Origin of the sequence: Achromobacter xylosoxidans A8 (assembly GCF_000165835.1) — a bacterium.
Classification (GTDB): domain Bacteria; phylum Pseudomonadota; class Gammaproteobacteria; order Burkholderiales; family Burkholderiaceae_B; genus Achromobacter; species Achromobacter xylosoxidans_B.
Map to the genome: position 1 here is coordinate 2,078,610 of NC_014640.1, position 56,829 is coordinate 2,135,438.

Here is a 56,829-nt window from a genome sequence, read left to right on the forward strand (position 1 = left end):
CACGGCCGAACGCGTGCGTACCGACCTGTCGGCCACCTTGTTCTTCTCCGAGCCCGACTCCTACGATGGCGGCGAACTGGTCATCGACGATACCTATGGCCCGCGCGCGGTGAAGCTGCCCGCCGGGCACATGGTGCTGTATCCCAGCACCAGCCTGCACAAGGTGAATCCGGTGGCGCGCGGCGCGCGCGTGTCGTCCTTTTTCTGGATGCAGAGCCTGGTGCGCGAAGACAGCCAGCGCGCGCTGTTGCTGGACATGGACGTGGCCATACAGCGCTTGAACCAGGACGCCGCGGGGCATCCTTCCATCGTGCAGCTCACCGGCATCTATCACAATTTGCTGCGTCGATGGGCCGAGGTCTGACGCAAGTTAACTATCGCGTTCGGGGGTGTCGCGCAAATCCCGAAATGCGTGTTTCTGTTTATTGCGAAAAGGTCTAAAAGCTAGTATTGGCGCGGGTTGTGGTGAGGTTTTCGCTTGACAGCCGCGCCACGCCAAGGCCTAATACACGTCTGCGTCGCTGACGATTTGAAGGCAATTTGCCATTGAATCCAAGCGGCGCAGCAGTTTAAAAGTTGTGCTTCGCAGCGCAAGAAAAAAGTTTATCCACTGTCTGTTCGTCGTTTGTCGGGTCTTGCGTCTTCAGCGGCGTCCATCATGACGGCCGTGAACTGCACTACCGGCAGACTCAATACCTTGTGAGGGGTACACCTGAATGAACAAAACCGAACTCATCGATCACATCGCCAGCAAGGCTGACATCTCCAAGGCTGCCGCTGGTCGTTCGCTCGACGCCCTGATCGGTGCCGTCAAGACCACCCTGAAGAAGGGCGGTACGGTTACGTTGGTTGGCTTTGGCACGTTCGCTGTGTCGGCTCGCGCCGCTCGCACCGGCCGTAATCCGCGCACCGGCGAAACCATCAAGATCAAGAAGGCCAAGGTGCCGAAGTTCCGTCCGGGCAAGGCCCTGAAGGACGCCGTCAACTAATGGACGGCGGGCGGATCGCAGGCGCAGACCTGGCGATTTGCCCACAAGTGCGCGGTCCGGTATACTCCGGCCCGCGTATTGCTTTTGAGTGCCCCGGTTGGCAGTTGCTTGTACGGATTTTTCGCGAATTTCGTCTTGAGGCTGCATCAAAATGGGTGCTTAGCTCAGTTGGTAGAGCGGCGCCCTTACAAGGCGTAGGTCACAGGTTCGACCCCTGTAGCACCCACCAAAAGCTCCGATATGCGCTCCGCACAAAACCCGCACACGTCATGGTGGCGGGTTTTTTGTTTTGGGTTTTGTTCTTCATTGACTGAGCTGGCTTGCATTGCTCGGGCGCATTGATCCAGGTCAGAAATGTAGGACCGGATCAGATGAAATAGGACGTGCGAATCATTCGCATTTAAGATATTATTGTGGGCTTGTACCGGTCAGCAGCCGTCGCCATTGCGTGTGCGTCTTTTACTGGCTGGCCGGATAAGTCAATGCACTCTGGCTGATTCATGCCTAGTTTTCAACGCGGTTGGAATTCTTCTTCGCGCTCTTCATTCGGTATACGCGCAGGCGCTGGCCTGACGGTCCTGGCGCTGCATGCGGCAGTGATAGGAGCCATCTTCATGGCGCCCGAGAATCGTCCTGAACTCGAGGAACCGGAAGCCATCATGGTGAGCGTGGTGGATGCGCCCATTCCCCAGATCGCCAAGGCCGAGCCCACTCCCGAAGAGCCGCAACCGGTGACGGAAACGCCGCCCGAGCCGCAACCCGAGATTGAACCGGAACCCGAGCCTGAGCCCGAACTCAAGCCCGAGCCGGAGCCTGAACCCGAACCGGAACCGGTGGTTGAAAAGCCGCCGATGCCGGCGCCCAAGCCCAAACCCAAGCCGCCACCCAAGCCTAAGCCCAAGCCGGAGCCCAAGCAGGACGTCAAGGTCGAGCCCAAGCCGGACGCGCCGAAGGCGCCGCCCAGCGGCGCGCCCGAAGGCACCCAGGCGCCGCAAGGGCCGCAGCAGGGACCGCCGCCCGACCAACCGGTGCTGGTTTCCAGCATCGAGTTCCAGGGCGCGCGTCCCATGCCCAATTACCCGATGGCCTCGCGCCGCATGCGGGAAGAGGGCCGGGTGGTGGTGCTGGTCGAGATCAATACCCAGGGGCTGGTCGAGCGGGCAACCATCGACGCTTCCTCGGGCTTTCCGCGCCTGGACGAGTCGGCGCTGGCAGCCGCCCGCAAGGGCCGTTTCAAACCGTATACCCGTAACGGCGTGGCCTATCCCGCCAAAGCCAAAATTCCGTTCGATTTCGTAATGAGGAACTGAGATGTCCAACGCACTGCATAGCGCCACCCTGGTGGCGCAGGCGACCACCAGCCCGGCAGCGCCGGCTGCCGCCGCTGCTGCGCCTGCCGCGGCTGCGGCCGCGCCCGCCGCCCAACAAGCCGCCTCGACCGTCGGCGCCGTGGCTCAGCAAGCCGCTGGCGCTGTCCAGCAGTCGGCCGACACGCTGCAAGGCGCCGCCGCCGCGCTGCCCTCGGCGCTGCCTGCCGCGCCGGCTCCCATCGCGGTCCCCGACATGGGTTTCATGCACTTCATTGCGCAGAGCGACTTTGTCGGCAAGAGCCTGTTCATCATCCTGATCCTGATGTCGCTGGTGACCTGGTACCTGATCCTGGTCAAGGTGGCCAGCAACGTCAGCATGCGCAAGCGCTCGGCGGACTTCCTGAACAAGTTCTGGAATGCCAGCTCGCTCGAGCAGGTGGAAAACGAAATCGTCACGCACGGCGCGCGCGATCCGTTCTCGCACTTGGCCAGCCATGCCATGCATGCGCAGGCGCATCACAACAAGTTCGGCGCGACCAAGCTGGAAGAAGCCGGGAGCAATACCGATTTCGTCACGCGCACCATGCGCAAGGTGATCGACGAAGAAACCGCCAAGCTGGAAAACGGCCTGACGGTGCTGGCGTCGGTCGGTTCGACGGCGCCGTTCGTGGGCCTGTTCGGTACGGTCTGGGGCGTGTACCATGCCCTGGTCGGCATCGGCCTGTCCGATGGCGTGACCATCAACCGCATCGCTGGTCCGGTGGGCGAAGCGCTGATCATGACGGGCCTGGGCCTGGCGGTCGCCATTCCCGCGGTGCTGGCCTACAACACCTTCGTGCGCAACAACCGCGTGTTCCTGTCGCGCCTGGATGCCTTCGCGCATGATTTGTTCGCGTTCCTGACCACCGGCCAGCAAGTTGCGCTGTCCGACGGCAAGGTGCGCGCCCTGCGCCGCCAGAACGGCAACGGCGCTGCGGCTCAACGCGGGAGCGAATAATGGCCTTTGGCAGCTTCGAGGGCAAAGGGTCCGGAAGCCACACGGTTTCCGAGATCAACATGGTGCCCCTGATCGACGTGATGCTGGTGCTGCTGGTGATCTTCATCATCACCGCGCCGCTGCTGGCGCACTCGATCAAGATCAACATGCCCCAGGTGGCCGCCGAGCAGATCGAGGAAGAGCCCAAGACCGTCGACCTGGCCATCGATGCCAGCGGCGCGCTGTTCTGGGACGAGAAGCCGGTCAATATCGACGACCTGCCCAACCGCTTCAAGTCGATCGCCGGCACCAAGCCGCAACCCGAGATCCGCATCCGCGCGGATCAGAACACCCGCTACGAGACGCTGGCCAAGGTCATGGCTTCGGCGCGCCGTTCGGGCATGACGCGCATCGGGTTCGTCACCACGCCTCCTTCGGGCGGCGCCGCGGGCGCGGCAACCCCCGCCGCAGCCGGAGCCGCCCCGGCTCCGTCCGCACCTTGAACGCTTCCCGGCCCCGGGGCGTATTTCACGCCCCGTTCCGGCCGGGATCGCGCTAGAATCGCCGCATGCGAGTTCTGGTAATCGAAGACGACACCACCCTGGGCCACGCGCTCCAGGAATTTCTGGCCGACCAAGGCTATGCGGTCGACTGGCTGACCGAGGGCGACCGGGTTCTGGGCGCCTTGGCAGGTCAGCCCTACGACCTGATGCTGCTCGACCTCAACCTCCCCGGTATGAGCGGACTGGACGTGCTGCGGCAGTTGCGGCAGGACGGCAACCAGGTCCCCGTGCTGATTCTCACCGCCCGCGATGGCATCGAGGACCGCGTCGCCGGCCTGGATGCCGGGGCCGATGATTACGTCACCAAACCTTTCGAACTGCCCGAGCTGGCGGCGCGCGTGCGCGCCTTCGGCCGGCGCCGTGCCGGCCAGGCGCAACCCCTGATCGAAGTCGGACCGCTGGTGTTCGACACCGTCGGCCGCGAAGTCCGCGCCAATGGCCAGCGCTTGTCCCTGTCGGTGCGCGAACTTTCGGTTCTGGAAATGCTGATGGCCCGCGTCGGCCGCGTCGTGACCAAGCGCCAGATCGTGAACTCGCTTTCGGCCTGGGATGCCGACTTCAGCGAAAACGCCGTCGAAGTCTATGTGTACCGCCTGCGCAAGCGCCTGGAAGGCACGGGCGCCAGCATTCAGACGGTACGCGGCTTTGGCTACATGCTGGATGTGGAAACGGCCTGACGGGCCGGCCTCGGCCGGATCGCGCCGGCCGAGCGCATCCATACGCCTGGGCGAGGGTATTGCGTCATGATGCAGGAACGCGCTCCTACCTCTACTCCGGCTTCCCGCCCCTTGCTTCCCTCCCGTTCGCTGGCGCGGCATCTGGTCATTCGCCTGATGCCGCCGATCCTGCTGCTGGTCCTGCTGGACTTGGCAGCCACCTGGGTCATCACGCACAAGATCGACATGTCGCTCTGGATGCTGGAAGATTTCTTCTGGCTGATGGTGGTGGGGCAGATCGCGCTGATTGCGCTGTTCACCTGGGTGGTGGTGCAAGGGGTGCGCTCGGGGCTGCGTTCGGTCAATCATCTGTCTGAGGAGATCAGGCAACGTTCCATCGACGACATGCAGCCGCTGGAAGTGGCCGGCGTGCCGGTCGAGATCGAGCCGCTGGTGACGCACACCAATGATTTGCTGCTGCGCCTGGACGCCTCGCTGGCGGCGCAGCGCCGCTTCATCGGCCATGCGGCGCACCAGTTGCGCACGCCCTTGTCCGGCCTGCGGCTGGAGTCCGAGCTGATGCTGGCGCGTCCCTTGCCCGACGACGTGCGGGCGCGGGCGGAACGCATCAAGGCCGTCAGCGACCGCATGATCCGCCTGGGGCAGCAACTGCTGGTGCTGGCGCGCGCCGATCCCAACGCCCGCCCGCAAGACAGTTTCGTGCGCATCGACCTGTGCGAATGGGTGCGCGCGAACGGCGCGGAGTGGTTTCCGCGGGTGCGCGAGGCGCACTACGAGCTGGATCTGGTGGCGCCCGACGCGCCGATCTGGATCGACGCCGATCCCTTGCTGTTGGCCGAGCTGCTGGGCAATCTCATCGACAACGCGCTGCGCTATGGCAACAAGACCGGCCGCATCACGCTGATCGTCGGCGCCAATCCGCCTTCGCTGACCGTGGAGGACGACGGGCCTGGCATTTCTCCGGATGAGCGCGAACGCGTGTTCGAAGCCTTCTACCGCTCGCCCACGGCTACTGCGGGCGGGTCGGGCCTGGGGTTGGCCATCGTGCGGGAAATCGCGCATGCGCATGGCGCCTGGTGGAAGCTCACCAGCCGCCCGGACTTTTCAGGAACACGGCTTTCCGTCGTGTTTCCCGGCCCCCGCAAGGGAGCCCAACTCACTCGTCAAGAACCTACATCATGAGCCAAGGTTCGGCCAGCGTTCCTTCGTCGTCCAATGGGCATGCACTCGGCGGACACGCGCCGTCGTCGCGCGCGGCTCTCATCATGGGGGCGCTGGGTGTGGTGTACGGCGATATCGGCACCAGCCCTCTGTATACGCTGCGGGCCTGCTTGACGGGACTGAGCGTGCACACCGATCTGGAGCCGGCGCACCTGCTGGGCGTGCTGTCCATCCTGTTCTGGATGCTGATGGTGGTGGTGTCGTTCAAGTACGTGACCCTGGTGCTGCGTGCTGACAACCGTGGCGAGGGCGGCACGCTGGCCTTGCTGGAATTGGCAGTGCGCGGGCGCGAAGGCAAGCTGCGCTGGGTGCTGATCGTGCTGGGGATCTTCGGCGCGGCACTGTTCTATGGCGACAGCATGATCACGCCGGCGATCTCGGTGCTGTCGGCGCTGGAAGGGATAGGCATCGTGTCGCATCAGCTGGATGCCTGGGTAGTGCCGCTGGCGCTGGTGGTGCTGATCGCCCTGTTCGCGATCCAGTCGCACGGCACGGGCGCCATGGGCAAGCTGTTCGGTCCGGTGATGCTGCTGTGGTTCGGCACGCTGGCCGCGCTGGGCGGCTGGCAGATCTGGCAGACCCCGGAAGTGCTGCGGGCGTTGAATCCGATGTGGGGGCTGCGCTTCATCGTCGAGTTTCCGTGGATCAGTTTCGTGCTGTTGGGGGCGGTGGTGCTGGCCCTGACCGGCGCCGAGGCGCTGTATGCCGACATGGGCCACTTCGGTCGTCCGGCGATCCGCCGCGCCTGGTTCAGCATGGTGCTGCCGGCCTTGACGCTGTGTTATTTCGGCCAGGGCGCGCTGCTGCTGCGCGATCCGACGGCGATACGCAATCCGTTCTTCATGATGGCGCCGGAATGGGGGCTGGCTCCGCTCGTGGCGCTGGCGACCATCGCGACCATCGTGGCGTCGCAGGCGGTGATTTCCGGGGCTTACTCGGTCACGCGGCAGGCGGTGCAACTGGGCTTCTGGCCGCGCATGCAGATCCTGCACACCTCGGCGGTCGAGAAGGGGCAGATCTATCTGCCGCAGGTCAATGCGCTGCTGCTGTGCGCGGTGCTGATCCTGGTGCTGCTGTTCCGCAATTCGGACAATCTGGCCGCGGCCTATGGTTTTGCGGTCACTGGCACGATGCTCACGACTTCGGTGCTGGCTTTCGCGGTGCTGCCGCGCGGTTCGACCGGAATCAAACGTGTGTTGTGGCTGGTGGCGCTGGGCCTGCTGCTGTTGTTTGACGTGCTGCTGTTCTCGGCCAATGTGTTCAAGATCCATGAGGGGGGCTGGCTGCCGCTGCTGGTGGCCATCGTGGTGTTCACGCTGATGATGACCTGGCGGCGCGGACGCCGGCTGCTGTCCGAGATGCAGCAGCGGGACCGTCAGCCGCTCAAGGAATTCATGGCGCAGCTGGAGGAATATCCGCCGTCGCGGGTGCCGGGCACCGCGATCTTCATGACGATGAATTCGGGCAATGTGCCGCCGGCGCTGCTGCATAACTTGAAGCACAACAAGGTGCTGCACGACCATGTGCTGTTCCTGACGATCCTGGTGGCGGACGTGCCTTATGTCTCGCCGGAAGAACGCTTCTCCGTGACCAAGCTGTCGGCGTCGAGCTGGCAGGCGACGATCAATTACGGCTTCAAGGAAGATCCGGACGTGCCGGAGGCGCTGCGGCTGGTGGCGGAGGCCTATCCCGAGATTGATCTGGAGCCGATGCGGACTTCCTACTTCCTGTCGCGGCAGACGGTGGTGGCGGCCAGGAAGCCGGCGTTGTGGCGGTGGCGGCGGGCGGTGTTTTCGTTCATGGCGCGGAACTCTACGCGGAGTACCAAGTTCTTCAAGATTCCGGCTAATCGGGTGGTGGAGATGGGGATGCAGGTGGAGCTCTAGGCTCTGGGTTCTTGCCGATGCGGCGAGTTCTTATGACGCCTGTGGCGAGGGGGCATGGGACGCGCGGGGCAACGATTGCGGCCCGGAGCCTTCGCTCCGGGCTTCCCCGTCGTCATCGTCGTCCTCGCCTTCGGCGACTCCTTCCGATTCCCTCGGGCTTATCGACGCCCCGCGCGTCCCACGCCCCCTCGCCACAGGCTGCGCCAGTTGAATTTGTCCGGTCGCTGGCGCGGGTAGTGTGCTTGACGTCCTCGCCTAGAGTGGGGTGTGGCGATGGATTTTGCGGGGCTCGCCCCCGGCCGGCCGCGCGGGCGGCCTTTGGGGGCTTCGGCGGTTTCTTGCGATTGATGTTGCCCAAACAAAAAGCCCTTCGGCATGCCGAAGGGCTTTGTTTTGGGCGTTGAAGAATTACTTCTTCTTGCCTTCGTCGCTCAGCTGCGGCAGCGAGCTGCCGGAGGAGGCGAGCAGGCCGGTCTTCACGTAGGTGAAGAGCTTGCCGCGGGTGTCGACGATGTCGAGGTTGCGCATGGTGAGCTGGCCGATGCGGTCTGCGGGCGTGAACGGGGCGTTTTCGACCTTTTCCATGGACAGGCGCTCGGGCGCGTAGGTCAGGTTGGGCGATTCGGTGTTCAGCAGCGAGTAGTCGTTGCCGCGGCGCAGTTCGATGGTGACTTCGCCGGTGACGGCGCGGGCGACCCAGCGTTGGGCGGCTTCGCGCAGCATGATGGCTTGCGGGTCGAACCAGCGGCCCTGGTACAGCAGGCGGCCGAGCTTGCGGCCGCTTTCGCGGTACTGCTCGATGGTGTCTTCGTTGTGGATGCCGGTGACCAGGCGCTCGTAGGCGATGAACAGCAGGGCCAGGCCCGGGGCTTCGTAGATGCCGCGGCTCTTGGCTTCGATGATGCGGTTTTCGATCTGGTCGCTCATGCCCAGGCCGTGGCGGCCGCCGATGCGGTTGGCTTCGAGCATCAGTTCGACGGGGTCGCTGTATTCCACGCCGTTCAGGGCGACCGGATGGCCTTCCTCGAAGCGGACGGTGACTTCCTCGGCCTTGACGGCGACGTCGTCGCGCCAGAAGGCGACGCCCATGATGGGCTTGACGATGCGGATGCCGGAGTTCAGGTGCTCCAGGTCCTTGGCTTCGTGGGTGGCGCCCAGCAGGTTGGAGTCGGTGGAGTAGGCCTTTTCAGCCGACATCTTGTAGTCGAAGCCGGCCTGGCGCATGTATTCCGACATTTCGGAACGGCCGCCGAGCTCGTCGATGAAGCGCTGGTCCAGCCAGGGCTTGTAGATCTTCAGGTCCGGATTGGTCAGCAGACCGTAGCGGTAGAAGCGCTCGATGTCGTTGCCCTTGAAGGTGCTGCCGTCGCCCCAGATGTTGACGTCGTCTTCCTTCATGGCGGCCACCAGCATCGTGCCGGTGACTGCGCGGCCGATGGGGGTGGTGTTGAAGTAGGTGATGCCGGCGGTCGAGATGTGGAACGCGCCCGATTGCAGGGCGGCGATGCCTTCGGCCACCATCTGCGCGCGGCAGTCGATCAGGCGGGCCTTTTCGGCGCCGTAGGCCATGGCCTTGCGCGGGATCTCGTCGTAGTCGGACTCGTCGGGCTGGCCCAGGTTCGCGGTGTAGGCGTAGGGGATGGCGCCATTGTTGCGCATCCACAGGAGCGCTGCGCTGGTGTCGAGGCCGCCGGAGAAGGCGATGCCGACCTTCTGGCCGGTGGGAAGGTTCGGGAGAATAGTGGTCATTGTTTGAAGTGAGACGCCAACAGGACTTGGACAGCAGACTTGGACAGCCGCTAGCCGCCAAACAAGAGAAACGGACGCTATTTTAACTCTTTTGCCGCGGATGGGCCGGGGGGCGCGAATAGGGCTGGCAGCTCCAGCCGCCGGATCAGGAGTGCGGTGGCGGCGGCCAGCCGGGTGGCGGGGCGGTGGCGGGCGCTGGCCAGGACCAGGTCGTTGGTGATGATCGGGTCGACGATGTCGCAGAGCGACAGCTCGTGTTCCGCGGCGGGGCCGCGCGCGGCCGAACGTGGCAGGATGGCGTAGGCGTCGCCCTGGGCGGCCAGTTCGACGATGGTCTGGACGGCGTCCACCTCGACGGCGATGGTCAGGCGCACGCCCTGGGCGCGGCACACGCTTTCGACCAGGGTGCGGATGGCGTTGGGCAGGCTGGGCACCACCAGCGGGTAGTCGCCCAGTTGCGCCACGGCGATGCGCGCGGGCAGGGCGGGCCGGTGTCCGGCGGCGGCCACCAGCACCAGGTCTTCGCGGAACAGCGATTCGTAGGCCAGCTGGGGCGAGGGTGCGGGATCGTAGAGCAGGGCCAGGTCGACGCGGCCGGCCAGCAGCCATTCGCGCACCTGGGCGCTGAGGCCTTCGGCCACGGCGATGGAGGCTTCGGGAAAGCCGCGGCGGAAAGCCTGCACCAGCGGCGGCGTCAGCACCCGCGCGATGCGGGGCGGCAGGCCCACCACGACCTTGCCGGTGGGCGTTTCGCGCAGGGTCTGCAGGTCTTCCTTGGCGCGTTCGGCCAGGGTCAGCAGGGCGCGGGCGTGCTCCAGGAAGCGCAGTCCGGCCTCGGTGGGTTCGGCGCCGCGCCCGTTGCGATAGAGCAGGTGCTGGCCGAGTTCCAGTTCCAGCAGGCGGACCTGGCGGCTGAGCGTGGGCTGTGCCACGTCCAGCATTTCGGCCGCGCGCGAGAAGCTGCGCCTCTCGGCCACGCGCAGGAAGTATTCGATCTGCTTCAGGTCCATCGGATATTTGGAAAATCTATATCTGAAATCAAAGATATAGCATTGTTCGACTGCGGGCAATCCGGGACCATGACACTTTCACCGCAGGAACCCGCCCGTGCCCGATTGCCGTCCTCCGCTTGCCTCACCGTCCCGTCCCCGCCACGCCTTGCCGCCTGGCGCGTGCGATGCGCATTGCCATGTGTTCGGGCCGGCTGACGTGTTTCCGTATGCCGAGGGCCGCTCGTACACGCCGCCGGACGCGCCTTACCAGGCCATGGCGGCGCTGCACGAGCGCCTGGGCGTGGAGCGCGCGGTGGTAGTGCAGGCCAATTGCCATGGCTCCGACCACCGGGCCTTGCTGGACGCGCTGGCCCGGAGCGGCGGCCGCTATCGCGGCGTGGCGCTGCTGGGGGCTGACGCCACCGAGGCCGGCGTCAGGCAATTGCATGAGGGCGGGGTGCGCGCGGCCCGCTTCAACTTTGTGCCGCATCTGGGCGGCGCGCCCGATCCGGCGGTCTTTGACCAGGTGGTGGCCCTGATCGCGCCGCTGGGCTGGCATCTGTGCCTGCATCTGGACGGCGCGATGCTGCCGGAACTGTTGCCGCGCCTGGCTACGCTGCCGTTGCCCTTCGTGGTCGATCACATGGGGCGGTTGAAAGCTGCCGATGGTTTGGAGTCGCCGGCGATGCAGGCGCTGCTCGGCTTGGCGCAGGTGCCGCAGGCCTGGGTCAAGGTGTCGGGCATCGACCGCATCGCGTCCGGCACGCGTCCGTATGCCGAGGGCCTGCCCTTTGTGCGCGCGCTGGCCGAGGCTTTGCCCGACCGTTGCCTGTGGGGCACGGACTGGCCGCATCCGAACGTGGCGGGCGACATGCCGGATGACGGCGAGTTGGTCGACCTGTTTTTCGAAGCTTGCCCCGATGCGGCCTTGCGTCAGCGCATCCTGGTGGACAACCCGGCGCGGCTGTACGGATTCGAGTAGGCGCGGCAAACGCGGCCGCCATCAGGCGGCGCGCGGATGACAAGAAAATTCCATTCAATCAGGAGACATCATGTTCAAGAAAATACTGTCCGCCGGCCTGCTGAGCCTGGCCGCTGTGGGCTCCGCCCATGCCGACGGGCCGGTGCGCCTCATCATCGCCTTCCCGCCGGGCGGGCCGGTGGATCTGGTGGGCCGGGTGCTGGCCGAGCAACTAGGCAAGGAGCTGAAGCAGCAGGTCATCGTGGAGAACAAGGCCGGCGCCAACGGCAACATCGCGGCGGCCTACGTGGCCAAGTCGCCCGCCGACGGCTCGGTGCTGTTCCTGACCAGCGTGGGCGCGGTAGCGATCAGCCCGGCGCTGTACAAGGACCTGCCGTATGACCCCGTGCGCGATTTCGCGCCGGTGTCCAAGGTGGTGAACAACGCCACGGTGTTCGTGGTGAATCCGTCCAATCCGGCGGTCGACGCCGCGGACTTCGTCAAGAAGTCGCAAGCCGCCTCGCAGTCGGTGGCGATCGGCTCGTCGGGCATCGGCAGCATTCCCCACCTGACGCTGGAAATGTTCGCCGACTCCAGCAAGGCGAACGTGATGCATGTGCCTTACAAGGGCGCGGCCCCGGTCATCAACGACGTGATGGGCAATCAGGTGTCGGGCTTCTTCGGCGACGTGCCCGGCCTGATCGGCCATATACAGGGCGGCAAGCTCAAGCCCCTGGGCATCGCCGCGCCGACCCGCCATCCGCTGCTGCCCGAGGTCAAGACCCTGGCCGAGCAAGGCATTGCCGGGGTGGAGTCCAACAACTGGTACGGCATCGTGGCGCCGGCCGCCACGCCGCCGGCCACGATCGACAAGCTCAACCAGGCCGTGCGCGCCGCGCTGAACACGGAGAGCGTACGCGCCCGCCTGGAGAAGTTTGGCGCCCAGGCCGCGCCCGGCAGCCCGCAGGAACTGGCTGCCCTGATCGCGTCGGACCGGGAGAAGTGGACCGCGCTGATCCAGCGCAAGAACATCCGTCCGGAGTGAAAATGAACGCATGCAGAGTAGGGCTCGTGACGCCCGGCACGCGCCCGGAACTGGCTGAAGTCGAGGCGCGGATCTCGGCTGCGCGGGGGCGCATCTCGCCCCTGTACCAGGTGCTGCTGAACAGCCCGGCCGTGGTCCAGGGTTGGGAAGCGATGCTGACCGCGATCCGCCTGAACACTTCGGTGCCACCGCGCCTGCGGGAGTTGATCATCCTGCGCGTGGCGACCTTGAACAACGCGCCGTACGAGTTCGAGGCCCATGTGCCGCACGCGCTGGCCGCTGGCATGTCGCAAGCGCTGGTCGACGAATTGCGCGGCGGCCCTGCGCCTGCGGAATTGCAGGGTCTGGAGCCGGGCGAGGCCGAGGTGCTGGCGCTGACGGACGCCATGACGCGGGACATCGAGGTGTCGGACGCGGTGTTCGCGCCGCTGCGCGCGCGCTACGATGACACGCAGTTGGTGGAACTGGCGGCGACCGTGGGCGCGTACAACATGGTCTCGCGCTTCCTGGTGGCCTTGCGCGTCGGACATTGAAAAGGAGACTGGAGTGCAGGAAACCGTATTGCTGGTATCGCTGGGCGAGCGCTTCGACGAGCCGCGGGCGCGCGAACTTGGGCGGACCTTGACCCAAGGATTGGAAGGCCTGCGCGCCGCCGCGTACGCCGCCGTTGAAGAAGACGAAACCTACGTCTATCTGCGCGGACCGGCCGCCGCCTTGCCGGAAGCGCAGGCCCGCCTGGTCGAGAGCTTTCCGGGCGCCCGTAGCCGCGTGCTGCACTTGACGCTGGACCTGGCCGGCGCCTCGACGGGGCAGGACGCGCCGTGGCACTACATCGTCGAAACCGACGTGCTGCCCGAGGCCGAAGCCGACCTGAACGCCTGGTACGACCAGGAGCACCTGCCGGGCCTGGCGTCGGTGCCCGGCACGGTGCGCGCCATGCGCTATGAATGCCGCGACGAGTCGCCGCGCTACCTGGCCTGCTACGACCTGCACACGCGCGAGACCTTCGGCAGCCCGCCCTGGCTGGCCGTTCGCGCCAGCGACTGGAGCAGCCGGGTGCGGCCGTCGTTCCGCAATACCCGCAGGACCATGTTCAAGCGGATCCTGCAGGATCAGAACGCATGAAAAAGGCCTGCGCATCGTTCGATGCGCAGGCCTTTTTGTAGGCGTAGGCCTTACTTGATCTGGCCCAGCAGCAGGAACTCCATCAGCGCCTTCTGCACGTGCAGGCGGTTCTCGGCTTCGTCCCAGACCACGCTTTGCGGTCCGTCGATCACTTCGCCGGTGACTTCCTCGCCGCGGTGGGCGGGCAGGCAGTGCATGAACACGGCTTCGGCGTCGGCGGCGGCCATCATTTCGGCGTCCACGCACCAGTCGGCGAAGGCGGCGCGGCGCTCTTCGTTTTCGGCTTCATAGCCCATGCTGGTCCAGACGTCGGTGGTGACCAGGTGCGCGCCCTTGCAGGCTTCCATGGGGTCCTTGAACTGGCGCAGCACCGTGGCCGGCGGCGTGCCGATGCGCGAGGCTTCGAGCTCGTACCCGGCCGGGGTCGACACGTGCAGCGTGAAGCCCAGCATTTCGGCGGCATGCAGCCAGGTGTAGGCCATGTTGTTGGCGTCGCCCACCCAGGCCACCGTCTTGCCGGCGATGGGGCCGCGGTGCTCGATGTAGGTGAAGATGTCCGCCAGGATCTGGCAAGGGTGGAATTCGTTTGTCAGGCCGTTGATTACGGGCACGCGCGAGTGCGAGGCGAAGCGCTCGATGCGGGTCTGCTCGAAGGTGCGGATCATGACGATGTCGACCATGCGCGAGATGACGCGCGCGGTGTCTTCGATGGGCTCGGAGCGGCCCAGCTGCGAGTCGTTGGAGGTCAGGTTGATGACCGAACCGCCCATCTGGTACATGCCGGCCTCGAACGACACGCGGGTGCGCGTGCTGGCCTTTTCGAACACCATCGCCAGCGTGCGGTCATGCAGCGGCATGTGGGGTTCGTAGCGTTTGAACTTGTCCTTGATCAGGCGCGCGCGGTCCAGCACGTAGGCGATCTCGGCGGACGAGAAGTCCTTGAACTGCAGGAAGTGCCGCAACGGGCCGTTTTGAGTCGTGGGAGGAGTCATGGTGATGTCGCAGGTCATGGGGCCCGGCCAGGCTCATGGCCCGGGCGGGACGTTGATTTTATGGTGTTTCGGCCAGGAATTCCTGGATGAGCGGAACCAGGATCGCGACGATGCGGTCGGCTTCGTCGCGGTTGAGGATCAGCGGCGGCAACATGCGGATGACGCGGTCGCGCGTGACGTTGATGAGCAGGCCGGCCTCCAGGGCGCGCAGGGCCAGCACGCCGCAGGGACGGGCAAGCTCGATGCCCAGCATCAGGCCGCGGCCGCGGATTTCAGTGACACCCTGGGTGCCGGCCAGCGCGTCGGCCAGGGCGGCTTGCAGGTGGTTGCCGACGTTGTGGGCGTTGTCCAGCAGGTTTTCGGATTCCAGCGCGTCCAGCACGGCCAATCCGGCCGCACAGACCAGCGGGCCGCCGCCGAAGGTGGTGCCGTGGCTGCCGGGCGTGAGCACGCCGGCGGCGGGGCCGGCGGCGAGCATGGCGCCGATGGGCACGCCGCCCGCCAGGCCCTTGGCCAGGGTCATGACGTCGGGCACGATGCCGGCCCATTGGTGGGCGAACCATTTGCCGGTGCGGCCGATGCCGGACTGGACTTCGTCGATCATCAGCAACCAGCCGCGCTCGGTGCACAGCCGGCGCACTTCCTGGAGATAGGCAATATCGGAGGGACGGATGCCGCCTTCGCCCTGCAGCACCTCCAGCAGCACGGCGGCCACGCGCGGTTCGGCGTCGCCGGCGGCGCGCACCGCGTCCACGCTGTTGTAGGGCACCTGGATGAAGCCCGAGGGCAGGGGCTCGAAGCCCTTGCGCGCCTTTTCGCTGCCCGTGGCCGCCAGCGTGGCCAGCGTGCGGCCATGCCAGGACGAATCCATGGTGATGATGTGGGCGTGCTTGTTGCCGCGCTGGTAAGCGTAATAGCGGGCCAGCTTGATCGCAGCCTCGTTGGCCTCGGAGCCGCTGTTGTTGAACGCGACTTCCTGCATGCCGGACAACTGCGTCAGGCGCGCCGCCAGCTCGGTCTGCTGCGGCACTTCGTAGATGTTCGAGGTATGGATGACGCGCGCGGCCTGCTCGCTGATGGCGGCCACCAGTTTCGGATGGGCGTGGCCCAGGCAGGACACCCCGATGCCGGCCAGCGCGTCCAGGTACTTGCGGCCTTCGGCGTCCCACAGCCAGACGCCCTGGCCGTGCGTGAACGATACCGGCAGCCGGGCGTAGATATTGGCCAGAGGCGAGGTCATCGCGGATCCTCCTGTGGATGAAGCGGATTGCGCTGGAGCTCGGCCGGAGTTCCCGTGGGATGCCGCCGGGTTTGGCAGCCCCGGCAGCTCGTTTTCCCAGGCGAATCGCTTTTTGAAAGAGGGCAAAGGATCAATCATATACAATTCGCGGCGCAGGGCGCATGTTTGATCACGCCGAAGATCCGGCTTTCGTGAAGGGCGCGCTGTAGTGAAGAACTCATGGCAACTCGCGTCAGACAATTCGTAATTCATGGCGTTACCGAAAGCGGTAGCCGCTTTCGCCCCAGCGATTGGGCGGAAAGGCTCGCCGGCGTAATGGCACAATTCCGGCCCGCCGGCTGTGCCGGTAACCACCTCACCTATTCGCCCTATGTGCTGCCCGTCGTGATCGACGGCGTGCGCGGGATCGTGGTCGATTTGCGTTTGCGCGATCTGGAACCGCTGGCGTACAAGTTCGTGGTGGATTTCGCCCGCGACAACAACCTCAAGACGGAAGAGCGCGAAATCTAGCCGTCCAAACCAAAAAAGCGCCCGGACCGGGCGCTTTTTCGTTGGGGGACGCGGCACGCCCATCGGGCGGGCACGCTCCTACGTGCCGTATCGATCCAGGATCTTGCGGATGTCGCGCACGCCCTGGCCGTCCGCGGTCAGCAGGGCGCGCGCGGTTACCGATTCCAGGTGATGCTCCAGCAGGTGCAGCACGTGCTTCTCGTCGCGCGCGCGCAGGCCCGCGACGATCTCCATGTGTTCGCTGACCGCGCATTCGCTCGAATGCGGCCGGCCATACAGGGCCAGGATCAGCGAGCAGCGCGACACGATTTCATTCACGTAGCGCGCATACACCGCATTGCCCGACAGTTCCGCCATCAGGATGTGGAATTCGCCTGACAGCCGGATCGACTCGTTGGTGCTGTTGCGCTTGCGGGCTTCTTCTTCCTGCGCCACGTGCTGCTCCAGCCGCGCCAGCCCCGCCTCGGTGATGTGCTGCAGCAGCCGGCGCGTCACGTCGCGTTCCAGGCAGCGGCGCGCCTCGAAGATGTCGTGCGCCTCTTCCAGGCTGGGGCGGGCCACCGCGGCGCCGCGGTTCGGCCGCAAATCCACCAGTCCTTCGCTGAACAGGCGTGTCAGCACGCTGCGGACGATGGTCCGGCTGACGCCGAAACGCTCGCCGATGATGTCCTCGGGCAGCTTGTCGCCGGGCAGCAGGGCCTGCTCGATGATGGCTCTGCGCAAATTTTTGTATACGATTTCGTTGCGGCTGATGTCTTTCTTGGCGGGCTCGTTGGCCGGCGGCGCGAGGGACTTCATCTTCTTGTTGGCTCCTATGCCTGCGCGCTTTTCAGGGTGTTGGAATGGTCCGGCTGGCGCTGCCGGCGCACATTTTTCTTAGTGCAGGAAAGCATACTACATCGCAGGCTAAGGGTTAGCGATAGCTTGTCGCCGAGGCTGCGCGGAGTACATTGGCGACATAAATCGTATACAAATTTTTATACAAAACAATTGGGATTGTCTGAGAACAGCCTTTTTGTTTGTATACAAATAAACAAAGGCTGATCCATGTCCGCTGTACCCCAGGCCGCCGCAACCGAGCTGTCCCTTTCCTTGCCTTACCGCCTGCTGGTGGTCAACGGCAACACCACGTCCGACCTGACGACCAGCCTGGCCAGCCAGGCCGAGGCTTTTTATGGGAATACGGTCCGCATCCAGGCGGTCACCGCGGCTTTCGGCCCGGCCTACATCGCCAGCCGCGCGGAAGCGGCCATTGCCGCCCATGCGGTACTGGACATCGTGGAACGGGCGGCCGGCGAGGCGCCGGACGGCGGGTTCGACGCCTGCCTGCTGGCCTGTTTCGGTGAACCCGGCATCGGTGCGGTGCGCGAACGCCTGGACGTGCCCGTGGTGGGCATGGCCGAGGCCTCGATCATGAGCGCCATGCAGCGCGGCGACCGCTACGCCATCGTGACGGTGGGGCAGCGCTGGCCCGGCATGCTGCGCGAACAGATCCGCCAACTGGGGCTGGAGTCCCGCTGCGCCGGCATCCTGGCCTTGCCGGGCAATGCCCTGGACTACGTGTCACGTTCGGCCGAGTCGGCGCTGCAGGTCAGCCGGGCGCTGGACGCGGCCGTGGCGCAGGGCGCGGACGTCGTGATCGTGGCGGGGGCCGCGCTGGCGGGCTACCTGCCCAGCCTGCCGCGCCTGCCGGCCGTGCCCATCATCGATTCCTACCGCGCCGCCCTGGCCCAGGCGCTGGCGCTGGCGTCCCTGGAGCGCGCGCAGCGGCTGTCGCTGATCCGCCCGGACGCGCATTCCTAGTTTTTTCGTCTTACCCACCGCGCCGGGCACGACCCCGGCGAGTTCAGACCGATACACAAGGGAGAGTTGCAGCCATGAAGACTTTGCTCAAGTGGACCGCGGGCGCCGTGATCGCGCTGTCGGCCATGACGGGGGCCAGCGCCGCCAACACGCTGAAGTGGGGCGCCGCCCGGGACCTGGACTCGCTGGATCCGTACTCCTACGGCAGCACCTTCAACCTGGCGTTCCTGAACCATGTATATGAAGCGCTGATCCGCTATGACGACAAGTTCAACATCACGCCCGCGCTGGCGGAGTCCTGGGAGACGCCGTCTCCCACGGTGCTGCGCTTTCATTTGCGAAAAGGGGTGAAGTTCCACAACGGCGCGCCGTTCTCGGCGGATGACGTGGTGGCGTCGATGACCCGGGTCTCGGACGAGGCCTCGCCCTTGAAGGGCAATCTGCCGGCCTTCAAGGCGGTGCGCAAGGTGGACGACTACACGGTCGACATCGAAATGACGCATCCGTATCCGCTGATGCTCAACGACCTGACGAACATCTTCATCTTCAACCGCCAATGGCTGGTCGACAACAACAGCTTGAAGCCGACCGATGCGGCCAAGAAGATCGAAGGCTACGCCACCCACAACGCCAACGGCACCGGCCCCTTCAAGGTGGAGTCGTACCGCCCGGACACGCGCACCGTGCTGGTGGTCAACCCCGGCTGGTGGGACCAGCCGAAGCACAATCTGGATCGCATCGAATTCACGCCGATCGCCTCTGCGCCCACCCGGGTGGCTGCGCTGCTGTCGGGCGACATCAATTTCACAGAGAACGCGCCGCTGCAGGATCTGGACCGCTTGCGCGCGGCGTCCAACGTCAAGGTGCTGGCCTCGACCGAGTTGCGCACCCTGTACTTCGGCTTCAACCTGGGCGACAAGCTGGTCGGCTCCAACATCACCGACAAGAATCCGCTGAAGGACCTGAAAGTGCGCCAGGCGCTGTACATGGCGCTGTCGCCGGAGCTGATTCAGAAGCGCGTGATGCGCGGCCTGTCGCGCACCACTGGCGCGCTGGTGGCGCCGTCCATTCCGGGCTACGAGCCCAAACAGGAAGAGCGCCTGCCGTTCGACGCCGCGCGCGCCAAGAAGCTCTTGGCCGAGGCCGGCTATCCGGATGGATTCACGCTGTCGCTGCTGTGTTCGAACGACATGTTCGTCAACGAAGAGGAGATCTGCCAGGCCGCCGCCTCGATGTGGGCGCGCATCGGCGTGAAGGCCTCGCTGGCCAGCGGCCCGCGCTCCTTGCAGAACCCGAAGCGCTCGCGCGGCGAGTTCGACATCACCATCCACGGCTGGGCCAACGAACCGCAGATCGACGCGCTGTCCATCCTGCTGCAGGTGATGCACAGCCGCAGCGGCCCGGCCGGTGTCTTCAACTGGGGCCAGTGGGGCGACCCGGGGCTGGACGCCAGGATCGACGCGGCCGCGGCCGAAATGGACCGTCCCAAGCGGGTACAGATGATGGCCGACGTGCTGCAGACGCTGCATGACGACGCGCGTTTCCTGCCGCTGCACCAGCAGCCGATGGCCTGGGCCGTGGGCAAGAACGTGGGCGAGGTGCTGCAGATGCCGGACAACAAGGCGCGCCTGTGGACCGTGCGCATGCAGTGAGGCCGCGGACCGCCGCCCGCCGGCGGTCCTGGGAATGACAGAGGTCTGAAGGGGAGCCGAATATGCTGGCGTTCATAGTAAGAAGGGTCTTCAACGCGGTCGGCGTCATGCTGGCGGTGGCGCTGCTGGCCTTCGTGATTTTCCGGTTCGTCGGCGACCCCGTCGACATGATGCTCAACGAGCAGGCCTCGCAGACGCAGCGCGACGAATTGCGCGAACGCCTGGGCCTGAATGCTTCGGTGGGCATGCAGTTCGTGCACTTCGTCACCAACGCGGCGCAGGGCGAGTTCGGTATCTCCTACCGCAACCAGCAGGACGTGTTCGCGCTGGTGGCCGAACGCTTTCCGGCCACGTTCGAACTGGTCCTGATGGCGACCTTGCTGTCGCTGGTCATCGGCGTGCCGTTGGGCGTGCTGACCGCCATCTACCGCAAGTCGCGCCTGGCGCAGACGCTGCAGTTCGTTTCCATCCTGGGCATCTCGCTGCCGAGCTTCGTGGTGGGGATCATGCTGATCCTGATCTTTTCGGTGCAGCTGGGCTGGCTGCCGGGCTTCGGGCGCGGCGACACGGTGAAGATAGGCTGGTGGACCACCGGCCTGCTCACGCCCTCGGGCCGCGCCGCGCTGGTGCTGCCGTCGATCACGCTGGCGCTGTTCCAGATTACGTTGATCATGCGCCTGGTGCGGGCCGAGATGCTGGAGACGCTGCGCACCGAGTTCATCAAGTTTGCCCGCGCGCGGGGCTTGCCGGATCGCATCGTGCACTTTCGCCTGGCCCTGCGCAACTGCCTGATGCCGGTGATCACGGTGACCGGCATGCAGATCGGCAACCTGATCGCCTTCGCGCTGATTACCGAAACGGTCTTCCAGTGGCCCGGCATGGGGCTGCTGTTCATCCAATCGGTCATGTTCGTGGATATTCCCGTCATGGCCGCCTATCTGGTGATCGTGTCTTTCATCTTCGTGGCGCTGAACACGCTGGTGGACATGATGTACGGCGTGGTCGACCCGCGCCTGCGCAGCCAGCACGTCAAGGGAGGCGCCAATGCTCACTAAGCCATTTTCCGCAACGGGCCAGGGCCAGGGCTGGTTGGCCCGCTTCCTGCGCAGCGACCTGTGGTGGAGCCTGCGGCAGGACTACGTGGCCATGGGTGCCGGCATCGTGCTGCTGGCCGTCGTGCTGCTGGCGGTGTTCGCGCCCTGGATCGCGCCGCAGAATCCCTACGACCTGGCGCAGCTGGACCTGCTGAACGCGGAGTTGCCGCCGGTCTGGGAGGCCGGCTCGGACCCGCAATTCCTGCTGGGCACGGACACGCAGGGCCGCGATGTCTGGTCCGCCATCCTGTACGGCTCGCGCATGTCGCTGGTGATCGGGCTGGCCACGGTGGTGCTGTCCCTGGCCATCGGGCTGCTGGTGGGGCTGGCAGCAGGCTATTTCGGCGGTTGGGTCGACAACGCGCTGATGCGCCTGGGCGACACGCTGCTGAGCATCCCGACGATCCTGGTCGCGATCCTGGTGACGGCGGTGTTCCGCCAGTTGCTGCCACCCGGCATGCGTGAAACCCTGTCGGCGGTGATCCTGATCCTGGCCATCTCCATGACCAACTGGGTGCAGTACGCCCGTACGGTGCGGGCCTCGGCCCTGGTGGAACGCGGCAAGGAATATGTACAGGCGGCGCGCCTGATCCGCGTGAGTTCGCTGCGCATCATGCTGACGCACATCCTGCCCAACACGCTGACGCCGGTCATGGTGACGGCCACCCTGAACCTGGGCCTGGCGATCCTGATCGAGGCCACGCTCAGCTTCCTGGGGGTGGGCATGCCGCCTACCGAGCCTTCGCTGGGCACGCTGATCCGCCTGGGCAACCAGTTCCTGTTTTCGGGGCAGTGGTGGGTGGTGGTGTTTCCCGCGCTGTACCTGAGCCTGATCGTGCTGGTGGTGAACCTGCTGGGCGACTGGCTGCGCGACGCCCTGAATCCCCGTTTGCGCTGAGCACGAACCGACAAGAGTAGAACCATGGAAAACGCAACGCTATATACCCAAGTCCGCCCGGCGGGTGGCGAGATGACCTCGGTGCTGGTGCGCGACGGCCGCATCCAGGCGCTGGGCGGACCCGCGCCCGCCGGGGTGGAGATCCTGGACGGAGGCGGCGCGCTGATGCTGCCCGGCCTGATCGATGCCCACGCGCACTTGGACAAGACCATGTACGGCATGCCTTGGTACCGCAACGAGGTCGGCCCGCGCCTGATCGACAAGATCGAGAACGAGCGCGCCGAGAAGAAGCGCCTGGGCATCGACCCCTACCGCCAGTCGGCGCGCCAGCTGGTGATGTCGATTGGCGACGGCACCAGCCACATCCGCAGCCATGTGGACGTGGACACGGACATCGGGCTGGGGGCGATCGAAGGGGTGATGCGTGCGCGCGAACAGTACCGCGACCAGATCGATGTGGAGATCGTCGCGTTCCCGCAGAGCGGGCTGTTGATCCGGCCCGGCACGCTGGAACTGATGGACGAGGCCCTGCGCATGGGCGCGGAAGTGGTGGGCGGGCTGGACCCGGCCGGCATGGACCGCGATCCCAAGGGCCATCTGGACGCGATCTTCGGCCTGGCCGAGAAGCACGGCAAGCCCATCGACATCCATCTGCACGAAGCGGGCGAATTGGGTGCGTTCTCGATGCAGATGACCATAGACCGGGTGCTGGCGCTGGGCATGCAGGGCAAGGTCACGCTGTCGCATTCCTTCTGTCTGGGCATGCCCGACACCCAGGCGGTGCAGGCCTTGACGGAAGGCTTGCTGAAGGCGGGCGTGCACATCATGACCACGGGTTCGGCCTCGCGGCCGGTGCCCAGCGTGGCGAAGCTGCACGCGGCCGGCGTCACCGTCTGCACGGGCAACGACGGCATGCGCGATACCTGGGGTCCTTATGGCAAGCCCGACATGCTGGAGCGGACCATGCTGGTCGGCCTGCGCAACAACTTCCGCCGCGACGACGAACTGGATCTGGCGCTGCACGTGGCCACCTATGGCAATGCGCAGGTCATGGGACTGTCCGACTATGGCCTCGAGCCGGGTTGTCGCGCCGACTTCGTGCTGGTAGACGCGGAGACGGTGGCCGAAGCGATTGTCTCGCGTCCGGTGCGCAAGCTGGTCGTCAAGGGCGGACGCGTGGTCGCGCGCGACGGCCGCGCGTTGGTGGAGGCGCCGTGATGAGCGCGCCGCAAGGTCCCATCCTGCTGACCGCCCGCTGGGTGGTGGGCCACGAGAACGGCCGCCATTGCCTGTACGAGAACGGCGAGGTGGTGTTCGAGGGCGACCGCATCGTCTACGTCGGCCACCGCTACCCGGGGCCGGTGGCGCAACGCCGCGATTACGGCCGGGCGTTGATCGGCCCGGGTTTCGTCGACCTGGATGCGTTGTCCGACCTGGACACGACCATCCTGGGCTTCGACAATTCGCCCGCCTGGAAGAAGGGCCGCGTCTGGCCCGAGACCTATATGAAGCAGGGGCCGTACGAGATGTACACGGCGGCCGAACTGGCGTTCCAGAAGCGCTATGCCTTTGCCCAGCTGATACGCAACGGCATCACGACCGTGCTTCCGATCGCGTCGCTGTTCTACCGGGTGTGGGGCGAGACCCGCGACGAGTTCCTGTCGGCCGCCAACGCCGCCGGCGAGCTGGGCCTGCGCGTCTACCTGGGGCCGGCCTATCGCAGCGGCCATACCTATGTGGACGCGGGCGGCAAGATCCGCTGCCATTACGACGAGGCGCGCGGCATGGCGGGCCTGGCCGACGCGCTGGCTTTCTGCGACGAGATCGAAGGCCGGCACAACGGCCGCGTGCGCGCCATGCTGTCGCCCGACCGCATCGAGACCTGCACGCCGGCTTTGTTGCGCGCCTCGGCCGCAGCGGCTCGCGAGCGGAACATGCCGATCCGGCTGCATTGTTGCCAGTCGCGCCTGGAGTACGACCTGGTGCTGGAGAAGCACGGCATGAGCCCGCCGGAATGGCTGCAAAGCCTGGACTTCCTGTCGGAGCGCGCCTTGCTGCCGCACGGCACCTATGTATCGGGCTCGCGCCATATTGACCGGCCCGGGCGCGACCTGGAGATCATCCGCGACGCCGGCGCCAGCATCGTGCATTGCCCGCTGGTGTCGGGCCGTCACGGCGCCACGCTGGAATCGTTCGCGCGCTATCGCAAGCTGGGCGTGAACATCGGCATGGGCACGGACACCTGGCCGCCCGACATGGTGTTGAACATGCAGGTGGGGATGATGCTGTGCCGCGTGGCCGACGGCTCGACCGAGGCGGTCCGCTCCGAGGACTACTACGACGCCGCCACGGTGGGCGGCGCGGACGCGCTGGGCCGTCCGGACCTGGGCCGGCTGGCCGTGGGCGCCAAGGCCGACATCGTGGTGTTCGATTTTTCGCACGATCGCAACGGCCAGCTGATCGATCCCATCCAGACGCTGATGGTGAGCGGCAGCGGGCGCGACGTGTCACAGGTGGTGATCGACGGCCGCTTCGTGATGGTGGACGGGCGCATCCCCGGCTTCGATGCGCGCCTGGCGCAAGAGCAGGCGCAGACGCAGTTCGACGGGCTGGTGGCCCGCTATCCCGACCGCACCTGGGGCCATCCGCCGGCCGAGCAGATTTTCTCCTCCAGCTATCCGCGTCCCGCAAGGAGTTCGTCATGATGGCCATCGTACCCAACACCGTGCAGCCGCCGGCCGCCGCCAACACCGCGCCGACCCTGTCCGTGCGCGGCCTGTCGGTCGAGTTCCCGACGCGCCACGGCGTCCTGGTCGCCACACGCGACATCAGTTTCGACATCCAGCCGGGCGAGATCCTGGGCATGGTCGGCGAATCCGGAGCCGGCAAGTCGCTGACCGGCATGGCGGTGATCGGCCTGCTGGAGCCGCCCGGGCGGCTGGGCGGCGGCGAGATCCACCTGGCGGGCAGGCGTATCGACAACCTGCCGCCCAAGGCGCGCCAGCGCCTGCGCGGCAAGGAGATCGGCGCGATCTTCCAGGATCCGCTGACCAGCCTGCATCCACTGTTCAGTGTGGGCGACCAACTGGTCGAGACGATCCGCCACCATGACAAGGTGACGGCGCAGGCGGCGCGCCAGCGGGCGCTGGAGCTGTTGCTGGCCGTGGGCATCCCGGCGGCGGACAAGCGTATCGACCACTATCCGCACCAGTTCTCCGGCGGCATGCGCCAGCGCGTGGTGATCGCGTTGGCCCTGGCGGCCCGGCCAGCGCTCATCATCGCCGACGAGCCCACCACGGCGCTGGACGTGTCGGTGCAGGCGCAGATCACGGCGCTCTTGCGGCGCCTTTGCCGCGAACAGGGCACGTCTGTGCTGCTGGTGACGCACGACATGGGCGTGATCGCCGAAACCGCGGATCGCGTGGCGGTGATGTACGCGGGCCGCATCGTCGAGATCGGACCAGTGCTGGACGTGCTGCGCCGCCCGGGCCATCCGTACACGCAGGGCCTGATGAATGCGATTCCCGGCCTGCGCCAGCGCGCTGCCCGGCTGAACCAGATCGACGGCGCCATGCCGCGCCTGCACGCCATGCCCGACGGCTGTGCTTTCCACCCGCGTTGCTCGATGGCGGGGCCGCGTTGCGGCCAGCAGCGCCCGCCGCTGGCCGCATCTCCGGCCGGCGCCACCGTCAGCGCCTGCTGGCTGCATCAAGGAGGAGTCGCCCATGCCGCTTAACGATGATGTGTTGTTGCGGGCCGATGACCTGGCCTGTTGGTTCGACGTGTCGCCGCCCTGGCTGGAACGTACCTTGTCGCGCCAGCCCGAGCAGACCTTGAAGGCGGTGGACGGGGTGTCGCTATCCGTGCCGCGCGGCACGACGCTGAGCATCGTGGGCGAATCGGGCTGCGGCAAGTCCACGCTGGCGAAGCTGCTGGTGGGCCTGGTGGCGCCGACGCGCGGAGCGCTGCGCTACGGGCGCAATCGCAAGGGCGGGGTGCTGCATCCGCAGATGATCTTCCAGGATCCCTACGCCAGCCTGAATCCGCGTTGGCGGGTGGGCAATATCGTAGCCGAACCGATCACGACGCTGGGCCTGCGGGCCACGCCGGCGGAAACGCGGCGGCGGGTCGACGAGCTGCTGGAACTGGTGGGCCTGTCCGCCAGCGACGCGGGCCGCTTCCCGCATGAGTTTTCCGGCGGCCAGCGCCAGCGGATTTCGATTGCGCGGGCGTTGGCGACGGAGGCGGAATTCCTGGTGTGCGATGAGCCGACCTCGGCGCTGGACGTGTCGGTGCAGGCGCAGATCCTGAACCTGATGGGGGATCTGCAGAAGGAGTTCGGGCTGACTTATGTGTTCATCAGCCACAACCTGTCGGTGGTGCGGCACGTGTCGGACAGCGTGGCGGTGATGTATCTGGGGCGCATCGTGGAGCAGGCGCCTGCGGATCAGCTGTTCGACTCGCCACAGCATCCGTATACGCGGATGCTGCTGGATACGATTCCGGACCTGGACGAACCGCGGCGGGATCGGGAGCCGATGGGGGGTGAGGTGCCGAATCCTATTTCGCCGCCGTCTGGGTGTACGTTTCATCCTCGGTGTGCGATGGCGCGGGAACAGTGCAAGGTGGAGGCGCCGGTGGTTGCGAGCGTTGGCGGACGTCAGCTGCGGTGTCATGCGGTGACTTGGGATGTGGTTCAGGCGGCCTGATAGTTGTTTGCTTGTTGCGACCTGGTTCTTAAGGCGCCAGCCACGCCGTGGGCCTGGGGCGAGCGGGGCAACGATTGCGGTCCGGAGCCTTCGCTCCGGACTGCCCCGTCGTCATCGTCGTCCTCGCCTTCGGCGACTCCTTCCGATTCCCTCGGGCTTATCGACGCCCCGCTCGCCCCAGGCCCACGGCGCGGCTGGCTCTGGCGTTTGAAACTTGGCGTTAGCGGGGGCGGGCAGAGTTCTTGGCATTTTTTCCACGATCAGTGGTGGGGGGCGGGTCTTGCGGGGCCCGCCCCATGCCGGCCGCCCGGGCGGCCTCGTGGGGCTTACGCGGCGTCTTGCGATTTGTGATGGCGCTGCGCGCTGTTGGTGGCCAATTTTGGATGGCAATACGCAGTTGGCGAACAATTGGAATTTCAACTGCGGCGCCAATAAGTACAGATGGGCCAACATCGTCATTTCAACTCCACCGCCGGATGGGTGGCGCGCGCGAACGGATCTGGATGCGCAAGCGGCTGCGCGCCGCGCGCCACCCATCACCGCCCACACCCCCAATGCCGGTGCCATTAGCAAGCAGCTCGCCGCATTCGCGCAAGCGCAGACAGCCACGACGACCACCCACACGTATGCTGCTTGCGGCCGCCCGCGCGGCCGCAAGCAGCGAGCGACGCAAGACCCGTCACCAACCACGGGTCTAGCAGTGCGACAGGCCAAGAATTCGATAGCTCGCCGGCGCGGGCGCCTGAGGGGCGAGCAACCTCGATGCGCCCGACGGAATCCGAAGGAGTCGCCGAAGGCGAGGACGAGGATGAGGATGGGGCAGTCCGGAGCGAACGCTCCGGACCGCGATCGTGGGCGCTCGCCCCTCAGGCGTCCGCGCCGGCGAGCGGCCTACGAAGAAGCCAAGCCCGCCAAGCCAAACGAAAGAAGCTACTTCGCGTAGACCAGATCCCGCAGCCCCAGCGACAACCCCGGCCAATAAGTAATCACCATCAGGCAAACAATCACCACTCCCACAAACGGAATCAACGGCTTGATCAACCTCTCCAACGGCAACTTAGCCACCGCGCAAGCCGCGAAAAGATTCACGCCGAACGGCGGCGTAATCATCCCGAGAGCCAGGTTCACCACCATGATGATCCCGAAGTGCACCGGCTCCACGCCGAACTTCAGCGCCACCGGCAGCAGCAAGGGCGCCAGCACCACGATGGATGCCGAGGTCTCGATGAACATGCCGATCACGAACAGCGCCGCGTTCACGCCCATCAGGAAGCTGAACTTGGTGTCGAAGATCTGCGCCAGCCACACGCCCAGCGCGTCGGGGATGCCGGCGCGGTTGAGCAGGAAGCTGAAGATGCCGGCGTTGGCGATCACGAACATGATCACGGCCGTCGACACCACCGACTTGTGCAGCGTCTCGGACAGCTGCTTGAAGCTCAGGCGGCGGTAGATGAACTTGCCCACCACCACTGCGTACATCACCGCCACCACCGAGGCCTCGGTCGGCGTGAACACGCCGCCGTAGATCCCGCCCAGGATGATGACCGGCATCAGCAGCGCCAGCCACGCGCTCTTGAACGCCGGCCACAGCGGCAGACGGCCTTCGCCGTCGCGCTTGCCCAGGTTGTTGCGCTTGGCGTAGATCCAGACGTAGAACATCAGCGCCACGCCGATCAGGATGCCCGGCATGACGCCGGCGATGAACAGTTCGCCGGTCGAGGTGTCGGTGGACACGGCGAACAGAATCATCGGAATCGACGGCGGGATGATCACGCCCAGTTCCGCCGCGCTGGCCTGCAATGAGGCGGCGAAGGGCGCGGGGTAGCCGTGCCGGATCATCGCGGGAATCAGGATCGCGCCCACCGCGAAGGTAGTGGCCACGCTGGAGCCGGCCACGGCGGCGAAGATCATGCAGGTCAGCACGCAGGTGCAGGCCAGGCCGCCCTGGATGCCGCCCACCACGCTCTTGGCGAACTCCACCATGCGTTCGGAGATGCCGCCGGCTTCCATCAGGTTGCCGGCCAGGATGAAGAAGGGGATGGCGACCAGCGGGTACTTGTCCAGCGCCGCGAACAGCTGCTGGGCCACCACCAGCCAGGGCAGGCCGGAGGCGCCGACTCCCGCCAGGCTGGCCAGGCCGATCGACACGGCGACCGGCACGGACAGCCCGAAGAAAATCAGCATCGAGACAATCATTAATTGGGACATGGCGATATCTGCTGCTTATGTTCGATGGAGGGCGGCTCAGCCTTGGGCGTCGTTGCGCACCGGCACGTCGTCTTCCTCGCCGGCGCACCAGCGGGCCAGCACGGCGATGGCGGCCAGGGTGGCGCCCACGGGGATGGCCAGGTAGATCCAGGAAATCGAAATGTCCAGGCTGGGCACGTTCTGGAAGCGCACGCGGTAGGTCATGTTGCCGCCGATCCAGGCCAGAAAGCCCAGGAATCCGGCGCAGATCAGCCCGATAGCGGCTTCAAGCACCCGGCGGCGCGTGCCGCCCAGCATGTTGCGCAGCAGCTCCACGCTGATCATGGCGCCGTGGCGGAAGGCCAGGGCCACGCCCAGCAGCACGGTCCAGATCAGGAGGGCGCGGGTCAGCACCTCGCTCCAGTCGGCGGGAGAGTGCAGCACGAAACGCGCGATGACTTGGTAGAAGGCGGCGGCCGCGGCGGCCACCAGCAGCAGTTGGGCAAAGACCGAGACCACTTTGAACAGGCCGCGGTCGAAGGCGCAGAGCAAACGCATGATGAATCCCGTTGGCGGTGTACGCAAAGGATGGAAACAAAAGCGGCGGGACCCGGATCCCGCCGCCAGGGGAATGCGCCCCGGGTCGGGGCGGGCCCTGCTTACTTGGTGTCGCGGATCGAGTCGATCAGCTTCTTGTCGAACTTCTTGTAGTACTCGGGGTAGGCCGGCTCGACAGCGGCGGCGAAGGCGGCGCGGTCCACTTCGGACACCTGCATGCCTTCCTTCTTCAGTTGCTCGACGCCCGTCTTCTCGATGTTGTCCACGTAGGCGCGCATGGCCTGGGCGGATTCCTTGCCGGCCTTGTCGAAGTTGGCCTTGTCCGCGGCCGACAGGCCGTCGTACATGTTGGCTGACATCAGCACCAGGGCCGGGCCATAGACGTGACCGGTCAAGGACAGGTATTTCTGCATTTGCGCCAGCTTGGCCGAGGTGATCACCGACAGCGGGTTTTCCTGGCCGTCGATGGTGCCTTGTTGCAGGGCGGTGGCGACTTCAGGCCAGGCCATGGGGGTGGGCAGGATGCCGATCTGGCGGAATGCCGTGATGTGGATCGGGTTTTCGGTGGTGCGGATCTTCAGGCCCTTGGCATCGGCCGGCGTCTTGACCGGGCGGACGTTGTTGGTCAGGTGGCGGAAGCCCTGTTCGCCCCAGGCCAGGGCGACGATGCCGCGGCTGGGGAACTTTGCCAGCATATCTTGTCCGATCTTGCTGTCCAGCACGTTGCGGGCATGCGGCAGGTCGCGCAGCAGGAAGGGGATGTCGAAGACTCCGGTTTCGGGCACGAAGTTCAGCGTGGCGCCGGTGGACACGATGGCCAGGTCGATGGTGCCGATCTGCAGGCCTTCGATCACTTCGCGTTCGCCGCCCAGCGCGCTGTTGGCGAATTGCTGTACCTTGTACTTGCCGCCGGTGGAGGCTTCGATGGACTTGGCCAGCGCGTCGGCGCCGGCGCCGTAGTGCGAGGACGTGGACAGCGCGTAGGCCATCTTCAAGGTGTTCTGCGCCACGGCGGGCAGGGCGGTTGCGGCCGTGCAGGCGGCCAGAATCGTGGCGGCAAGCCAGGATTTACGCATCGTCTTCTCCAGGTTTTGAGTATCTTTATGGGTGGCTCTGCCTCCCGCCCCGGGATGATATCGGGATTCAGCCTCGATTCAGGCCGTTGGTTAACATTGTGGAATGATGGATTTCCCTGATATCTCACGGGCCAGGCGCCCCGGTTTTTGGTCCACCTTGCGCCAAGGCGCCAGGATGATGATGCGCGACGCCCGCGCCGGAGAGCTGCGGCTGCTGGTGCTGGCGCTGGTCGTGGCGGTGGCCGCGGTGACCAGCGTCGGCTTCCTGGCGGACCGGGTCGGCCGGGCGCTGGAACGCGATGCCGGACAGATGCTGGGCGCCGACCTGGTGCTCGACGCCGACGAGCCGGTGCCGGCGGCCTTCATGGACCAGGCCCGCGAACGCGGCCTGGCCGTGTCCAGCACTTGGCAGTTTCCGTCCATGGTGGGTGCAGGCGATGGCGCCCAGCTGGCCGCGTTGAAGGCCGTGGAGCCGGGTTATCCGCTGCGCGGCGCCTTGCGCGTGGCCGGCGCGCCGTTCGAACCCGATGCCGCGACACGCGACATCCCGCCCGAGGGCGCGGTTTGGGTGGACGCGCAATTGCTGTCCCTGCTGAATCTGAAGGTGGGCGACCTGCTGAACGTGGGCGACGCCCACCTGCGCGTGGACCGCGTGATCACCTATGAGCCGGACCGCGGCATGCAGTTCATCAACGTGGCGCCGCGCGTGCTGCTGCGCGCCAGCGACCTGCCGGCGACCGGCCTGATCGCGCCGGGCAGCCGCATCGGCTATGCCATGCTGGTAGCCGGCCAGCCGGACGCCGTGGCCGGCTACTCGTCCTGGCTCAAGCAGAACCTGAAGCGCGGCCAGAAGGTCGCCACCCTGGAGTCCGGCCGTCCGGAAGTGCGCCGCACACTGGACCGGGCGCAGCGCTTCCTGTCGCTGGTCGCGTTGCTGGCGGTGCTGATATCGGCGGTGGCCGTGGCCCTGGCGGCCGGCCGCTACATGACGCGCCACCGCGACGGCATCGCGGTCATGCGCTGCCTGGGGGCGGTGCAGTCGCAGGTGTCGCGCATGCTGACGCTGGAATTCACCCTGGTCGGCCTGTTCTCGTCGGCCGCCGGCTGCCTGCTGGGCTATGCGGTGCACCAGGTGCTGGTGATGCTGCTGGGTTCGCTCATCGATACCACTTTGCCCGCGCCCTCGGCCATACCGGCCTTGCAGGGACTGCTGACCGGCCTGCTGCTGTTGCTGGGCTTCGCCCTGCCGGCGCTGGCCCAGCTGCGTCACGTGCCGCCTGCCCGGGTGCTGCGGCGCGACGCCGACTCGCTCAGCGCGCGCAGTGCTCTGGGCTATGTCCTGGGCGCTGCGGGCTTCGCCCTGCTGATCTGGTGGTTTGCGGGCGACGCGAAGCTGGGCGGGGTGGTGGCGGGCGGCTTCCTGGGCGCCTTCGCCGTATTCGCGCTGGTGGCCTGGCTCTGCATCCTGGGCCTGGCGCGCGTGCGCCGGCTGGCAGCTGGGCTGCCTGCGCTGCGCTTCGCGCTGGCCGGCGTGGTGCGCCGGCGCGCCGCCACGATCACCCAGGTCTGCGCGCTGGCGGTGGGCCTGATGGCGCTGCTGTTGCTGACCATGACGCGTACCGACCTGATCCAGGGCTGGCAGCGGACCCTGCCGCCGGACGCGCCCAACCGCTTCCTCATCAATGTGCAGCCGGATCAGCGCCAGGCCGTGACCGACGCGCTTACGCGCGAAGGCCTGGGACGGATCGCGCTGGCGCCGATGGTGCGCGGCCGTCTCATCGCCATCAACGGCAAGCCTGTGGGGCCGGACGACTATGAGGAGCCCCGCGCCAAGCGCCTGGTGGACCGCGAGTTCAACCTGTCCTATGGCGACGAGTTGCCCTCGTCCAACCGCATCGAGCAGGGCCGCTGGCTGGAACCCGGCGCGGCCGAGGTGTCGCTGGAGTCCGGCCTGGCCAAGACGCTGGGCTTGGCGCTGGGCGACAAGATGACCTTCGACGTGGCGGGCCAGCAGGTCGAGGTGGCCGTGACCAGCACGCGCCGGGTCGATTGGGATACGATGCGCGTCAATTTTTTCGCCATCCTGACGCCCGCCGCGCTGGCCGACATGCCCCAAAGCTGGATCACTTCCTTCTACCTGCCGCCCGAAAAGGCCTCGGTCCTGCCCGCGCTGGTGCGCGAGTTCCCGAACCTGACCGTGTTCGACGTGGGCGCCATCCTGCAGCAACTGCAGTCCGTGCTGAACGAGGTGGGCAAGGCCGTGCAGCTGCTGTTCCTGTTCACCTTGGCGGCCGGCGTGCTGGTGCTGTCCGCGGCGCTGACCGCCACGCGTGACGAGCGCATGCGCGAAGCCGCCGTGCTGCGCGCGCTGGGCGCGACCCGCAGCCAGCTGGCGCGTTCGCAGCGCATCGAGCTGTGGGCGGTGGGCGGCCTGGCCGGCCTGCTGGCGGCGGCTGGCGCCACCGCGATCGCTTGGGCTTTGTCAACGCAGGTCTTTGATTTCACTATTACTCTCAGCCTCTGGCCGTGGCTGGCGGGCATTGCTGCGGGCATGCTGGGCGCCTGGGCCGGCGGCGCCCTGGCCCTGCGCGGCGTGTTGCGCACGCCGCCCCTGGTCACCCTACGAGAAACCTGATGCCGACGCGCATCCATACGATTACCGAACCCGTGGAAAATTCCAGCAGTATTTTTGACCTACTCGGCGGTGAGCCGGGCGTGCGCGCCCTGGTGGACCGTTTCTATGACCTGATGGACATGGAGCCCGACCTGAAAGAGCTGCGCGCCGCCCATGGCCCCAGCCTGGACCAGGCGCGCGACAAGCTGTTCTGGTTTCTTTGCGGCTACTTCGGCGGTCCGGACCACTATATAGAACGCTTCGGCCATCCGCGGCTGCGCGCCAGGCACCTGCCGTTCTCGATCGGCGAGGTCGAGCGTGACCAGTGGGTCACCTGTATCGGCCGGGCCATGGAAGACCAGGGCATAGAACCGGCCCTGGTGGATCGCCTGCTGCAGTCCTTCTATGGCGTGGCCGACTGGATGCGCAACCGTGAAGGCTGAAGACGATTCCCGATCCGGCGAGCGGCGCCAGGCCTGGTCCGGCCCGCTGGGCGGAGCCATGCTGAGCGATCCCTCGCGGCTGGTCGAGGCCGGCCCGGACCTGTTCAACCCTGCGCACTACGGCGAGCGGGCGCGGCCGGTGGACGCCGGCGGGCGCCAGGCGGCCTGGTTCGTGCAGGGCGCGGGCTGGCAGGGCGTGTTGCGGCGCTACCGCCGCGGCGGGATGATCGCGCGCATCAGCCGTGACGCCTATCTCTGGAACGGCGAGGCCCGAACCCGCAGCTTCCGCGAATACCGCCTGCTGGCCGCCATGCGCGCCCAGGGCCTGGCGGTGCCTGCGCCGCTGGCTGCCGCGTACTGGCGGCAGGGCCCGATCTACCGCGCCGCCATCGTGGTCGAGCGCATCCCCGGCGTGCGGCCCCTGGCCCAGGTGCTGGCCGAGCCGGTCTGGCAGGCAGCGGCCGAGGCCATCGTGCGCATGCACCGGGTCGGCGTCTGGCATGCCGACCTCAACGCCTTCAACATCCTGGTGGGCAGCGACGGCCGCGTCTGGCTGATCGATTTCGACCGTGGCACGCAAGGCTCCCTGTCGGATCGGCAGCGCCAGGGCAATCTGGATCGCCTGCGCCGCTCGCTGCGCAAGGTGGCCGGAGAAGAGGGCGAGCGCTTCTGGCTGCGCCTGCGCGACAGCTATTGGACGGCCTGGGGCGTGGGAATCCAGCCCTGACCGGGCGCGGGCGGCCAATTGCCGCCATCAGGCCCGAATCGCGCCAATTAGCCGGCAAAGTTGGGCAGGTCAGCGCTAAAAAGCTTTATCATTTCGCCTTTTGGTACTCCTGTCACATACGGCATAACGCAAGGGGGCTGGTGATGAAACTACGGGCGGGTATGCGCTTGGCGCTTGGGGCGATGCTGGTCACGGCGGCCTCTTCGGCAGCGATGGCGCAGAACAAGGTCGTCAACGTCTACAACTGGGCCGAATATACGGCTCCGGACACGATTCCCGGTTTCGAAAAGGAAACCGGCATCAAGGTCCGCTATGACGTCTACGACAGCAACGACACCCTGCAGGCCAAGCTGTTGGCCGGCAAATCGGGCTATGACGTCGTTGTCCCGTCCACGCATTACGCCTCGCGCCAGATCGAGGCCGGCCTGTTCCAGAAGCTGGACAAGTCCAAGATCCCGAACTGGAAGTACCTGGATCCCGAAGTGATGGCGCTGGTCGCCACCGTCGATCCCGGCAACGAGTACGCCATCCCCTGGGGCTACGGCACCAACGGCCTGGGCTACAACGTCACCAAGGTCAAGCAGATCATGGGCGATGGCGTGGACCTGGCCAACTGGGACATGATCTTCAAGCCCGAGAACGCCGCCAAGCTGAAAGAGTGCGGCATTTCGATGCTGGACGAGGCTGCCCAGGTGTTCCCGGCCGTGCTCAAGTATCTGGGCAAGGATCCCAACAGCACCAACGCGGACGACTACAAGGCCGCGCTGGAAGTGCTGATGAAGATTCGCCCGTACATCCGCCAGTTCAGCTCGTCGGGCTACATCGACGAGCTGGCCGTGGGCGACCTGTGCATGGTCTACGGTTTCTCCGGCGACGTGATGATCGCCCGCAAGCGCGCCCAGGACGCCAAGAAGGCGTATGAAGTGAACTACTTCATTCCCAAGGGCGGCGCGCCCGCCTGGTTCGACCTGATGGTCATCCCCAAGGATGCGCCGCATCCCGAAGAGGCGCTGGCCTTCATCAACTACATCGAAACGCCCAAGGTGCACGCGGCCATCACCAACACCATGTTCTACCCCAACGCCAACAAAGAGGCGCGGCAGTACGTGGTCAAGGACGTGGCGGACAATCCCATGATCTACCCGCCGGCGGAGGTCTCCAAGACCCTGTACGTGATCAAGGCGCTGCCCTTGAACATCCAACGCCTGCAAAACCGGATGTGGTCCGAGCTGAAGTCTGGAAGATAAGTCATCATGAGCGATAGCCGTTACTCGGCGCAGCATTCGGCCGATCCGGACGAGTTCGTCCGGATCTCCGATGTCGTAAAGATCTTCGGCGATGTGGTCGCCGTCCGTTCCGTCAATCTCTCGGTCAAGCGCAACGAGATCTTCGCCCTGCTCGGCAGTTCGGGCAGCGGCAAGTCGACCCTGCTGCGTATGCTGGCGGGCTTCGAGGAGTCCACCTCGGGCCAGATTTTCCTGGACGGCGAGGACATCACCCATATGCCGCCGTACCGCCGGCCCGTGAATATGATGTTCCAGTCCTACGCGCTGTTCCCGCACATGACGGTCGAGGCCAACGTGGCCTTCGGCCTGAAGCAGGAAGGCGTGGACCGGGCCGAGATCCATGACCGCGTGTTCGAAGCCCTGGACCTGGTGCAGATGGCCGGCTATTCGCGGCGCAAACCCAACCAGTTGTCGGGCGGGCAGCAGCAGCGCGTGGCGCTGGCGCGCAGCCTGGTCAAGCGGCCCAAGCTGCTGCTGCTGGACGAACCCATGTCCGCGCTGGACAAGCAGATCCGCCAGAAGACCCAGATCGAACTGGTGAAGATCCTGGAGCAGGTCGGCGTGACCTGCATCATGGTCACGCACGACCAGGAAGAAGCCATGACCATGGCCCACCGCCTGGCCGTCATGACCGAAGGCCAGATCGTCCAATGCGGCACGCCGCAGGACGTCTACGCCTTTCCGAATTCCCGCTTCGTCGCCAGCTTTATCGGTTCGACCAATATGTTCACCGGGACCATCGTGGTCGATGAGCCCGATCACGTCGCCATCGAGTGCGGCGAACTGACCCGTCCGCTCTTCGTCAACCATGGCGTGAGCGAGCCGCTGGGCATGGAAGTGCACGTCTCCATCCGGCCTGAACGGCTGGTGGTGTCGCGCGAGCAGCCCGAGGCCGAATACAACTGGGCCCACGGCATGGTCAGCCACATGGCGTGGATGGGCAGCTACGCGCTCTATCAGATCCGCCTGGATTCCGGCAAGACGGTGGAGGCCAGCGTGCCCAGCCAGTTGCTGGTCCAGATGGATGCGCCCGGCATCGACGAAGAGATCTTCGTCAGCTGGGACGCCGACAGCGCCACGGTGCTGGCGTCATGATCCGCTTTTCGCCCCGCGACTGGTTGCCGTCGGGCCGGGCGCTGGCGGTGGTGCCGCCGTTCGCCTGGCTGGTGCTGTTCCTGCTGGTGCCGTTCCTGCTGGTCCTGAAGATCAGTTTCGCCGAGCTGAAGTTCGGCATTCCGCCGTATACCTCGCTGGCCGAATTCAAGGACGAGGCGGTGCAGTTCAGCCTGCACCTGCGCGGCTACATCCTGCTCTTCACGGACAGCCTGTACTTCGCCACTTACCTGAATTCGGTGAAGATAGCCGCCATCACCACGCTCTTCTGCGTGCTGATCGGCTATCCCATCGCCTACTACATCGCGCGTTCGTCGCCCGCGGTGCGCAACCTGCTGCTCTTGGGCGTGATCCTGCCGTTCTGGACTTCGCTGCTGCTGCGCGTGTACGCCTGGGTGGGCATCCTGCGCAACGACGGCCTGCTCAACAACCTGCTGCAGGGCCTGGGCATCATTTCCAGCCCGCTGGAAATCTACCGCACCGACGTCGCTGTCTATATCGGCATGGTCTACGCCTATCTGCCTTTCTTCATCCTGCCGCTGTACGCGACGCTGGTGAAGATGGACCTGCGCCTGCTGGAAGCCGCCTACGACCTGGGCGCCAAGCCCTGGCAGGCGTTCTGGCAGATCACCGTGCCGTTGTCGCGCCAGGGCGTGATCGCGGGCGCCATGCTGGTGTTCATCCCGGCAGTGGGCGAATACGTGATTCCGGAAATGCTGGGCGGCGCCAATACGCTCATGATGGGCCGCGTGATGTGGAATGAATTCTTCAACAACGCCGACTGGCCCATGGCCTCTGCCGTGACCTGCGTGATGGTGCTGTTGCTGCTGGTGCCGCTGGTGGTCTTCCAATACAACCAGGTCAAGCAGCAGGAGCAGGCGAGCGGAGGCCGCAAATGAACGGGCCCAACAAGACTTTGCGCGCCGTGGTGCTGGGGCTGGGGTACTTCTTCCTGTACGTGCCCATCATCAGCCTGATGGTGTTCTCGTTCAACGAGTCGCCCACCGTCACGTCCTGGACCGGCTTCTCGTTCCGCTGGTATCACTCGCTGTTCAACGACGACGCGCTGCTGCGCGCGGCCTGGCTGTCGTTCCGCATCGCCGCCATGACCGCCACCGCTGCGGTCATCATCGGCACCTGGGCCGGTTACGTGCTGGGCCGCATGGGGCGCTTCCGCGGCTTCGCGCTGTACGTGGGCATGCTCAGCGCGCCGCTGGTCATTCCCGAAGTGGTGCTGGGCATTTCCTTGCTGCTGATGTTCGTGGAACTGCGCGGCAGCCTGGGCTGGCCCGCGGAGAACGGCATCTTCACGATCTGGGTCGGCCACGTGACCCTGTGCATGGCCTTCGTCGCGGTCGTCATCCAGACGCGCATCCGTGACCTGGACCGTTCGCTGGAAGAGGCTGCGCTGGATCTGGGCGCCACGCCCATGACCGTGTTCTTCAAGATCACGCTGCCGCTGATCGCCCCGGCGCTCGCCTCGGCCTGGCTGCTGTCCTTCACCCTGTCGCTGGACGACGTGGTGCTGGCCTCGTTCCTGTCCGGCCCCAGCTCCAGCACGCTGCCTATGGAAGTCTTTTCGCGGGTGCGCCTGGGATTGAAACCCGAGATCAACGCGCTGGCGACCCTATTCATCCTGGCGGTCGGCACTTGCGTGATCCTGGCCAACCGCATGCAATGGCGCAAGGAGTCCGAATCCAAATGAAGCAAACCACCCTGTACGGCCTGACCAAATGCAGCACCTGCGTCAAGGCGCGCGACTGGCTCACCGCGCATGGCGTCGCCCACGCGTTCGTGGACTACCGCGACAACCCGGTGCCCGCGGCCACGCTGAAGTCCTGGGCGGACCAGGTCGGCGGCTGGGAAAAGCTGGTCAACCGCACGTCCATGACCTGGCGCAACTTGGCCGAAGATCGCAAGACGGCGCACACCGATGCCCAGTGGAGCCAATTGATCGCCGAGTACCCGGCGCTGGTGCGCCGCCCGGTTACGGTCACGCCCGATGGCGAGGTGAGCGTTGGCTTCAGCGAAAAACGCTACGGCGAACGGTTCGCCTGAGGCGCGGGCCCAGTCCGGCCAGGCGCCAGGCGCTGCCGGCCAGGCATTGCCCGACGCCTTTTTCGACCGCGACGCCTTGCAGCTGGCGCGCGAGCTGCCGGGCAAGGTCATCCGGCACCGCGTGGGCGGCCTGTGGCTGTCGGCCCGCATCATCGAGACCGAAGCCTATTACCTGGAAGAGAAGGGCAGCCATGCGTCGCTGGGGTACACGCACAAGCGACGGGCCCTGTTCATGGACGGCGGCACGGTCTACATGTACTACGCCCGTGGCGGCGATTCGCTGAACTTCAGCGCCGGCGGGCCGGGCAATGCCGTGCTGATCAAATCCGCCTATCCCTGGACGGACACGCTGTCCGGACCGCAGGCGCTGGCCCGCATGCTGCAGTTGAATCCGGATGCGCAGGGGCGGCCGCGGCCGGTCTCCGGCCTGTGCGCCGGCCAGACCCTGCTGTGCCGGGCGCTGGGCCTGAAAGTGCCGGACTGGGACGCGCGCCGTTTCGATCCGCAGGCACTGTATGTGGAGGATGTGGGGGAATCGCCCGAGGCCCTGATCTGCACCACGCGCCTGGGCATACCCCTGGGGCGGGACGAACATCTGCACTACCGCTTTGTCGACCCGGGCTACGCCGCCTTCTGCACGCGCAATCCGTTGCGCCGCGGACAGCGCGCCGGCCATGACTATGTCTGGGTGGACCGCCAGGGCGTGGTGCTGCGGCAGGCTCCGCAGCCGTAACTGACCTGCGCGGTCGCGGTCTGGGCGGGCGCTTCAGACAGTGCCGTTGGCGATGCGCTCGGCCAGGGCCGCGCGCATGCGCGCGTACTTGCGCTGGACGCGCCGGCTGTTCAGGCGCTTGCTCCAGGCATAGATCGGAATCAGGGGCAGTCCGCCGAAGCCGTCGATCAGGTACAGGCCCTGCTTGCCGTCTGCGTTCAGGCCGCAGGCGATATTGCTGGCGGAGACGTCGTGCAGGACCACGTGGGCGTCGGCCAGGTCCTGGAAGAATTCGTCCAGCTGCGCGCCTAGGGCATCGTCCAGCTTGCCCGCCCTGGCCAGGTCCGTCACGGTGGGAGCGATGTTGCCGTTGGCGTCGCGGATTTTCTCGACCACCAGGCCCAGGCCCAGGGTGGTTTGGGCAACGCCGAGTATGCGCGCCATGGGCACCTGCCATACGCCCGAGGGGCGGGTGGTGGTGGTGACGTATTCGTAGAGTTCGGTCAGGTAGACGCGGTACGCGCTTTCGCGCTGGTACTGCTTGTACCAGCGCTTGAACGGGCGGGCTTCCAGGTAAATCGCGCGGGCGCGCATGTCCATGACCTTGACGAGCAAGGACGGCATGTTGGGGTGCTGGAAGATGTGCCGGTCATGGCCGGAGGCGAGCGGCGTGGCGGCGTTCAGGTCCAGCGGCCCGAAGATGGACTGGAAAGACGCCGCGGGCGTACAGAGGGGGGGATCTGCGGGGTTCAAGAGGAGATCAAGCCTGTTTGGATGCTCCCAAGTTTAATCCTTGAGCCGGAGCATGAGTCCGCCAGATGCCGAATCTCGGTCGGATTTACCTGGGAAGACGTGGTCGGAGTCCTACAATCCCGGCTTTGGAGACGCATCTTTTGAACGACATTCATCTGCTTTGGATCGCCGCGGGCGGCGCTGTTCTGGCCTTTCTGGCGGCCTTGCTGGCCTGGCTGCGCCCGCCCGCAAGGGACGACCGGCTCGACGCGCTGCTGGAAAGCCTGGAGCGGACCGAGCGCGCGCTGCGTTCCGACATCGCGGAAGGCCAGCGCGGCCTGCGCAGCGAATTCGCGGACTCCACGCGCGCCCTGCGGGTGGAACTGTCGCAGTCGCATGGCGACTTGCGCGCCGGGCTGTCGCGCGATGCCCAGGCCGCGCGCGCGGAGTCGGCGGAATCCCTGGCGCGCTTCGCCGCAGGTTTCTCCGAGCAGTTGCAGGGCCTCATCCAGATCAACGAGCGGCGCCTGATGGAAGTGCGCGCCACGGTGGATCAGCGCCTGCAATCGTTGCAAACCGACAACAGCGCCAAGCTCGATGAAATGCGCCGCACCGTGGACGAAAAGCTCCACGCCACGCTGGAGCAGCGCCTGGGCGAGTCCTTCAAGCTGGTGTCGGACCGCCTGGAGGCCGTGCACAAGGGCCTGGGCGAAATGCAGGCGCTGGCTGCCGGCGTGGGCGACCTGAAACGGGTGCTGACCAACGTGAAGTCGCGCGGCACCTGGGGCGAAGTGCAACTGGCCAGGCTGATCGAGGACAACATGACGCCGGACCAGTACGCCAGCAATATCAAGCCCGTGCCGGGCAGCGACGCGGTGGTGGAGTTCGCCATCCGCCTGCCGGGACGCGGCGACGGCGGCGAACCTGTCTGGCTGCCGATCGACGCCAAGTTCCCCAAGGAAGAGTACGAGCGCCTCATGGACGCGCAGGAAGCCGCGGACACCGAAGGCGTGAAGAACGCCGGGGCTGCGCTGGGCCGTGCGGTCGAATTGCAGGCGCGCCTGATCGCCGGGAAGTACGTGGCGCCGCCGCACACCACCGACTTCGCCATCATGTTCCTGCCCACCGAAAGCCTGTATGCCGAGGTGTTGCGCCGCCCGGGCCTGCTGGACAAGCTGCACGACCTGCGCGTCAACGTGGCCGGCCCCAGCAACCTGGCGGCGTTGCTGAACAGCCTGCAGATGGGTTTCCGCACCTTGGCCATCGAGCAGCGCTCGTCCGAGGTCTGGCAGGTGCTGCGCGCGGTCAAGACGGAATTCGGCAAGTTCGGCGAATCCCTGGCCAGCGTCAAGAAGACGCTGGACACCGCCAGCAACAAGATCGGCCAGACGGAAGTCCGTACCCGCGCCATGCTCAAGAACTTGAAGGCCGTCGAGGCGCTGCCCGAAGCCGATGCCCGGCTCCTGCTGGGCGCGGTGGACGAGGGCGCTGCCGCGGACGACGAGGAAGACCAGGAGGGGCTGCAGGCCGCGGGCCCGAACTGATCCGGCCGAAACGGCATCGCAGGGGCGCGCGCTTGTTGCCCGCCGCGACTGCCGATATCCTGGCGCTAGCGGCGATCCGCCGTCGACACCTGGAGCATTGCAAGCATGAGCACCGCTGAACGCCATGATTCCTCCACCCTGGACGCGACGGCGCTGGGCGCCGATATCGCGCAAGGGGCCACCACTGCGCTTGCTGCGATGCAGCAGGCGGTGGACCGGGTGGCGGCCCGCAATCCCTCGATCAACGCCGCCTGCGGCCTGCAGGCGGAAATCGGCCTGCGGTTGGCGCAGTCGCTGGACGAGGATCTCGCCGGTATGTCGCAGGCGCAGCGCTCGGCGCAGCTGCAGGACCGTCCGTTCCTGGGCGTACCCACCTTGCTCAAGGACCTGGGCACCGCCGCGCTGGGCCTGCCCAGCGCCATGGGCTCGGTGCTTTATGGCCAGGTGGTATGGAATGTCGACGCCGAGATCGTCAAGCGCTACCGCCGCGCCGGCCTGATTCCGTTCGGCCGCACGACCAGCGCAGAGCTGGGCCTGAGTCCCACCACCGAATCCCCGGTCTACGGCCCGGCCACGCAGAATCCCTGGAAGACCGGCCACAGCGCGGGCGGATCCAGCGGCGGCGCGGGCGCGGCGCTGGCCAGCGGCATGGTGCGCATCGCCCATGGCAGCGATGGCGGCGGGTCGATCCGCATTCCTGCGTCCTGCTGCGGCGTGCTGGGCCTGAAGCCCTCGCGGGGCCTGATGCCGCTGGGCCCGCTGAAGGGAGAGGGCTGGGGCGGCCTGGCCACCGAACACATGATGACCCTGTCGGTGCGCGACTGCGCGGCGTCGCTGGACATCAGCGCTGGCGCCGACGTGGGCGCGCCTTATGCCGCGCCGGCGCTGCCCGCGGACTCCTACCGCGCCGTGGTGGCGCGCATCGCGGCCGATCCGCAGTCGGCCGCACGGCGCCGCATCGCCTTCGTCAACACGACCTACGAGGGCGAGGCCATCCATCCCGAAGTGGCGGCGACGGTGGACGAGGCCGTCCGCCTCTTTGCTTCGCTGGGCCATGAACTGGCGCCCGCCGCGCCGCCGGTGGGCTCCGAGGAGGTCTTGTCGCCCATGCTGCCGCTGATCGCAAGCGCGGCGGCCAATGCCATCGACGCCTTCGTGGCCGCGCGCGGCCGACGGCTGGCCGCCGATGAACTGCAGCCGACCACGCTGGGCGCGCGCGAATACGCCCGCGCGATCTCCGGCGCGCAATACGTGGCCTGCGTCGATACCTGCCACGAGATCACGCGCCGGGTCGGCCGCTTCCTGGAGCGCGACGGCGCGCAGGGCTATGACCTGTTCCTGAGCCCGGTGCTGGCGCAGCCGCCGGCGCCCATCGGCCGCTACGCCATGGACAATGCCGACTACCTGGCCTACCGTTTGGGCAAGAAGGGCGTCATCGGCTATTCGCCGTTTGCGCCTTTGGCCAACCTGACCGGCATGCCCGCCATCTCCATCCCCTTCGGCATGTCGTCCGACGGCCTGCCCATCGGCATCCAAGTCATGGGGCCGCTGGGCAGCGAGGCGATGCTGCTGGAACTGGCGGCGCAGGTCGAGGCGCTGCGGCCCTGGGCCCTGGTGGCGCCGATGGCCAGGTAGGGCGCAAGGGGCAGACCGCGCCGCGGGCCAGCGGCGCATCAATGGACCGATCCAGGGAGCCGCCATGTCATCGTTTGCGACGCACGCCGTATCCAACCAGGTGCCGCCCCTGGAGGACTACTCCCTGTACGAGACCGATCCGGCCTTGCGCGAGGCGGTGCGGCGCGAAGGCGCGCAAGCCTGGGTGTCAGACTTGGCGGCGCATGGCGCCTGGCTGGGCCGGGCGCAGACGCTGGAGGCCGGCGCCCAGGCCAACCGCTGCCCGCCGCGCCTGATCAGCTACGACCGCGGCGGCCACCGCATCGACCGCGTCGAATTCCACCCGTCATGGAATCTGCTGATGGGCGGCATCATGGCGCGCGGCCTGCACAGCCGCGCCTGGGCGCAGCCCGAGCCGGGCGCGCAGGTGGCGCGGGCAGCCGCCTATGTGATGCAGGGGCAGGTCGAGGCGGGCACCTTGTGTCCCACCACCATGACTTTCGCGGCGGTGCCGCTGCTGCAGCGCGAACCCCCAGGCGTGGTGGATTTCGGCGGGCAGTGGCTGAACGCCTTGTATTCCCGCGAGTTCGACGGCGCCGACGCGCCGCTGGCCGCCAAGCGCTCGGCCCTCATCGGCATGGGCCTGACCGAAAAGCAGGGCGGCTCCGACCTGCGCGCCGTCACCACGCGCGCCACGCCGGTGGGCGCGGCCGGCCGTGGACGCGCCTATCTGCTGGTCGGACACAAATGGTTTTTCTCGGTGCCGCAAGCCGACGCACACCTGGTGTTGGCGCAGACCGATGAAGGGCTCAGCTGCTTTTTCGTGCCGCGCTGGATACCGGACGGGCCGCGCAATGCGGTGCGCGTGCGCCGGCTGAAGGACAAGCTTGGCAATCGCAGCAATGCCAGCGCCGAGGTCGAATTCGAGGACGCCTGGGGCGTCATGGTGGGCGAACCGGGCCGCGGCCTGACGGTGCTGCTGGAGATGGCGGCCACCACGCGCCTGGATTGCGTGTTGGGCAGCGCGGCGCTGCTGCGGCAGGCGCTGGTGCAGTCGGTCCATCATGCGCGGCATCGGCGCGCCTTCGGCAAGCCCCTGATCGATCAGCCCCTCATGCGCAACGTGCTGGTTGACCTGGCGCTCGAAAGCGAGGCGGCCATGGCGCTGGGCCTGCGGCTGGCGCGCGCGGTGGACGAACGCGCCGACGCCTCAGCGCGGGCCCTGGTCCGCGTGGGTACGCCCGCCGCCAAACTGTGGGTCTGCAAGCGCGCCATCGCCGCGGTGGCCGAATGCATGGAGGTCTGCGGCGGCAACGGCTACGTGGACGACGGTCCCATGCCCAGGCTTTACCGCGAAACGCCGGTCAACTCCATCTGGGAAGGTTCCGGCAACGTGATGGCGCTGGACGTGCTGCGGGCCTTGCAGCGCGAGGCCGCAGCGCTGCCTGCACTGGAGCGCGAGTTCGGGCAGGCGACGGGGCAGTACCAGGACTTCGACGACGCGCTGACGCGCTGGCGGGCCTTGTTGGCCGACGAGGCCCAGGCCGAGTTCCAGGCGCGCCGCATCGCTGCAGGTCTGGCGCGGCTGTGGCAGGCCGCCTTGCTGATCCAGCATGCGCCCGCGCCGGTGGCGCAAGCCTTCGCCGCCAGCCGCCTGAACACGCGCGGCGGCGTGTTCGGCGAACTCGCCGCCGGCACGGATGCCCAGGCGATCCTGGCGCGGGCGTGGCCCGCCGCCGCATGCTAAATTTCCTGGCTCGAGCAACCTTCCCGCATTTTTCGCCATGCTTTCCCAGCAAGAACTCAAGCAGCAAGCCGCCGACGCGGCCCTGGAATTCGTTGAACAGGTCGCCGGCCCGGACGCCATCATCGGCGTGGGCACGGGGTCCACGGCCGATCTCTTCATCGATGGCCTGGCCCGTTTCAAGGGCCGGATCGGCGGCACGGTGGCCAGCTCCGAGCGCAGCGCCGCCCGGCTGGCCGGGCATGGACTGAAGGTGCTGGACCTGAACGACATCACGACGATGCCGATCTATGTCGACGGCGCCGACGAGATCGACGCCAACCTGCACATGATCAAGGGCGGCGGCGGCGCGCTGACGCGCGAGAAGATCGTGGCCTCGGTGGCCGGGCGCTTCATCTGCATCGCCGACGAATCCAAGCTGGTGCAGACCATGGGCAAGTTCCCGCTTCCGGTCGAAGTCATTCCCATGGCCCGCGAGTCCGTGGCGCGCGCCCTGGCGATGCTGGGCGGCCAGCCCAAGCTGCGCGAGGGATTCGTCACCGATAACGGCAACATCATCCTGGACGTGTCCGGCCTGTCCATCACCGACGCGCAGGGCCTCGAAGCCCGCGTCAACAACCTGGCGGGCGTGGTGACTTGCGGCCTGTTCGCGATCGCCGGCGCCGACGTGGCGCTGCTGGCCACGCAGAACGGCATCCGCCGCCTGGATCGCCGCGCCTGAGACCTGCCGCGGCTCCTGGACCCGGCACCCCGGCCGCCTTGCCTTGCAGGCGCCCGGGGGCGCATTCATAATCCTGTCACACTTGGGTCATAACCTTGCGGGTTGTGCAGGCCCACCTTGTAATTTCCTTTTTTCAGGGCAGTGCAATGAGACCAACCACGCAGGGAGCCCGGATGTCGGAGCATACAAACAAGCAGTTCGATGCGGACCTCGAAAGCGTCCGTTCGCAGTTCCTGCAAATGGGCGGCTTGGTGGAAGCCATGATCCAGGAGGCCATCGACGCGCTCGCCAGCGGCGACATGTCCTTGGTCGACAAGGTTCGTGAGCGGGAAAAGGAAGTCAACCGCCACGAAGTCGAAATCGACGAAAGCATCAGCCGCATCCTGGCGCGCCACCAGCCCACCGCCATCGACCTGCGCATGCTGATGGCCGTGTCCAAGATGCTGACCGACATGGAGCGTTCCGGCGATGAAGCCGAGAAGGTCGCCACCGTCGCGCGCCGCATCCACGAGGCTGAGCTGCGCCATATTCCGGTGATCGAACTGCGCCACATGGCCGCCGCAGTCCGCACCATGCTGCATCAGGCATTGGACGCGTTCGCCCGCCTGGATCCCATCCAGGCCGCGGCCGTCGTGCGCAGCGACAAGGAAGTGGACAAGGAATGGAAGGGCGCGCTGCGCCACCTGATCACCTACATGATCGAGGATCCGCGCACCATTTCGCGCGCCATCGACATGATCTTCATCGCGCGCGCGCTGGAACGCATCGGCGACCACGCCAAGAACATGTCCGAGCGCGTCATTTACATGGTCAAGGGTGCCGACGTGCGCCACACCGGCGTGAAGAACACCGAGCGCCTGGCGCGCGGCGAAGAAGAAGAGGGCACGGAAGAGTAATCATCGCTGTCGGACGCCCGGCGGGTTCTCGCCGGGCGTTTGGCGTCGAAGCCTGCGTTGCGGCGTCCCTCAGACGCCTCGCGTCAGTCCAGCGGCAGCGTCGCCCCAGCTTGCAGGCGCGGGTCCGGCAGGCCGGGTTTGCCGGCGTCGACGCGGCCGGCCAGCCTGCGGCAGAAGGCCGGCATGGCGGGCGCGCTGATCTCCAGGTCGTACCACCCCTGGCAACCGCCATAGGCGAGTTCCAGCGCGCCGTCCGCCTGCACGTGCGCCATGGCGCACCAGCCGTCGCCGATGCGCGACTCCACTTTCACCGGCTGCGGCGCCTCGCCGCGATTGACGAGACGCAGGCTCAGGCCAGTCGCCGTCGGCGTGACTTGCGCCTCCAGTGCGCCGGCATCGCGCGCATCGCCGCGGAACTGCCGGTGCAGGCCGTCGGGACCCAACAGCCACAAGTCATATGCGCCGCCATCGTGCAGGCGCCAGCCGTCGTCCAGCCGCGCGCCTGCGCCCACGGTATAGCGGCGCGGGGCAAGTTCCAGCGCGCGGCGGTCGTAGACATGCAGCACCGCGCCCGCGGCGCCGGGGTTGCGCAGGGTCAACCGGTAGTGTCCGCCGTCGGCGGCCATCCTGCCCTGGATCTCCAGCGCATAGGGCAGGGCGCAGGCCCGCCGCGGGCCTGAAGGGGCCGCGATATGGTCCCCGGCGAAATCGAAGGCCGAGGTCAGGTCGCCGGCGATCTCGCGCCGCCAGGCGCTGATATTGGGTTCGAGCACGCCGAAGCGCGCCTCCAGGAAGCGGATCACCGAGGTGTGGTCGAACACCTGGGAATTGACCCAGCCGCCGCGGCTCCAGGGCGAGACCGCCAGCATCGGCACGCGCGGCCCCAGGCCGAATCCGCGGCCGTGCAGGCCGGCGGGGTCGTCCGGCGTGGCGGCGCTGGGCCCGTGGCGCGCGTCATGGTATTCGCCATCCAGTTCGACCGTGGACAGGCCGCCCGACAGGCCGTCGGCTGCGCGGGCCGGCGGCGCGGGCGGCGGCATGTGGTCGAAGAAGCAGTCGTTCTCGTCGTAGGTGACGAAGAACACGCAGCGGCTCCAGACCTCCGGATTGCGGGTCAGGATGTCCAGCACGCGCTCCGTGTAGGCGCCGCCCCGGGCCGGCGACGAGACCTCGGGGTGTTCGGAATCGGCCGTGGGCGCAATGATCCACGACACCTGCGGCAGCGTGCCGTCGGCGATATCGCGGGCCAGTTGGTCCAGCGTGCAAGTGGACAGGCCGCGGTCGCGCAAGGGGGCGTCGGCGGCTGCGCCCGCATGCTGGCGCCGGTATTGCCGGAAGCCGGCCAGCGGGTTGTCGTGGTAGTTGTCCGCCATGTCCTGGTAGATGCGCCAATCCACGCCGGCGTCCTGCAGGCGCTCGGGATAGGTGGTCCAGGCGTAGCCTTCGCTGGCGGGGCCCGGGCGGTCAAACGTGTTGACCAGCGCCGGTCCTCCGGCCAGGCCTTGCGGATCATTGGTGCCGGTCCAGAGGAACAGGCGGTTGGGATTGGTGCCGGCGTGGATCGAGCAATGATAGGCGTCGCACAGGGTGAAGGCGTTTGCCAGCGCGGTCTGGAACGGCACCTCCGCGCTGCGATAGGCGCCCATGCCCAGCCGGCTCTTGGCGGGCAGCCATTGATCCATGCGGCCGTCGTTCCAGGCGCGCTGCGCGTCGTCCCAGGTATGCGGCGTGATGTAGCCCACCTGCGCATCGCTGGCGTATTCCGCCTGCAGGGCATAGGGCCGAACCCGTGTTGCGCCGTCCGCCTGCGTCAGTACATTGCCGGCCAGCGTGGGGGCGGGATGCGGATCCGCGAATCCGCGCACGCCGGGCAAGGTGCCGAAATAGTGGTCGAAGGACCGGTTTTCCTGCATCAGGATCACCACGTGCCGCACGTCCTGCAGCGTACCCGTGCGGCGGTCGGGCGCGATGCCTAGCGCGCGTTCGATGGGCGAGGAGGGGGCGGCGGACGGGGACAGGCGCGATTCTTCTTTCATGACAGCGATGATACGGCCAGCGATGCTTGAATCTTAAGGCCGGCTTGGCGGCGGGAGCCGGGGCCGGAAACGAACAGCCCCTCGCGGGCGAGGGGCTGGATCGGGTCGGCCGCCGCTAGCGGCGACCGGCGGAAAAGCACGGCCGGGTCAGGCCGAGGGCGGAACGTAGCCCTGCGCTTCGACGGTGCCGTCTTCGAACAGGAAGCGCTCCATCTGTTCTTTCAGATACTTGCGGGCGCGGGCGTCCGCCAGGTTCAGGCGGTTTTCATTGACCAGACGCGTCTGGATGCCCTTCCATTCTTCCCAAGCTTCCTTGGAAATGCTCTGCCAGATCTTGGTGCCGAGTTCGCCGGGATAGGGCGGAAAATCCAGCCCTTCGGCTTCACGCTTCAATTTCACACAGTTGACGATACGGGCCATGGTTCGCTGCCGGAAGAAATGAGTAATCCTGCATTTTAACGGGCTTGGCGACCTGATGGCGCCAAGCCCCTGCGGACCCTGCGGGTAGCCTGGGTGTTACAGCTTCTTGATGAAGACCAGGCTGTTGCGCGAGCGGTTGTAGTTGTTCTGCTTTTCGCGCGGCAGGTCGGCGATGCCGCCTTGCACGAAACCGCGCTTCATGAACCAGTGCGAGGTCCGCGTGGTCAGCACGAACAGGCGCTTGGCGCCGGTGGCGCGCGCGCGCGACTCCATGTGGCGCAGCAGGATTTCGCCTTCGCCCGAGCCCTGCCATTCCGGATGCACGATCAGGCAGGCCATTTCGGCCATCTGTTCTTCGGCAAAGGTATGCAGGGCCGCGCAGCCGTAGATGACGCCGTCGTGCTCCAGCACGGTGAAGTTTTCCACGTCGCGTTCGACCACGCTGCGCGGGCGCGGCACCAGGGTACCGTCCGCTTCCAGCGGTTCGATCAGGCTGAGGATGGCGCCCACGTCGTCGATGGTGGCGGCGCGCAGGTCGTCCAGCGTGTCTTCCACCACCATGGTGCCCACGCCGTCGTGAGTGAAGATTTCCAGCAGCACGCTGCCGTCCAGCGCGAACGGCAGCAGGTGGGCGCGGGCCACGCCGCGCTTGACCGCCAGCGAGGCGTATTGCAGGAAGGAATGGGTTTCCTCGTCGAGTTCGCCGCCGGCCAGCAGGGCGTCGGCATCGACCCGGGCCAGTTCGGTGTCCAGCGTGCCGTCGTCGTTCAGCACGCCCTGCGAGCTGGACAGGAAGATCAGTTTTTCAGCGCGCAACGCCACGGCGACGCTGGTGGCCAGGTCTTCCATGGCCAGGTTGAAGGCGTCGCCGGTAGGGGAGAAGCCCAGCGGCGACAGCAGCACCACGGACGAGCCCTTTTCGATGGCGAACTTGAGCGCGTCGATGTCGATCTTGCGCACCTGGCCGGTGTGCTTGTAGTCCACGCCGTCCAGCACGCCGGTGGGGCGGGCGGTGACGAAGTTGCCGGAGATCACGCGGATGTGGGCGTGCGACATGGGCGTGTTCGGCAACCCCTGGCTGAAGGCGGCCTCGATGTCCAGGCGGATTTCGCCGGCGGCCTCCTTGGCGCATTCCAGCGCCGCGGCGTCGGTGGGCGACAGGCCGCGGTCGAATTGCTGGGTGTAGCCCTTCAGGCGCAGCTGCTCGTTGACCTGCGGACGGGAGCCATGCACCAGCACCAGGCGGATGCCCAGCGAGGACAGCAGCGACAGATCCTGCACCAGCGCGTTCAGCGCGCCGGCCTGCACCAGTTCACCGCCGAATGCCACCACGAATGTCTTGCCTCGGAACGCATGCACATAAGGCGCCACTTCTCGGAACCATCGGACGAACTGGGCGGCTGCGAATTCTGGGGCTTCGAGGGCGGAGACGGTGTCTGGTTCCAGGTCGGGCATGATGGGCGGAAGGATTCCTGAGAGTCGGTCAAAACGCGGCGCAGTGCCGCGCCATGGCGCCGTCAGGCGACGGCGTGGCGAAATTATATGACCGTCGCGCCCCGGCGCAGGAGGAAAAGAGTGCCAATTTGGTGCCGGATTTTCCGGTTTGGCCCCGGCGCGCCGCCAGGGCGTCCGCGGAAATTTATAATGCCGGGCTAACCGGACAAATCGTACATGCCTGAATCCTCCAGCCCGCGTGCGCCCAAGAGCGCGGACGCGGCGGCCGCGGAAGCGCGGAATGCGCGCCGAGCGCCGCGTCCCGAGCGGCCCATCCCCGTGGTGACCTACCCCGAAGACCTGCCCGTCAGCGCGCGGCGCCAGGAGATCGCGCGCGCCATCGCTCGCCATCAGGTGGTGATCGTCAGCGGCGAGACCGGCTCGGGCAAGACCACCCAACTGCCCAAGATCTGCCTGGAACTGGGCCGCGGCCGCCAGAAGATGATCGGCCACACCCAGCCGCGCCGACTGGCCGCGACCTCGGTGGCCAAGCGCATCGCCGAAGAACTGAACACGCCCATGGGCGAGGTGGTGGGCTACCAGGTGCGCTTCAACGACCGCACCGGCCCCAACGCGTCCATCAAGCTGATGACGGACGGCATCCTGCTGGCCGAGTCGCAGCGCGATCCGCTCCTGCGCCGCTACGACACCATCATCATCGACGAGGCGCACGAACGCAGCCTGAACATCGATTTCCTGCTGGGCTACCTGAAGCAGCTGCTGCCGCGCCGCCCGGACCTGAAGATCATCATCACCTCGGCCACCATCGACGCCGAGCGCTTCGCGCGGCACTTCGCCGCGTCCGAGGACAAGCTGGCGCCCGTCATCGAGGTGTCCGGCCGCTTGTACCCGGTCGAGGTCCGCTACCGCCCCGTGCGCGAGGAACTGGCGGAAGACGAGGCCGCTCCGGCCAAGCCTGGCCGCGACCGCGAGCGCATGTCGGGCGACGAAGAGCGCGACCTGATCGACGCCATCGTCGACGCGGTGGACGAATGCGCGCGCCATGGCCCGGGCGATGTGCTGGTGTTCCTGCCGGGCGAACGCGAGATTCGCGAATCGGCCGAGGCGCTGCGCAAGCGCCATCCGGCCGGCACCGAAGTGCTGCCGCTGTACGCGCGCCTGTCGCAGGCCGAGCAGGAGCAGATCTTCCATCCACGCACCAATGCGCGGCGCATCGTGCTGGCCACCAACGTGGCGGAAACCTCGCTGACGGTGCCGGGCATCCGCTTCGTGGTCGACAGCGGGCTGGCGCGCATCAAGCGCTATTCCTGGCGCAACAAGGTCGAGCAGCTGCGCATCGAGCCGATCAGCCGCGCCTCGGCCAACCAGCGCGCCGGCCGCTGCGGCCGGGTCGGCCCGGGCGTCTGCATCCGGCTCTACGACGAGCTGGACTTCAACAACCGCGCGCCGTTCACGGACCCGGAAGTGCTGCGCTCGTCGCTGGCCTCGGTCATCCTGCGGATGAAGTCGCTGAAGCTGGACGATATCGAGCAGTTCCCCTTCGTCGAGGCGCCTCCGGGCCGGGCGGTGGCCGACGGCTACCATCTGCTGCAGGAACTGGGTGCGATCGAGCTGGCGTCGGCTGCGGACGACGACGCCGACGCCTCCCGCACCGGCGCGTCCTTCGTGTTGACCCAGACGGGCCACGAACTGGCCAAGCTGCCGGTCGATCCGCGCATCGGCCGCATGATCCTGGCGGCGCGCGAGCACCAGTGCCTGTCCGAAATGCTGATCATCGCCTCGGCCCTGTCGGTGCAGGACGCGCGTGACCGGCCCATGCAGGAACGCGAGGCGGCCGAGGCGGCGCACGCCAAGTTCGCCGACGACAAGTCCGAATTCATTTCCTTCCTGAAGCTGTGGCGCTGGTACGGCGAGCAGGTCCAGCACAAGGCCTCGCAGCGCAAGCTGGTGGCCTTGCTGCGCCAGAACTTCTTGTCGCCGATCCGGCTGCGCGAATGGCATGACGTGCATACCCAGCTGGCCGCCCTGGTGGGCGAGCAGGGCTGGCGGCTGAACCAGATCGAGGCCACCTACGAGCAGTTGCACATGGCGCTGCTGTCGGGCCTCTTGGGCAATATCGGCTTCAAGAGCGACGAAGGCGGCCACTACCAGGGCGCGCGCGAGATCCGCTTCCATATCCATCCCGGCTCGCGGCTGGTGAAGAAGGCGGGGCGCTGGATCGTCGCGGCCGAACTGGTCGAAACCACGCGCCTGTACGCGCGCTGCGTGGCGCGGATCGATCCGGTGTGGCTGGAAAAGGTCGGCGCGCACCTGATCCGCAAGAACTGGTCCGACCCGCGCTGGGAAAAGAAGGCGGGGCAGGTGGTGGCCAACGAACGGGCCACGCTCTACGGGCTGACCATCTACACGGGCAGGCGGATCCACTACGGCCGGGTCAATCCGACCCACGCCCGCGAGCTGTTCATCCGCCAGGCCCTGGTGCCTGGCGAGATCGACACGCGGCTGGCGTTCGTGGCGCACAACCGCAAGCTGATCGCGGGCATCGAGAAGCTGGAACACCAAACCCGCCGCCCCGATATCCTGGTCGACGACGAGCTGATCCACGCCTTCTACGACCGCCAACTGCCGGCCGACATCTCGCAGACGGCCTCGCTGGAAAAGTGGGTGTCCGGGCTGGACAAGGCGGCCGCCGCCAAGCTGATGCTGACACGCGACGAGCTGATGCGGCACGAAGCTGCTGGCGTCACGACCGATGTCTTCCCCAAGAAGGTGGAATGGCAGGGCGTGTCGATGGCGCTGGACTACCACTTCGAACCGGGTTCGCCGCGCGATGGCGTGACCCTGTCGGTGCCGCTGTTCGCGCTCAACCAGATCGATCCGGCGCGCTGCGAATGGCTGGTGCCCGGCATGCTCAAGGAGAAGGTGCATCTGCTCCTGAAGTCGCTGCCGCAGAAGCTGCGCCGCCATTGCGTGCCGCTGCCGGACTATGCGGCGGGCTTCTACGAGCGCTGGTTCGAGCGCCAGGCCGATCCGCAGCAGGGGCTGGTGGACGCGATCATCGCCGATATGTGGGACCAGGTGCAGGTCCGCCCGGCGGCGGGCGATTTCAAGCTGGAGACTTTGCCGGCCCACCTGTTCATGAATTTCCGGGTGGTGGACGAGCATGGCCGCATGCTGGCGGCCGGGCGCAACCTGGCGCAGCTGCGCGCCGAATTCGGCAAGCAGGCGCAGGCTACATTCCAGCAATTGGCGGCCAGCGACACCCAGGTCGCCCAGGCGCTGGCGCATGAGAACCTGACCTCCTGGTCCTTCGGTCCCTTGCCGGAGATCATGGAGATCAAGCGGCGCGGGCAGTCGGTGATCGGCTATCCGGCGCTGGTGGACCGCGGCGCGCATTGCGACCTGGACGTGTTCGACGATCCCGACGAAGCGCGCAAGCATCATCGGGCGGGCTTGCTCAAGCTGTTCCGGCTGGGCTTGCGCGAGCAGGTCAAGTTCCTGGAAAAGAACCTCACCGACCTGACCAAGATCAGCATGCTCTACATGACGCTGGGGACGCAGGAAGAGCTGCGCGACCAGATCATCGATTGCGCGCTGGGGCAGGCTTGCCTGGCCGAACCCTGGCCGGTGAACGAGCAGCAGTTCGAGGCCCGACGGGCCGAGGGCAAGGGCCGGCTGGGCCTCCTGGCGCAGGAAGTGGCGCGGCTGGCGGGGGCGGTGCTGACGGAGTGGGCGGCGGTGCAGCGCAAGCTGCCGCAGGCCAAGCCGCATGCGTCGGCCTATGCGGACTTGCAGGCGCAGTTGGGGGCGCTGATGCCCAAGTGGTTCATCCGCGATACGCCTTATGCGCAGCTTGCGCATTTTCCGCGGTATCTGAAGGCGGTTCTGGCGCGTATCGACAAGCTGCGGGCGGATCCGGGCAGGGATGCCAAGCTGGTGGCGGAGATGGCGCCGTTGCTGACCCAGTATCAGCGGGCGCGGTCGGCGTTGAAGGGGGCGCCGGATCCGCGGCTGGATGAGTTCCGGTGGCTGCTGGAGGAGTTGCGGGTGGCGTTGTTTGCTCAGGAGTTGAGGACGCCTATGCCAGTTTCTGTTAAGCGGTTGATGAAAAGCTGGGAGTTGCTTAAGCGTTGATTGCTTTTGTGGTTTTCTTTATTGCTATTGTGGTTTGTTGTCGGGCGGGGGCTTCGTAGGCCACCCTTCGGCGCGGGCGGCGTGGCGGTGGACGCTCGCGCGATGTGGCTGGGCTGGGCGGAGGGGCGGAGACGCTGGAAGGAAGCGGAGCGGCGCCCGGATTTTCCGGGCGCCTTTTCTTACAGGGCCAGGAAGCCCACGATGACCAGGGCGATCAGGCCGTACTTGGTGGCCTTGTAGGCCGTGCGGTTCCAGGCCTTGAAGGCCTTGCGCTTCTGGTCGATGACCCAGTGGGCGTGGGTCAGCTTGTTGATGGCACCGGTCTGGTCGCCGCCGTCGTTGGGCGAGCTGGCGGCGGACATGACGACGCGGCCGAACCAGCGGTTGAAGGCTTCCGCCCAGCGCCATTTCAGCGGACGCTCCACGTCGCAGAACAGGATGATGCGGTTCTCGTCGCTGTGGTTGTAGGCTTCGTGCACGTAGGTTTCGTCGAACACCACGCTTTCGCCGTCGCGCCAGCTGTAACGCTCGCCGTCGACGATGATGTGGCAGCGGTCATCGTTGGGAGTGACCAGGCCCAGGTGGTAGCGCAGGGATCCGGCAAACGGGTCGCGGTGCGGGTTCAATTGGCCACCGGGCGGCAGTTCGGCGAACATCGCGGCCTTGACCTTGGGCAGGGTCTTCAGGATGGCGACGGTCTTGGGGCAGAGTTCCTCGGCGGACGGGTGGCGGGCGTCGTACCACTTCAGGTAGAAGCGCTTCCAGCCGTACTTGAAGAAGGAGTTGAAGCCGATGTCGTTATGGGTGTCGGCGGCCTTGATGCGGCGCAGCTCGGCCATCTGCATGGCTTCCTCGCGGATCGTCTCCCAGTTGTCGTCCAGCACCTTGAGTTCGGCGATTTCGCTCGTGGTCAGGTAGGGCGTGGGCGGCACGCGCGATGCCAGCACCATGAAGGCGTTGATGGGGGCGAGCAGCACGGAGTGGTCGAGCAGTTGCCGGCCCAGCGGCAGCTTGACGCGGCCGCGGAAGTGCGCAAACAGGATGGCGCTTAGCCAGATCCCGGGAATTAGCCATTTCATAGGTGAATCTCGTGCGTAAATCTCATGTCAACAATGAAGGATGACGTGCAACGCGTATTGTTACACAGCCGCCTGCGGTGTCTCTTGCGCAAGCGCAGAGGCCTCGGCTTGGACCGCGTTGACTAGGTACAATTCCCTTTATGTCCGAAGAAGCCGTAACAACCCCGCCCCCATTTGTTCACCTGCGCGTACACTCCGAATTCTCGGTCGTGGACGGCCTCGTGCGCATCCCCGACCTCATCAAGCGCGTGGCCAAGCTGGGCCAGCCCGCAGTCGCCCTGACGGATCTGTCGAACCTGTTCGGCCTGATCAAGTTCTACAAGGGCGCGCGCGGTGCCGGCATCAAGCCGATCGCCGGCTGCGATGTCTGGTTGTCCAACGATGACGACCCTGCCAAGCCTTTTCGCCTGTTGCTGCTGGTGCGCAACCATCAGGGCTATCTCAATCTCTGCGAATTGCTGTCCAAGGCCTTCCTGACAAACCAGGGCAAGGGCCGCGCGGAGATCCGCCGCGAATGGCTGCAGGGACAGGAGGGGCTGATCGCCCTGTCGGGCGGGCGCGGCGGCGACGTGGGCCAGGCGCTGGACGCCGGCAATGCCGTGTCGGCGCTGGCGCTGGCGCGCCAGTGGGCGCACCTGTTCCCGGGCAGCTACTACATCGAGTTGCAGCGCGCCGGCATGGACGGCGACGAAGCCTATACCCAGGCCGCCCTGCGCCTGGCGAGCGAGGCCGGCCTGCCGGTGGTGGCGACGCATCCGGTGCAGTTCCTGGACGAATTCGAATTCCAGGCGCACGAGGCCCGGGTCTGCATCGCCGAAGGCGAAATCCTGGCCAACCCGCGCCGCGTGCGCCGGTTCAGCAAGGAGCAGTACCTGCTCAGCTCCGAGGAAATGGCGCGGCGCTTCGCCGACGTGCCCTCGGCGCTGGCCAACACGGTGGAAATCGCCAAGCGCTGCAATCTCAGCCTGGTGCTGGGCAAGCCGCGCCTGCCCAACTTCCCCACGCCGGAAGGCGTGGGTCTGGACGACTACCTGGTCCAGCTGTCGGAAGAGGGCCTGGAAAAGCGCATGGAGTTCCTGTTCCCGGACGCCGCCGAACGCGAGTCCAAGCGCGAGCAGTACTACGAACGCCTGCGCTGGGAATGCAAGACCATCATCCAGATGGGCTTCCCCGGCTACTTCCTGATCGTGCAGGACTTCATCAACTGGGGCAAGAACAACGGCGTGCCGGTGGGGCCGGGGCGGGGCTCCGGCGCGGGCTCGCTGGTAGCGTACGCCCTGGGCATTAC

At 66.6% G+C, this 56,829-nt stretch carries 50 protein-coding genes and 1 tRNA gene (2 of these 51 running past the window's edge); 38 read left to right on the top strand and 13 right to left on the bottom strand.

The window, feature by feature from the left end:
- From AXYL_RS09730 to AXYL_RS09770, 9 genes are all read left to right on the top strand, one after another.
- On the top strand, nt 1-364 hold the 3' portion of the coding sequence (locus tag AXYL_RS09730) for a Fe2+-dependent dioxygenase (protein WP_013392621.1). 317 nt of this gene lie to the left of the window's left edge; 364 of the gene's 681 nt are visible here — the last part of the coding sequence; the start codon falls outside the window, past its left edge; its stop codon occupies nt 362-364.
- A gap of 352 nt (nt 365-716) precedes the next feature.
- Nucleotides 717-989 (top strand): HU family DNA-binding protein, encoded by a 273-nt coding sequence (locus AXYL_RS09735; RefSeq protein ID WP_003812968.1) that lies wholly within the window; start codon nt 717-719, stop codon nt 987-989.
- Between the two features lie 153 nt (nt 990-1,142).
- Nucleotides 1,143-1,218: transfer RNA gene (locus AXYL_RS09740), tRNA-Val, on the top strand.
- A 271-nt stretch (nt 1,219-1,489) separates the two neighbouring features.
- On the top strand, nt 1,490-2,299 hold the full coding sequence (locus tag AXYL_RS09745; protein ID WP_013392622.1) for an energy transducer TonB: 810 nt from the start codon (nt 1,490-1,492) through the stop codon (nt 2,297-2,299).
- Between the two features lies 1 nt (nt 2,300).
- On the top strand, nt 2,301-3,296 hold the full coding sequence (locus AXYL_RS09750; protein ID WP_013392623.1) for a MotA/TolQ/ExbB proton channel family protein: 996 nt from the start codon (nt 2,301-2,303) through the stop codon (nt 3,294-3,296).
- Nucleotides 3,296-3,778, top strand: coding sequence for an ExbD/TolR family protein (locus AXYL_RS09755; protein ID WP_013392624.1), 483 nt, complete (start codon nt 3,296-3,298; stop codon nt 3,776-3,778). The genes AXYL_RS09750 and AXYL_RS09755 overlap by 1 nt, the downstream gene beginning before the upstream one ends.
- A 65-nt stretch (nt 3,779-3,843) precedes the next feature.
- Entirely contained in the window at nt 3,844-4,515 is a 672-nt protein-coding gene (locus AXYL_RS09760; RefSeq protein WP_006218435.1) for a response regulator transcription factor, read from the top strand.
- 66 nt (nt 4,516-4,581) lie between these two features.
- Entirely contained in the window at nt 4,582-5,697 is a 1,116-nt protein-coding gene (locus tag AXYL_RS09765; protein ID WP_013392625.1) for a sensor histidine kinase, read from the top strand.
- Nucleotides 5,694-7,622, top strand: coding sequence for a potassium transporter Kup (locus tag AXYL_RS09770; RefSeq protein WP_041653043.1), 1,929 nt, complete (start codon nt 5,694-5,696; stop codon nt 7,620-7,622). Before AXYL_RS09765 ends, AXYL_RS09770 begins: the two co-directional genes overlap by 4 nt.
- 408 nt (nt 7,623-8,030) lie before the next feature.
- Here the strand turns inward: AXYL_RS09770 and argG are convergent, their stop codons facing one another.
- Together argG and AXYL_RS09780 are read right to left on the bottom strand one after the other, a co-directional pair.
- Complete coding sequence (gene argG / locus AXYL_RS09775) at nt 8,031-9,371, bottom strand: argininosuccinate synthase (protein WP_013392627.1); 1,341 nt, start codon at nt 9,369-9,371, stop codon at nt 8,031-8,033.
- Between the two features lie 77 nt (nt 9,372-9,448).
- Nucleotides 9,449-10,381: a LysR family transcriptional regulator gene (locus AXYL_RS09780; protein WP_013392628.1), complete on the bottom strand. Its 933-nt coding sequence runs from the start codon at nt 10,379-10,381 to the stop codon at nt 9,449-9,451.
- Nucleotides 10,382-10,478: 97 nt separating this feature from the next.
- On the opposite strand from AXYL_RS09780, the gene AXYL_RS09785 reads away from it, so the two are divergent.
- The 4 genes from AXYL_RS09785 to AXYL_RS09800 all read left to right on the top strand — a co-directional run bounded on the left by AXYL_RS09785 (nt 10,479) and on the right by AXYL_RS09800 (nt 13,494).
- Complete coding sequence (locus AXYL_RS09785) at nt 10,479-11,345, top strand: amidohydrolase family protein (RefSeq protein ID WP_013392629.1); 867 nt, start codon at nt 10,479-10,481, stop codon at nt 11,343-11,345.
- A gap of 70 nt (nt 11,346-11,415) precedes the next feature.
- Nucleotides 11,416-12,369, top strand: coding sequence for a Bug family tripartite tricarboxylate transporter substrate binding protein (locus AXYL_RS09790; protein ID WP_013392630.1), 954 nt, complete (start codon nt 11,416-11,418; stop codon nt 12,367-12,369).
- A gap of 2 nt (nt 12,370-12,371) precedes the next feature.
- Entirely contained in the window at nt 12,372-12,902 is a 531-nt protein-coding gene (locus AXYL_RS09795; RefSeq protein ID WP_013392631.1) for a carboxymuconolactone decarboxylase family protein, read from the top strand.
- Nucleotides 12,903-12,915: 13 nt separating this feature from the next.
- Entirely contained in the window at nt 12,916-13,494 is a 579-nt protein-coding gene (locus AXYL_RS09800; protein ID WP_013392632.1) for a DUF4286 family protein, read from the top strand.
- 50 nt (nt 13,495-13,544) lie between these two features.
- On the opposite strand, the gene argF is transcribed toward AXYL_RS09800, so the two are convergent.
- Nucleotides 13,545-14,486, bottom strand: a complete 942-nt coding sequence (gene argF, locus AXYL_RS09805; RefSeq protein ID WP_041655333.1) for an ornithine carbamoyltransferase — start codon at nt 14,484-14,486, stop codon at nt 13,545-13,547.
- 58 nt (nt 14,487-14,544) lie between these two features.
- The gene (locus tag AXYL_RS09810; RefSeq protein WP_013392634.1) at nt 14,545-15,726 is read right to left on the bottom strand and encodes an aspartate aminotransferase family protein; all 1,182 of its coding nucleotides are present in this window, start codon (nt 15,724-15,726) and stop codon (nt 14,545-14,547) included.
- A 219-nt stretch (nt 15,727-15,945) separates the two neighbouring features.
- Between AXYL_RS09810 and AXYL_RS09815 the strand changes: the two genes are divergently transcribed.
- Nucleotides 15,946-16,236, top strand: coding sequence for a DUF3579 domain-containing protein (locus tag AXYL_RS09815; RefSeq protein WP_013392635.1), 291 nt, complete (start codon nt 15,946-15,948; stop codon nt 16,234-16,236).
- 78 nt (nt 16,237-16,314) lie between these two features.
- Here AXYL_RS09815 and AXYL_RS09820 read toward each other — a convergent pair whose 3' ends face one another.
- Entirely contained in the window at nt 16,315-17,034 is a 720-nt protein-coding gene (locus AXYL_RS09820) for a GntR family transcriptional regulator (RefSeq protein ID WP_013392636.1), read from the bottom strand.
- Between the two features lie 249 nt (nt 17,035-17,283).
- Between AXYL_RS09820 and AXYL_RS09825 the strand changes: the two genes are divergently transcribed.
- The 8 genes from AXYL_RS09825 to AXYL_RS09860 all read left to right on the top strand — a co-directional run bounded on the left by AXYL_RS09825 (nt 17,284) and on the right by AXYL_RS09860 (nt 26,392).
- Nucleotides 17,284-18,039: an aspartate/glutamate racemase family protein gene (locus tag AXYL_RS09825; protein WP_013392637.1), complete on the top strand. Its 756-nt coding sequence runs from the start codon at nt 17,284-17,286 to the stop codon at nt 18,037-18,039.
- 74 nt (nt 18,040-18,113) lie between these two features.
- Nucleotides 18,114-19,691, top strand: a complete 1,578-nt coding sequence (locus AXYL_RS09830) for an ABC transporter substrate-binding protein (RefSeq protein ID WP_013392638.1) — start codon at nt 18,114-18,116, stop codon at nt 19,689-19,691.
- Nucleotides 19,692-19,753: 62 nt separating this feature from the next.
- Entirely contained in the window at nt 19,754-20,746 is a 993-nt protein-coding gene (locus AXYL_RS09835; protein ID WP_013392639.1) for an ABC transporter permease, read from the top strand.
- Complete coding sequence (locus tag AXYL_RS09840; RefSeq protein ID WP_013392640.1) at nt 20,736-21,683, top strand: ABC transporter permease; 948 nt, start codon at nt 20,736-20,738, stop codon at nt 21,681-21,683. The genes AXYL_RS09835 and AXYL_RS09840 overlap by 11 nt, the downstream gene beginning before the upstream one ends.
- A 24-nt stretch (nt 21,684-21,707) precedes the next feature.
- Entirely contained in the window at nt 21,708-22,901 is a 1,194-nt protein-coding gene (locus AXYL_RS09845) for an amidohydrolase family protein (RefSeq protein WP_041653072.1), read from the top strand.
- Complete coding sequence (locus AXYL_RS09850) at nt 22,901-24,388, top strand: amidohydrolase family protein (RefSeq protein ID WP_013392642.1); 1,488 nt, start codon at nt 22,901-22,903, stop codon at nt 24,386-24,388. The genes AXYL_RS09845 and AXYL_RS09850 overlap by 1 nt, the downstream gene beginning before the upstream one ends.
- Nucleotides 24,385-25,419: an ABC transporter ATP-binding protein gene (locus AXYL_RS09855; RefSeq protein WP_013392643.1), complete on the top strand. Its 1,035-nt coding sequence runs from the start codon at nt 24,385-24,387 to the stop codon at nt 25,417-25,419. The genes AXYL_RS09850 and AXYL_RS09855 overlap by 4 nt, the downstream gene beginning before the upstream one ends.
- Nucleotides 25,409-26,392: an ABC transporter ATP-binding protein gene (locus tag AXYL_RS09860; protein WP_013392644.1), complete on the top strand. Its 984-nt coding sequence runs from the start codon at nt 25,409-25,411 to the stop codon at nt 26,390-26,392. Before AXYL_RS09855 ends, AXYL_RS09860 begins: the two co-directional genes overlap by 11 nt.
- A 930-nt stretch (nt 26,393-27,322) precedes the next feature.
- On the opposite strand, the gene AXYL_RS09865 is transcribed toward AXYL_RS09860, so the two are convergent.
- The 3 genes from AXYL_RS09865 to AXYL_RS09875 form a co-directional block, all read right to left on the bottom strand.
- Complete coding sequence (locus AXYL_RS09865) at nt 27,323-28,600, bottom strand: TRAP transporter large permease (protein ID WP_041653078.1); 1,278 nt, start codon at nt 28,598-28,600, stop codon at nt 27,323-27,325.
- Nucleotides 28,601-28,636: 36 nt separating this feature from the next.
- Nucleotides 28,637-29,137 (bottom strand): TRAP transporter small permease, encoded by a 501-nt coding sequence (locus AXYL_RS09870; protein WP_013392646.1) that lies wholly within the window; start codon nt 29,135-29,137, stop codon nt 28,637-28,639.
- Between the two features lie 101 nt (nt 29,138-29,238).
- Complete coding sequence (locus AXYL_RS09875; protein WP_013392647.1) at nt 29,239-30,213, bottom strand: TRAP transporter substrate-binding protein; 975 nt, start codon at nt 30,211-30,213, stop codon at nt 29,239-29,241.
- 103 nt (nt 30,214-30,316) lie between these two features.
- Here AXYL_RS09875 and AXYL_RS09880 point away from each other — a divergent pair, with 103 nt between their 5' ends.
- The 9 genes from AXYL_RS09880 (at nt 30,317) to AXYL_RS09920 (ending at nt 39,187) form a co-directional block, all read left to right on the top strand.
- Nucleotides 30,317-32,848: an ABC transporter permease gene (locus AXYL_RS09880; RefSeq protein ID WP_041653087.1), complete on the top strand. Its 2,532-nt coding sequence runs from the start codon at nt 30,317-30,319 to the stop codon at nt 32,846-32,848.
- Nucleotides 32,848-33,270, top strand: a complete 423-nt coding sequence (locus tag AXYL_RS09885) for a group II truncated hemoglobin (protein WP_013392649.1) — start codon at nt 32,848-32,850, stop codon at nt 33,268-33,270. Before AXYL_RS09880 ends, AXYL_RS09885 begins: the two co-directional genes overlap by 1 nt.
- Nucleotides 33,233-33,997: a 3-deoxy-D-manno-octulosonic acid kinase gene (locus tag AXYL_RS09890; protein ID WP_167555689.1), complete on the top strand. Its 765-nt coding sequence runs from the start codon at nt 33,233-33,235 to the stop codon at nt 33,995-33,997. The genes AXYL_RS09885 and AXYL_RS09890 overlap by 38 nt, the downstream gene beginning before the upstream one ends.
- A gap of 143 nt (nt 33,998-34,140) precedes the next feature.
- Nucleotides 34,141-35,244, top strand: coding sequence for a polyamine ABC transporter substrate-binding protein (locus AXYL_RS09895; RefSeq protein ID WP_013392651.1), 1,104 nt, complete (start codon nt 34,141-34,143; stop codon nt 35,242-35,244).
- Nucleotides 35,245-35,250: 6 nt separating this feature from the next.
- On the top strand, nt 35,251-36,378 hold the full coding sequence (locus tag AXYL_RS09900) for an ABC transporter ATP-binding protein (protein ID WP_013392652.1): 1,128 nt from the start codon (nt 35,251-35,253) through the stop codon (nt 36,376-36,378).
- Nucleotides 36,375-37,295, top strand: a complete 921-nt coding sequence (locus AXYL_RS09905; protein WP_013392653.1) for an ABC transporter permease subunit — start codon at nt 36,375-36,377, stop codon at nt 37,293-37,295. The genes AXYL_RS09900 and AXYL_RS09905 overlap by 4 nt, the downstream gene beginning before the upstream one ends.
- A complete protein-coding gene (locus AXYL_RS09910; protein ID WP_013392654.1) occupies nt 37,292-38,101 on the top strand; it encodes an ABC transporter permease subunit in 810 nt (269 codons plus the stop codon). Before AXYL_RS09905 ends, AXYL_RS09910 begins: the two co-directional genes overlap by 4 nt.
- Nucleotides 38,098-38,454 carry a Spx/MgsR family RNA polymerase-binding regulatory protein gene (locus AXYL_RS09915; RefSeq protein ID WP_013392655.1) on the top strand — a complete coding sequence of 119 codons (357 nt, stop codon included), beginning with the start codon at nt 38,098-38,100 and terminating at the stop codon, nt 38,452-38,454. Before AXYL_RS09910 ends, AXYL_RS09915 begins: the two co-directional genes overlap by 4 nt.
- Nucleotides 38,455-38,500: 46 nt before the next feature.
- Nucleotides 38,501-39,187: a DNA-3-methyladenine glycosylase gene (locus AXYL_RS09920; RefSeq protein WP_013392656.1), complete on the top strand. Its 687-nt coding sequence runs from the start codon at nt 38,501-38,503 to the stop codon at nt 39,185-39,187.
- A gap of 33 nt (nt 39,188-39,220) precedes the next feature.
- Here AXYL_RS09920 and AXYL_RS09925 read toward each other — a convergent pair whose 3' ends face one another.
- Nucleotides 39,221-39,919: a PhoP regulatory network YrbL family protein gene (locus AXYL_RS09925; protein WP_013392657.1), complete on the bottom strand. Its 699-nt coding sequence runs from the start codon at nt 39,917-39,919 to the stop codon at nt 39,221-39,223.
- Between the two features lie 140 nt (nt 39,920-40,059).
- Between AXYL_RS09925 and rmuC the strand changes: the two genes are divergently transcribed.
- From rmuC to phoU, 5 genes are all read left to right on the top strand, one after another.
- Nucleotides 40,060-41,442: a DNA recombination protein RmuC gene (rmuC, locus tag AXYL_RS09930; RefSeq protein WP_013392658.1), complete on the top strand. Its 1,383-nt coding sequence runs from the start codon at nt 40,060-40,062 to the stop codon at nt 41,440-41,442.
- A gap of 105 nt (nt 41,443-41,547) precedes the next feature.
- Nucleotides 41,548-43,077 (top strand): amidase, encoded by a 1,530-nt coding sequence (locus AXYL_RS09935; protein WP_013392659.1) that lies wholly within the window; start codon nt 41,548-41,550, stop codon nt 43,075-43,077.
- 64 nt (nt 43,078-43,141) lie between these two features.
- Nucleotides 43,142-44,803 carry an isovaleryl-CoA dehydrogenase gene (locus tag AXYL_RS09940; RefSeq protein WP_013392660.1) on the top strand — a complete coding sequence of 554 codons (1,662 nt, stop codon included), beginning with the start codon at nt 43,142-43,144 and terminating at the stop codon, nt 44,801-44,803.
- Nucleotides 44,804-44,840: 37 nt separating this feature from the next.
- On the top strand, nt 44,841-45,521 hold the full coding sequence (rpiA, locus tag AXYL_RS09945) for a ribose-5-phosphate isomerase RpiA (protein ID WP_013392661.1): 681 nt from the start codon (nt 44,841-44,843) through the stop codon (nt 45,519-45,521).
- A gap of 173 nt (nt 45,522-45,694) precedes the next feature.
- Nucleotides 45,695-46,417 carry a phosphate signaling complex protein PhoU gene (gene phoU / locus AXYL_RS09950; RefSeq protein ID WP_013392662.1) on the top strand — a complete coding sequence of 241 codons (723 nt, stop codon included), beginning with the start codon at nt 45,695-45,697 and terminating at the stop codon, nt 46,415-46,417.
- Nucleotides 46,418-46,500: 83 nt separating this feature from the next.
- Here phoU and AXYL_RS09955 read toward each other — a convergent pair whose 3' ends face one another.
- The 3 genes from AXYL_RS09955 to argA form a co-directional block, all read right to left on the bottom strand.
- Nucleotides 46,501-48,453: a phosphocholine-specific phospholipase C gene (locus tag AXYL_RS09955; RefSeq protein WP_013392663.1), complete on the bottom strand. Its 1,953-nt coding sequence runs from the start codon at nt 48,451-48,453 to the stop codon at nt 46,501-46,503.
- A gap of 147 nt (nt 48,454-48,600) precedes the next feature.
- Complete coding sequence (locus AXYL_RS09960) at nt 48,601-48,873, bottom strand: oxidative damage protection protein (protein WP_013392664.1); 273 nt, start codon at nt 48,871-48,873, stop codon at nt 48,601-48,603.
- A gap of 96 nt (nt 48,874-48,969) precedes the next feature.
- The gene (argA, locus tag AXYL_RS09965) at nt 48,970-50,328 is read right to left on the bottom strand and encodes an amino-acid N-acetyltransferase (protein ID WP_013392665.1); all 1,359 of its coding nucleotides are present in this window, start codon (nt 50,326-50,328) and stop codon (nt 48,970-48,972) included.
- A gap of 216 nt (nt 50,329-50,544) precedes the next feature.
- On the opposite strand from argA, the gene hrpA reads away from it, so the two are divergent.
- On the top strand, nt 50,545-54,462 hold the full coding sequence (hrpA, locus tag AXYL_RS09970; RefSeq protein WP_013392666.1) for an ATP-dependent RNA helicase HrpA: 3,918 nt from the start codon (nt 50,545-50,547) through the stop codon (nt 54,460-54,462).
- A gap of 179 nt (nt 54,463-54,641) precedes the next feature.
- Here hrpA and lpxO read toward each other — a convergent pair whose 3' ends face one another.
- Nucleotides 54,642-55,541, bottom strand: coding sequence for a lipid A hydroxylase LpxO (gene lpxO / locus AXYL_RS09975; protein ID WP_013392667.1), 900 nt, complete (start codon nt 55,539-55,541; stop codon nt 54,642-54,644).
- Between the two features lie 140 nt (nt 55,542-55,681).
- Between lpxO and dnaE the strand changes: the two genes are divergently transcribed.
- On the top strand, nt 55,682-56,829 hold the 5' end (the start) of the coding sequence (dnaE, locus tag AXYL_RS09980; RefSeq protein WP_013392668.1) for a DNA polymerase III subunit alpha. The gene runs 2,347 nt beyond the window's last position; the window shows 1,148 of its 3,495 coding nt (coding positions 1-1,148); it begins with the start codon at nt 55,682-55,684; its stop codon lies off the right edge, out of view.

Excerpts from the sequence above, each read along its gene's own strand:
- AXYL_RS09765 (WP_013392625.1), top strand. The coding sequence starts at position 4,582 with ATGATGCAGGAACGCGCTCCTACCTCTACTCCGGCTTCCCGCCCCTTG.
- AXYL_RS09810 (WP_013392634.1), bottom strand. The coding sequence starts at position 15,726 with ATGACCTCGCCTCTGGCCAATATCTACGCCCGGCTGCCGGTATCGTTC.
- AXYL_RS09835 (WP_013392639.1), top strand. The coding sequence starts at position 19,754 with ATGCTGGCGTTCATAGTAAGAAGGGTCTTCAACGCGGTCGGCGTCATG.
- AXYL_RS09795 (WP_013392631.1), top strand. The coding sequence starts at position 12,372 with ATGAACGCATGCAGAGTAGGGCTCGTGACGCCCGGCACGCGCCCGGAA.
- AXYL_RS09790 (WP_013392630.1), top strand. The coding sequence starts at position 11,416 with ATGTTCAAGAAAATACTGTCCGCCGGCCTGCTGAGCCTGGCCGCTGTG.
- AXYL_RS09760 (WP_006218435.1), top strand. The coding sequence starts at position 3,844 with ATGCGAGTTCTGGTAATCGAAGACGACACCACCCTGGGCCACGCGCTC.
- AXYL_RS09895 (WP_013392651.1), top strand. The coding sequence starts at position 34,141 with ATGAAACTACGGGCGGGTATGCGCTTGGCGCTTGGGGCGATGCTGGTC.
- AXYL_RS09750 (WP_013392623.1), top strand. The coding sequence starts at position 2,301 with ATGTCCAACGCACTGCATAGCGCCACCCTGGTGGCGCAGGCGACCACC.
- phoU (WP_013392662.1), top strand. The coding sequence starts at position 45,695 with ATGTCGGAGCATACAAACAAGCAGTTCGATGCGGACCTCGAAAGCGTC.
- AXYL_RS09915 (WP_013392655.1), top strand. The coding sequence starts at position 38,098 with ATGAAGCAAACCACCCTGTACGGCCTGACCAAATGCAGCACCTGCGTC.
- AXYL_RS09755 (WP_013392624.1), top strand. The coding sequence starts at position 3,296 with ATGGCCTTTGGCAGCTTCGAGGGCAAAGGGTCCGGAAGCCACACGGTT.
- AXYL_RS09825 (WP_013392637.1), top strand. The coding sequence starts at position 17,284 with ATGTCCGCTGTACCCCAGGCCGCCGCAACCGAGCTGTCCCTTTCCTTG.
- AXYL_RS09905 (WP_013392653.1), top strand. The coding sequence starts at position 36,375 with ATGATCCGCTTTTCGCCCCGCGACTGGTTGCCGTCGGGCCGGGCGCTG.
- AXYL_RS09870 (WP_013392646.1), bottom strand. The coding sequence starts at position 29,137 with ATGCGTTTGCTCTGCGCCTTCGACCGCGGCCTGTTCAAAGTGGTCTCG.
- AXYL_RS09875 (WP_013392647.1), bottom strand. The coding sequence starts at position 30,213 with ATGCGTAAATCCTGGCTTGCCGCCACGATTCTGGCCGCCTGCACGGCC.
- argF (WP_041655333.1), bottom strand. The coding sequence starts at position 14,486 with ATGACTCCTCCCACGACTCAAAACGGCCCGTTGCGGCACTTCCTGCAG.
- AXYL_RS09885 (WP_013392649.1), top strand. The coding sequence starts at position 32,848 with ATGCCGACGCGCATCCATACGATTACCGAACCCGTGGAAAATTCCAGC.
- AXYL_RS09780 (WP_013392628.1), bottom strand. The coding sequence starts at position 10,381 with ATGGACCTGAAGCAGATCGAATACTTCCTGCGCGTGGCCGAGAGGCGC.
- AXYL_RS09935 (WP_013392659.1), top strand. The coding sequence starts at position 41,548 with ATGAGCACCGCTGAACGCCATGATTCCTCCACCCTGGACGCGACGGCG.
- AXYL_RS09860 (WP_013392644.1), top strand. The coding sequence starts at position 25,409 with ATGCCGCTTAACGATGATGTGTTGTTGCGGGCCGATGACCTGGCCTGT.
- AXYL_RS09735 (WP_003812968.1), top strand. The coding sequence starts at position 717 with ATGAACAAAACCGAACTCATCGATCACATCGCCAGCAAGGCTGACATC.
- AXYL_RS09890 (WP_167555689.1), top strand. The coding sequence starts at position 33,233 with ATGGCGTGGCCGACTGGATGCGCAACCGTGAAGGCTGAAGACGATTCC.
- AXYL_RS09900 (WP_013392652.1), top strand. The coding sequence starts at position 35,251 with ATGAGCGATAGCCGTTACTCGGCGCAGCATTCGGCCGATCCGGACGAG.
- AXYL_RS09955 (WP_013392663.1), bottom strand. The coding sequence starts at position 48,453 with ATGAAAGAAGAATCGCGCCTGTCCCCGTCCGCCGCCCCCTCCTCGCCC.
- AXYL_RS09820 (WP_013392636.1), bottom strand. The coding sequence starts at position 17,034 with ATGAAGTCCCTCGCGCCGCCGGCCAACGAGCCCGCCAAGAAAGACATC.
- lpxO (WP_013392667.1), bottom strand. The coding sequence starts at position 55,541 with ATGAAATGGCTAATTCCCGGGATCTGGCTAAGCGCCATCCTGTTTGCG.
- argG (WP_013392627.1), bottom strand. The coding sequence starts at position 9,371 with ATGACCACTATTCTCCCGAACCTTCCCACCGGCCAGAAGGTCGGCATC.
- AXYL_RS09880 (WP_041653087.1), top strand. The coding sequence starts at position 30,317 with ATGATGGATTTCCCTGATATCTCACGGGCCAGGCGCCCCGGTTTTTGG.
- AXYL_RS09910 (WP_013392654.1), top strand. The coding sequence starts at position 37,292 with ATGAACGGGCCCAACAAGACTTTGCGCGCCGTGGTGCTGGGGCTGGGG.
- AXYL_RS09850 (WP_013392642.1), top strand. The coding sequence starts at position 22,901 with ATGAGCGCGCCGCAAGGTCCCATCCTGCTGACCGCCCGCTGGGTGGTG.
- AXYL_RS09855 (WP_013392643.1), top strand. The coding sequence starts at position 24,385 with ATGATGGCCATCGTACCCAACACCGTGCAGCCGCCGGCCGCCGCCAAC.
- hrpA (WP_013392666.1), top strand. The coding sequence starts at position 50,545 with ATGCCTGAATCCTCCAGCCCGCGTGCGCCCAAGAGCGCGGACGCGGCG.
- argA (WP_013392665.1), bottom strand. The coding sequence starts at position 50,328 with ATGCCCGACCTGGAACCAGACACCGTCTCCGCCCTCGAAGCCCCAGAA.
- AXYL_RS09840 (WP_013392640.1), top strand. The coding sequence starts at position 20,736 with ATGCTCACTAAGCCATTTTCCGCAACGGGCCAGGGCCAGGGCTGGTTG.
- AXYL_RS09845 (WP_041653072.1), top strand. The coding sequence starts at position 21,708 with ATGGAAAACGCAACGCTATATACCCAAGTCCGCCCGGCGGGTGGCGAG.
- AXYL_RS09940 (WP_013392660.1), top strand. The coding sequence starts at position 43,142 with ATGTCATCGTTTGCGACGCACGCCGTATCCAACCAGGTGCCGCCCCTG.
- AXYL_RS09770 (WP_041653043.1), top strand. The coding sequence starts at position 5,694 with ATGAGCCAAGGTTCGGCCAGCGTTCCTTCGTCGTCCAATGGGCATGCA.
- AXYL_RS09830 (WP_013392638.1), top strand. The coding sequence starts at position 18,114 with ATGAAGACTTTGCTCAAGTGGACCGCGGGCGCCGTGATCGCGCTGTCG.
- AXYL_RS09865 (WP_041653078.1), bottom strand. The coding sequence starts at position 28,600 with ATGTCCCAATTAATGATTGTCTCGATGCTGATTTTCTTCGGGCTGTCC.
- rpiA (WP_013392661.1), top strand. The coding sequence starts at position 44,841 with ATGCTTTCCCAGCAAGAACTCAAGCAGCAAGCCGCCGACGCGGCCCTG.
- AXYL_RS09745 (WP_013392622.1), top strand. The coding sequence starts at position 1,490 with ATGCCTAGTTTTCAACGCGGTTGGAATTCTTCTTCGCGCTCTTCATTC.
- AXYL_RS09960 (WP_013392664.1), bottom strand. The coding sequence starts at position 48,873 with ATGGCCCGTATCGTCAACTGTGTGAAATTGAAGCGTGAAGCCGAAGGG.
- AXYL_RS09815 (WP_013392635.1), top strand. The coding sequence starts at position 15,946 with ATGGCAACTCGCGTCAGACAATTCGTAATTCATGGCGTTACCGAAAGC.